Genomic DNA, 57,671 nt, shown 5'->3' on the forward strand with positions numbered 1-57,671 from the left:
GCGCCAATAATAGCGGAAAATATATATCCGACATATTGACTAAATGTACTGTCCCCCAAAAACTTCATGCTGTAATCGGGAAACAGAGCTTGCCATAAATCCCCCATCTGCTCCATGCCTTGCGGAACAAAGCCTAACGTTTCTTTTAATTTATCACCGTCCCACTCGCCCCAGGCCGTGCCATCAGCTAACAGTCCCAGCGGTGAAATGAGGGCTAAAACTACTAGACCTAGCCAATAATGTTTGTACATAAGGTTATGCCTCCTTGCCAATTTTAGGCTGAGAAATCATGGCATCCAAAGATTGAATGGCAATAAATTTTAAAGCTGCTGCAGTCACAATTCCTTCAACAAACCCTGCTACTGTAAGATGAGCTAAGAGCATCGCCGGTACAGCTACACTCAGACCGTAAGGACAATATAATGGTGTGCCGTCTGGTTCTGTAAATAAAAGAGGTTGAATACCAAACTCGATAGAAGCTGCCAATGCTGCAATATTGATAGCAATGTACGCAGCAACGGCACCCGCCATGATTTGTCGCTTCGATCCCGGCAGCGCATTTTTGCTAATAAATCGATACACATAGTATCCGACAAATGGTGCAACAAACGCCATATTAAAAGTATTGGCTCCAATCGCTAATATTCCACCATCGCCGAAAACGATGGCCTGAATAACCAAGGCTACACTCATTGTAATCACCGCCGACCACGGGCCTAAAATAATTGCGATTAAAGTAGCCCCGATGGCATGTGCGGTAGTCCCGTCGGGAATGGGTACATTAAACATCATGATTAAGAATGAAAAAACTGCGCCCATTGCTAAAAGAGGAATCCGGGACACATACAAAGTCTTTTTCAATTTGTTCGAAGCGTGGTACCATACTGGCAGCATAACTATTCCTAAAGTTGCACAAGTAGATGGGCTTAAATATCCGTCAGGAATGTGCATTATTAAAACCTCCTTAAATTAAAATCAAGTGCAAAGTGATTCATTCATCTTACATTTTTTCATCATTTTGTTACATTGCTAGGTGAATAGGTAATGAAAAAGCCATGCAAAGTTTTCCCATCATAGGAAACAACCTTCATGGCATCAGTCCTCACAAATATTAAATTGATATCAACTATAATTTATCATAACCTTCAGGTTACGTAACATACATCGTGTATGTTGTTAAAACTAATTAATTAGTATTTACAGTATTCTACTTTTCAAAACACATTCCTGCTATTAACCAATGTTTTTTAATAAAATCAGAGTTTCAGTGATGTCAAGGATGGCAGCCTAATTTGAGTCATTAAGGATGCTCGATGTCTGAGAGAGAATATCGCCGCGATGATTAAGTACATTATCCAATTATTTGTATTGACGGTTGTAAAAAGTCACTGGTATAATAAGGATGTATCTGACATAATGGCGATGGAGTTCGCCTTAGACTCCGTGCAAACGGTAATGACTCCTACCACTTTGTTGGTAGGAGTTTGTTTATTTTACTTGACTTGATACTTTTGGGAAGTTGAGGCATTTGTTTGTTAGCAGAGAGGAGAGAAAAGATGAACTATTCAACTGAAGTCAAAGACATGTGTATCGTGGCTAAAGGTCCAAATCACGGGGCCGCTCCCATTCCGCAGGAGGGCAAATGGACAAAGGTAAAAGAGATAAAAGAGATAAGTGGTTTAACTCATGGTGTGGGTTGGTGTGCGCCTCAGCAAGGGGCCTGTAAGTTAACTCTCAATGTAAAAGACGGAATCATTCAAGAAGCATTAATTGAAACCATTGGTTGTTCAGGGATGACTCATTCCGCAGCAATGGCTTCTGAAATTCTTCCCGGTAAAACCATTTTAGAAGCATTAAATACTGATTTGGTTTGTGATGCAATTAACACCGCCATGCGTGAACTGTTTCTTCAAATTGTATATGGTAGAAGCCAGACGGCTTTCTCTGAGGATGGACTACCTATCGGAGCCGGCCTGGAAGATTTGGGCAAAGGATTAAGAAGTCAGGTTGGGACCATGTATGGTACATTAGATAAAGGGCCAAGATATTTGGATTTGGCGGAAGGGTATGTGACTCGGATCGGGCTGGATGAAAATAGCGAAATTATTGGCTATCAATTCGTGCATCTTGGGAAAATGATGGAAATGGTTACGAAAGGCCTGGATGCTAACGAGGCGCTGCAGAAGGCAACAGGCCAATATGGACGTTTTGATGAAGCAATGAAGGTTATTGATCCCAGACACGAATAAATACATAGAGGAGGAACAATCATGGTTATGTTTGAAGGCTACGAACGACGTATCGACAGTATTAACAAAACACTGAAAGAGTATAAGATAGAATCACTGGAACAGGCCAAAAAACTCTGTGATAACAAGGGGATTGATGTTCAGAGTATCGTAAAAGGAATTCAGCCGATTTGTTTTGATAATGCATGTTGGGCCTATACTCTTGGGGCAGCGATTGCTATCAAAAAAGGCAATACAAAGGCTGCCGAAGTTGCACAAACATTAGGTGAAGGTTTGCAGGCATTTTGCATTCCTGGTTCTGTTGCAGATAGTCGGAAGGTAGGATTAGGTCATGGGAATTTGGCTGCGATGCTATTAGAAGAAGAAACAAAATGCTTTGCTTTTTTAGCCGGACATGAATCGTTTGCTGCGGCAGAAGGTGCGATTGGTATTGTAAGGTCTGCCAATAAGGTTAGGAAAAATCCATTGCGTGTCATACTCAATGGATTGGGAAAAGATGCAGCGCAAATTATTTCTCGTGTTAACGGATTTACTTATGTACAGACAAATTTTGATCATTATACAGGAACACTGCAAATTGTAAAAGAACTAAAATATTCTTCAAGTGAACGTTCTAGTGTCCGGTGTTATGGTGCAGACGACGTGATGGAAGGCGTTGCGATTATGTTTAAAGAAGGGGTAGATGTATCGATTACTGGTAATTCAACCAATCCAACGCGTTTTCAGCATCCAGTAGCAGGGACCTACAAAAAAGAGTGTATAGAGCAAGGTAAAAAGTATTTCTCCGTGGCTTCCGGCGGAGGTACAGGAAGAACGCTGCATCCAGATAATATGGCAGCAGGTCCGGCATCTTATGGCATGACAGACACACTAGGGCGAATGCACTCTGATGCTCAGTTTGCTGGTTCTTCTTCTGTTCCTGCCCATGTAGAAATGATGGGATTGATAGGAATGGGGAATAATCCCATGGTTGGCGCCAGCGTTGCCGTAGCGGTAGCAGTAGAAGAAGCAAAATAGTAATAACTCCTACCATACGTTTTGTATTGGTAGGAGTCTATTTTTTATATTGAAAATCATATAAAGATGATAAAATAAATAGATTGAATTTTTAAAGGAGGAAAAGGCGCATGCCTAAAATTTCGAGTCAAGCTAAAAGATTGCGTATTTATATTGGGGAGGGCGACCGCTGGAAGCGTCAGTCTTTGTTTCATGCCATTGTGGCAAAAGCGAAGGAATTGGATTTGGCAGGAGCCACTGTTTTGCGCGGTCTCATGGGATATGGCGCGGATAAACGAATTCATACAGCGAGTATTGTGGACTTATCAAGTGACTTGCCGATACTTGTTGAAATTATTGATAGCGAGGAGTATATTGCCAAGCTTTTACCTTATCTAGATGAAATGTTAGAAAAAGGTTTGGTAACAATTGACGACGTTGAAGTCATTAAATATGGAACGGAGCCGCCTGTGCGGGAGTGATTTTATTTGCTCAAAATGAGGTGCTAAAATATGTTGAAAATAGTGTTAGTAGCAATTGGAGGAAGTGTTGGTGCAATCACACGATATCTTGTTTCGAATTGGGCTGCTGAGCGATTTGGAGCTGGATTTCCCTACGGAACGCTGATTGTAAATGTTATAGGCTGTTTTATTATTGGTGCATTTATGACTGTGACAACGGAACGTTTGATTGTCAGTCCTTATTGGCGATTACTTGTTACTGTGGGGTTTGTCGGCGGACTTACGACGTTTTCATCATTTAGTTATGAAACGTTTCGATTGTTGGAAGATGCAGATCTGATGGTGTCTGTCTATAATATTGGCTTAAACCTCATCCTGGGATTTTTGGCTACTTGGTTGGGGATTAGTGCTGCCAGACTCGTCTAAATTTAATAGTAAAAGCCCCCTCAATGTGAGGAGGCTTTTACTATTAAAATAGCCATAAAAATAAAGGGCTTGATGTCCTAGTATTTTTACTTTAGATTGCTCGCTGAACTTTACCAGAACGAAGACAACGAGTACAAACATTGATTTTCTGAATTTCTCCGTTCATAACGCCTTTTACTCTTTGAATATTCGGCTTCCATGTACGTTTTGTTTTTAAGTGGGAATGGCTGACGTTATTACCACTACGTTCACCTTTACCACAAATTTCACATAAGTTTGCCATTTATTCCACCTCCTCTAAAAGGACGAGACATCCCTTTACTAAACATAAGTATTTTAGCATAGAATGGTATCAACGCGCAAGCACTTAGCAGGATTTTTGCCGTTTAAAGGGGAAAATATTTAATTATTACAGTAAAGAGGTGAAAATCATGATTAAACGTGATACACCCATTGTTGATATTCTTCGCCGCTATCCCGAGTCCCAAGCTGTTTTTAAACGACATGGAATGAACTGTAGCACTTGTATGGGGGCTAATCTGGAAGTGATTGAACGCGGAGCAAAAACACATCAAATTAATATTGATGATCTGTTAAAAGAATTAAATGCTTGTGAGAGGCTGCAAAAAAAATAAATTTTGGCCAAGAATTTTTTGAGGTGATTTGTGTGCTCGATTGGAATAGTCCGATCCAGTATTTGAAAGGTGTAGGCCCTTCTAAAGCTGCTCAATTATTAAAGTTAGGACTTGGGACTGTGGGACAATTGCTGGAATTTTTTCCGGCTCGCTATGAAGATCGCAGCATGTTAAAGTCCATTAGACAATTAGTAGTTGGAGAGTGTGAGACGTTTCAAGCCCAGGTCTTAGCTGTTACAGTTAAACAAGTCCGTCGTGGTCTGTCTATTCTTAATGTGCTTGTTGGGGATGATACGGGAGCAGTGGAACTCGTTTGGTTTAATCAAAATTTTTTACGAAAAAAATTTAAAATAGGTTTGACTGTCGTTGTTTATGGCAAGGTAGAACGTCAGTACAATCTTAAAATAACGAATGCCGAAGTCGAAGTAATTCATGAGGGCGATGTATTTGAAGGACGCATTTTGCCTGTGTACCATTTAGGTGAGAATGTGTCACAAAATATGTTGCGACAGTTAATGAAGCAAGTTTTTGCTTTAAATATTATCATCGATGAAATATTACCTGAAGAAATTGTAGACAAAAATAAGCTTATGGGACGATCAGAAGCCTTCTATCATATTCATTATCCAGCTACGCAGCAACTGTTAGAACAGGCAATCGAACGATTAAAATTTGAAGAGCTTTTTTTGCTTCAAGTAGCACTTTTACAGATAAAATCAGAAAAGCAGCGTCCTTTTTCAGGAGTCAAGCATGGCGTAGACGGTGACATGAGCCGACAAGTCTTAGTGGAGCTGCCTTTTACATTAACGGCGGGGCAACAGGCGGCTTTAAAGGATATTAAAGCGGATATGGAAGATAGTCAACCAATGCAACGTCTGCTGCAAGGGGATGTCGGATCAGGTAAAACGATCATTGCTGCTTTGGCGCTTATTAAGACTGTTGAAAATGGCTATCAGGGAGCTTTTATGGCGCCTACGGAAATTTTGGCTGAGCAACATTATCATACGCTAGCACAACTATTTGCTCCGCTTGGTATTAAATTGGGTCTTCTTACAGGCAGTAAAACGAAAAAACAAAAAGCAGAAATTTGCCATTTGCTGAGAACGGGTTTGATTGATATCCTCATTGGGACGCATGCCTTAATTCAGGAAGCTGTTGAATTTGAGCACCTTGGCTTGGTGGTAACAGACGAGCAGCATCGATTTGGGGTCAATCAACGGGCCAGGTTGCAGGAAAAAGGTCAGGAGCCTGATGTACTGTTTATGACAGCTACGCCGATTCCGCGGACACTTGCCTTGACTGTATATGGCGATTTGGATGTGTCTCTTATTACACATTTGCCGCCCGGGCGAAAGGCCATTCGTACTTTTTTGCGTGGTCCTGAAAAACGCGCTGCTATTTACCAATTTGTTAGAACCCAGATAGAAGCGGGGCGTCAGGCTTATGTTGTGTGTCCACTTGTAGAGGAGTCTGATAAAATTGATACACAAGCTGCTGTGCAGCTTTTTGAGGAGCTTCAGGCAGGATATCTAAAGGAAATTGCTTGTGGTTTGATTCATGGCAAATTGAAGGCGACTGAAAAGGATGCCATCATGAAGGCTTTTTATGAAAATGAGCTTTCTTTGCTTGTGGCAACAACTGTTATTGAAGTAGGTGTTAATGTTCCGAATGCTACCATGATGGTGATTGAGGGGGCTGAGCGGTTTGGACTGTCTCAGCTTCACCAATTGCGGGGAAGAATCGGCCGGGGCAGTCATCAGTCATATTGTGTTTTAATTGCTCATAATAAACAGTCCGAGACCTTGGAGCGGCTGAAGGTCATGACTGAATCAAATGATGGCTTTGTGATTGCTGAAAAGGACTTGTTACTGCGAGGACCAGGACAGTTTTTTGGAACGAGGCAACATGGCTTGCCTGACTTAAAAATTGCCAATATCGTAACAGATGTAGCCATCCTTCTTCAGGCTCGTTCTGCTGCGCAGCAGTTGATTCATAGTCAAGCAGTCAGTCATGAACTGCAAAAAACACTGTTAGAACGTTTTGGCCCGGATTTTGTTATCCTTCATAATTAAATATCATAAAAAAGGGGCGGCTTGCGCCGCCAATATGGGAGAGGAGAAAATTTACACTACTAGTAATTCCTTGTTTCAATAAGTTTTATACATATTTTTTTTAATATTATTTTATTGATTCGATATTCTAGGTTACTCTTAATTCTAAACTAACGATGATCTAGCGGAATATGTTTGCCTAACTTTTTCCAAAGTTCTTCCAGTGTATTGCGTCGGAGTTTTATATAATCAATTAGCGCCTGTTTTTCTTGTTCATCTGGTAGCCATTCATGAGGAATTTCCTGTACAAGTTGTTCGATTTGAGCATTGCTAATCTTTGATACAATTTTAAGATAGGGGGAAAAATCCTGAAAGGTAAGATAGTATCTGAGTAACCATCCATAGGAATAATGATAGTAAATTTTTATTTTCATACTCAAACGTTGAAGAAGTTGTTCCGTCCAATTGCCATAAATAAATAAGTGCGAGTTATCAATGGCGTATATTTTATATCCTGATTCTTGTTGTTTTATTAAGAGGTTTTTATAGTTACTTGTTCGATCGGCATTATGAAACAGGTGATCAAATAGAATGACGCCAGCAAGTTGTGTTTTATTTATTGCCTTGACCAAGTGTTGCTTCTCCATATATTCTGTGTGATGAATAAATTGGGAGGCAAAATGAAGTCCAGCCTGTGCCCCTGATGTTCTGAGTCGCGGATTTTGCTGCAAGGTTTCTTCAGTAACTTTGATAATGTCTCCCGATGGAAAGCATAGGTCCATGAGTTTACCAAACTTAGTTGCCAACAATTCATTGACTAATACTTTGGGTCCGAGGGGATTATTTTGTAGTTTTACGACATAAAATTTTTTGTTATTGGCGCGAAATAAATGGGGTGAAGTAACTCCAGATCCTACGATGCCATAGTATTTTGTAGCAATGAGCATGCTTGAATCTCCTTTTCAAATCTTATAAAAAAAGACCCGTATTTTACCGGGTCTTTTACAAGCTCAATTTGCCATATGTGTAGTTTAGTTTTCGTTACCGATATTTAGCTACCAGAAATGGAAGTGATGGCTTCAAGGTTTACTACGACAGAACGAATACCAGTCAGATCTGTACTTTTACCAGGAATAACAATCGTTTCTGCTGTTAGGATTGCCAGTTCATCTTCAACTGTGCTAAGAATACCTTCAAACCAGAAACCGCCTAACGTTGTGATGGCTACTTCGTCACCAATGCTGCAGCATAACTGCCTGATTAACAAATGGCTTTCTTGTCTGTTTAATGTTTCTGCACGATCCATGCTGCCTGTGCAGGACGTTGTTGTGGTTGGGCTATCTTCGTGAAAGGGATCTGTTGATATTGCAGTTGCTTTGCCAACAATAGTCCAAAGGTCGACACGGCTAAAGGATTGTTCAAGAACGATTTCACTGGGGCCGAGAATTTGGACAAAATCTGTATTAGAATTTATGGCTGGAGCAAGTACGGCGATGCGGCAATCTTCAATTGCCTGCAAATTGCCAAAAAAGGCAAAACCATCAATGCCAAACAACACGACATCTGTATTTAGCTCGCGTTGAAGCTCTCTGATGAGCCTTTCGTTGCGTATTTCTGCAAAAACTCCCATGAAATACAACCTCCTTATTTCGTTAAAAATCATTATTCAACTCCCTATAATTTATGTACGAAGAATCAAGAGTGTTACTATGCAAATAAAAGACAGCTATGGATCATGTTAAAGTGATTTGAGCAGGATATACATGAATTTACGCAGAATAACAGCTTTATAAATATTAGGGAGGTTTTATGATGCCATTTGTCCAAATTGATTTTCTTGAAGGCCGTACTATCGAGCAAAAAAGAGCTCTTGTCAAGAAGGTAACAGAAGCAATTGTTGAAACTACCAATTGTCCTGCTGAAGCTGTAAATATTATTTTGCGTGAAATGCCAAAAGAACATTTAGCTAATGCAGGTAAACTTCGTTATGATAGCTAAGGACTAGGTTGGTGACGAACAGACCGTGTGAACGGTCTGTTTTTATGATATATAGTGATAATAATTATTATATAATATATTATCATTGAATATAAACGCGTATAAGGCCGTAAAGTTAACATATATTATATTATGTTAACTTTACGGCCTTATAGAACGTTTGCTTATTAGCAGCACATACGTTATGATATTACATGTGCCAAAACTTATTGATAAGTGCGGAGGAACCAAATTTGGGGTGAATCTGTTTTGCAGTAGGGATAACCCTTTGTCCCGAACCCGTCAGCTAACTTCGTCGGCACTAGGAAAGGGGAATGAATCATGAAAAAGTTGCAAAAATTTTTTATATTGCTATTGACTGTTTTTATGCTGAATGTTGTCAACGTGTCTCAGTTAGTTCATGCTGATGCACCGCCGCAAGATGCCCAAAATCAATTGGATATTGTTGCGACGGCTTATGCGCCTGGTGCGCATGACAATGGCAAATGGGGAGATTTGACTCATATGGGAACAAAAGTACGTCCCGGAGTGGTTGCTGTCGATCCCAATGTGATTCCACTTGGATCGCGCGTTTATATTCAATTCGCCGATGGGCATGGTGTATATGCTCAAGCTGAAGATACAGGCGGTGCGATTAAAGGAAATCGTATTGACATTGCCATGTCATCCGTAGATGAAGCCAATGATTTTGGTATGAAAAATGTAACTGTGTTTGTTCTTAATAAGTAAGCCAAAAAGCCTTGGAGAGTCATTTCTCCAAGGCTTTTTAAGTCTAGCATTTTTTAAAGTATGTATTTGTCAATCAAGTCAATGAGCTGTTCAATTTCTGGTTTTGACACTTGAGCAGTGGCTCCAATGCTTTCCCCTTTGCGACGCATTTCTTCATTGATGAGTGAGGAGAAGATAATGACAGGCAATTTTTTTAGTATATCATGTTTTTTGATGCGACTAGTCAGGTTATGACCATCCATTTGTGGCATCTCAATGTCTGTAATGACAAGTTGGACTTTCTTTTCAATGGGTTCTTCCTCATGGGAAGCGGCAATTGATTGCAAGTGTTCCCAAGCATCTTTACCGTTTACTGTGGCAATAATATTGGTATAGCCCGCGGTATGAAGGGTATCTACAAGCAGATCACGTAGCATAGCGGAATCTTCGGCAACGAGAATGGTCTTTTGTTTACGACGCGGTTCTAAAGATTTTGTAACTTGTGGGATATTCGTTAATTTTCGATTTATTTCTGGATTAATTGCTGAAATGATTTTTTCAAAATCCAAGAGAATAACCATTTTATCTGTCATTTTTATAATACCAACAACCATGTCCGAATCAGATATGCTTGGCGGGGTTTCCATTTCTGTCCATGAAATGCGATGAATACGTGATACTTCATCAACAAGAAAGCCGACAAAAAAATTATTTAGTTCACTGACAATGACCTTGGAGTTCTTTGTTTCAGAGGTAATTCCTAAGACACGTGGCAAATTGACAAGTGGCATGACACGTCCCCGGAGCGTAAAGACACCATCAACATAAGAATGTGAATTCGGCATCAAAGTTACTGGAAGTTTATTAATGACTTCACGGACTTTGGCAACGTTAATTCCATAATGAGTAGGGCCTACGGTAAATTCTACAATTTCAAATTCATTTGTACCTGTTTCAAGTAAAATTCCTTTTTTATCGTTAGCCATTTGGTTTCCTTCTTTCTAATAAATTACAAAAATGTTCCAAGTTAATTTAATGAACCTTTAAGGGTATATTTCTTCTGGATGCGAAAATTTCCTGCTAGTGAAATTAATTCAGTGTAAATAAAGCAAAAAAATAGTAGAAATTTGAATTTTTTTTGCTAATTACATAAAAAGAGCTAGATTCGGTGAGTTTAAATGTGTTATTATAGTTGAAATAATGAATCATGATTAGAGAAAGGAGCAAATAATGGATAACAAGTTTGCAAAAGAAGGGTTAACGTTTGATGATGTATTACTCATTCCCGCGAAATCAGATGTACTACCAAGGGAAGTTGAGGTTTCTACATATCTGACCAAAAATATTAAACTAAATATTCCTATTATCAGTTCGGGCATGGATACCGTAACGGAAGCTCGCATGGCAATTGCGGTGGCACGTGAGGGTGGTATTGGCGTCATTCACAAAAACATGTCGATTGATCGACAGGCCAATGAAATTGACAAAGTGAAACGCTCTGAACATGGAATTATTGTAGATCCTATTTTCCTTTCCCCTGAGAACATTTTACAAGATGCGCAGGATTTGATGGAAAAATATCACATATCAGGTGTACCGATTACAGTACATGATAAATTGGTTGGTATTCTTACGAATCGCGATTTACGGTTTGAACAGGATATGAATCGTAAAATTGCTGACTGTATGACGCAGGAGCATCTTATTACGGCACCTGTGGGGACATCACCTGAAGAAGCTAAGAACATTTTAGGAAAACATCGGATTGAGAAATTGCCGCTTGTTGATGAACAGGGAAATTTAAAAGGTCTTATTACAATTAAAGATATTGAAAAAGCTCAGAAATATCCAAATTCTGCAAAAGATGGCAAAGGACGGTTGCTTGTTGCGGCAGCCATTGGTGTAGGTTCTGATATGCTAGAGCGAGTTGCGGCTGTTGTTAAAGCGAAGGTTGATGTGCTTGTTGTGGATACAGCACATGGTCATTCGCGCGGTGTGCTTGAGGCTGTAAAAACAATCAAGTCCTTATACCCTGATGTCGATCTTATTGCTGGTAATGTGGCTACAGCCGATGCGACACGGGCTTTAATTGAATCGGGAGCTGATGCCGTCAAAGTGGGTATTGGACCGGGTTCTATCTGTACGACACGGGTTATTGCAGGCATTGGTGTACCTCAGATCACGGCTGTCTATGATTGTGCGAAAGCTGCACGTGAATACGGTATTCCTGTCATCGCTGATGGTGGGATTAAGTATTCAGGTGACATGGTAAAGGCAATTGCAGCTGGGGCCAGTGTTGTCATGATTGGTAATATTTTAGCTGGAACGGAAGAAAGCCCTGGTGAAACGATTATTTATCAAGGTCGGAGTTACAAGGTCTATCGTGGCATGGGATCACTAGGAGCTATGGCTGACGGAAGCAAAGACCGTTACTTCCAGGAAAATATGGATAAACTTGTTCCTGAAGGTATTGAAGGCCGTGTTCCTTATAAGGGGCCGATTTCCGATACAGTTTTTCAACTGATTGGTGGGCTTCGCTCAGGTATGGGTTATTGCGGCGTGAAAAATATTGAAGAACTGAAGACGAATACGCGGTTTATTCGTATTACAGGTGCAGGCCTGAAGGAAAGTCATCCCCATGATGTGAGTATTACGAAAGAATCCCCAAATTATAGTTTGTAAAAATAAATTTAAATCAAAGTCATTGTAATGATAAAAAAGACTTCAGTTTCAAAATTATTTGAAACTGAAGTCTTTTTTTTGCATTTTATAACATAAGAGGGGCATTATAAAGGCTGTTTTAAGTTTACCAGGCTGATGGAGTACTGAAATTGACAACTCGAAATTCAAACCCCTGAGATTTAAATAACTCAATAATTTGCCGTAAAGCTTTCACTGTTTCACCGTGACCTGTGCCATCATGCATAAGCACAGTTGCATGACTCCATAGGGCTTTGTTTTGTATTTGCTCGGCAATATTTGCTACAAGCTGGGGTGCCGTGCCCCGTGAGGCGTCGCCTGAACTAATGTTCCAGCCAACATCACAGTAACCTTCTTGTTCTAAACTGTTCCAATAAGCTTTGTTAAAGGTGCCTGCTGATCCTCCGGGGGCCCTAGAAATATGGGGACGTACACCAATGGCTTGTTTGATAATTTCATCGGTATGATGTAGTTGCGCTAAATAGGTTTGAGGTGAGCGATAGAGGTCTTTATAGTTATGATTGTAGCTATGATTGCCTATGGCATGTCCTGCCGTGAAAATTTGTTTGATTAAATCAGGATATTTTTCTGCTTGACTACCGACAAGAAAAAAAGTAGCATGAATTTGATATTCATTGAGAAGAGCCAGTACAATCGGCGTGTTTTCAGGGTCAGGTCCATCATCGAAGGTGAGATAAACTGTTTTTTGGCCATAGTAGGGAGTCAGTGGTGGCAAAGTGGTTGGCAGTTTCTGATTTTTCCGTTCTGAAACGAGCAACGGATCATAAACAGGTTTGTCTGTCATAAGCCAGTTATTTGTATAGTCCATAATCAAATAAGCAGGTGCGTAATTCGGGGGAGATTCAGCGTTTTTTTCAGTTGTGGATTCGATATTATTTGTTGTAATAGAGTAGTAGGCGAATGTTCCTAATGGTGCCGTGCAAAACAACAAAAAAAAGAACAATGTGAGTCGACATAATTCTTTAAACGCTGAATGTTGCATCATTATTTATGCACCTCATAGTTTTGAACAATTTTGTTGACAAGAATTATTTCGGCAAAGAACGTTTTTTTCCTGCGTAAGCATTGCTTTGTTATGGTTATACTACGAATAATAAGGAGGCACAGGCAGATGCAAAAAAATTTTCAGCGAAAAAAAGATATTCTAGTTCAATCAGTTGTTTTAGTGCTTTTCATTTGTTTTTTTGGGAGTATTGCCTATGCTTTTTTCACTTTGCCGCAAACAGATAATTTGGAAAATTTACAATTTATGAAAGCCACACAAGTATTTGATGCTCATGGTGCACTTATTTCAAAGTTGTTTGAGGAAAATCGCGTCGTTGTACCCATTAGCAGCATGTCTTTTTATGTGCAACAGGCTATTATTGATAATGAAGATATCAGGTTTTATAGCCATGCTGGTGTCGATCCTATTGGCATTGTTCGAGCTTTATGGGTGGATCTGCGCATGGGGACTTTCGCTGAGGGGGGAAGCACGCTTACGCAGCAACTGGCTAAGAATATGTTTTTGACGCAGGAAAAGACTTTTATACGAAAATTAAAAGAAATGTTACTGGCATTACTTATTGAAAGAAGATTTTCTAAACAGGAAATTCTTCAGGCTTATTTGAATCAAGTATATTTTGGTGAAGGTGCTTATGGTGTTGAATCTGCTTCACAAGTATATTTTGGTAAGCATGCTAGTGAATTGACCTTGGGGGAAAGTGCATTGATCGCCGGATTGCCACGCGGTCCGGGAATTTATTCACCTTATGTGGATATGAACGCGGCTTTATCGAGGCGTGCTGAAGTGTTAAGTGGTATGGTAAAAATGAACGATATTACACAAGCACAGGCCGATGCTGCAAATGGTGAACCACTTGTATTGGTTGGTAAGAAAAAACGGACTGTTCAAGCTTCTTACTTTTTAGATTATGTTGCCAATGAGCTTGTGGGCCGTTATGGCGCTAATCGAGTATACAGAGGCGGGCTGAAGGTTTATACAACACTTGATATTAAGACTCAGCAGGCAGCAGAAGCTACGCTTGGAAAATATCAAGGAGCCGTTTTAGCCCTTGACCCTCATAATGGTTCTATTCGTGCTATGGTAGGAGGTCGTGATTATCAGGAAAGCCAAATAAATCGGGTGCAAGTTGAACTAAGACAGCCAGGTTCTGCTTTTAAACCTTTTTTATATGCAACAGCCTTAAACCAAGGGTTGACAGCGAATGCCGTGATTATTGATGAAAAAATCAATATTGGCGGGTACAGCCCGCTAAATTCCGATAAGAAGTATCATGGTCCAGTTACGCTGAGTAAGGCGTTGCGTGATTCTATTAATGTGCCTGCAGTCAAGTTAGCGCAGCAAGTGGGCATGACAAATGTCTTGGCACTTGCTCAAGCACTGGGAATTTCAACGCTTACAACGCAGGATAATAATTTGGCAGCTGCCATCGGCGGGTTGACACAGGGCGTAAATTTAATGGAACTTACAGCAGCTTATACGGCTTTTGCAAATGCTGGCGTTCTTTCTAAACCTGTGGCTATTTTGAAGGTACTCGATGAAAATGATCAGCTGTTGGAACAGGCAACATTTGTGCAGCAACAAATGTTAACGCCGCAAGTGGCTTACATTATGACGAATATGATGGCAGGAACAATCAGTTCAGGTACAGGTACGGCAGCTGCCATTGGTCGACCGGCAGCAGGGAAAACAGGTACAACAGACAATTATGAAGCAGCCTGGTTTATTGGTTATACACCGGACTTATTAACAGGTATTTATGTTGGCAATGATGACCGTACACCAGTAGGAATTTCGGGCAGCCAAGTGGCGGGGCTGTGGGGAGCCATGATGACTAAAGCGGAAGCAGGAATTACTGTAACGCAATTTTCTGTGCCTGAAGGTATTATTACGAATATCCCTATTTGTGCAACAACAGGCAAAGTGGCTTTCTTTGGTTGTCCTGAAGTAGAGAAAACTGCTTTTATTAAAGGAACGGAACCTGCATTTTCCGGTTGGCTGCAAGAAAGTAACAATTTAGGTACGCTACCTGATTCGCAAGGAGAAACACCTCAGGCTCCGCTTCAACCTAAGACTCCCAGTTGGCGGAATTTATTGCCTCGATTGCCGGGATTTTGAGAATGTGGTACAATTCTATACAGATGATTGATATAACAATGTTTGTAGCCTCATAATAAAGAGGCTAAGGTGAAGGAGTTAAAAACAGGGTGCAGAAACAAGCAAATATTTTAGGCGTTCGCGTCGATTCAATGACAATGGATCAGGCTGTTATGACAGTGGAATCCATGATAAGTGGAAAAAGTTCATATGCCCACATGCAGTTAGTTGCTACAGCCAATGCTGAGATGGTTATGATGGCAAACGAGGATAAGGAGCTTGCTACGATTTTAGCTGCAGCGCAGCTTGTTGTGCCTGATGGCGCTGGCGTGGTATGGGCGGCTGGAAAGCTGGGGCATCCTGTGCCTGAACGTGTCGCTGGGTTTGATTTAGCCCAAAGGCTGTTTGCACTAAGCGCTGAAAAGGGCTATCGTATTTATTTTTTAGGTGGAGCACCTGGCGTTGCGGTCAAAGCTCAGGCCGCTGCCAGAAAAAGATATGGTTCGATTGAATTTGTTGGTGTTCATGATGGCTTTTTTAAAGCGGAAGAAGTGCCAACGTTAGTTGCCAGCATTAATGAATCTAAGGCCGATTTGTTATTTGTCGCGCTCGGTGTACCAAAACAAGAAAAATGGCTTTATGAGCTTCGTAATCAATTGACAGTGAAAGTGGGTATTGGGGTTGGCGGAACTTTTGATGTTATGGCTGGCGTGATGAAACGCGCCCCACTTTGGATGCAGAAAACCAATTTAGAATGGTTGTTTCGTCTGATGATGCAACCACAGCGAGCCCTTCGAATGTTGGCTCTGCCGCGCTTTGTCATCAAGGTTTTATTGTCGAAAAAAGATTAGACAAACGATGGGCCCTATATTATAATAATTTGAGACACGGTAAAGGCAAGTGGTAGCTTGCTTTTTGTTTTTGTGCTGCCATAGCGGTGCCTTAGGAGGTGGATGGATGGTTAAAGGTCCTATTGTAAAAGAAGGATATCGATATATTGCTATCTTAGCCTGTTTGACAGCTTGTGTCGCTATTGTTATGGGGGGGTACTGGAGCATTGTACCTGGCGTATTTCTTGTTTTTGTTACTTTCTTTTTTCGTAATCCAAATAGGAAGATACCAGGGGACGAAGCTTATGTTATGTCACCAGCAGACGGGAAAGTTATGAGTGTATGTGACATTTATGATGAAGAATTCTTACTTGATGAAGCCATTAAGGTCACGATTTTTTTATCGGTTCTTGATGTGCATGTTAATCGCAGTCCTATTGCAGGCGAAATTATTTATCAACAATATACTTGCGGACGGTTTCGTCCGGCTTATAAAGAATCTGCTGGCTGTGAAAATGAACGTCATTCACTGGGAATTGAAAATGACCAAATGAAGATTCTTGTTACTCAGATTGCCGGCATATTAGCGCGGCGTATTGTTTCATGGGTGACATTAGGCAATGTGCTTACACGGGGTGAACGTTACGGTATGATTAAATTTGGGTCCTGTACGGAAGTCGTTATGCCAAAATCAGTTGAAGTTCTTGTTAAAAAAGGAGATCGTGTTCGTGGTGGAGAGACGATTATAGGGAGGATTCGCAAATGAAAAGTATCATACCAAACGCAGTCACGGCACTAAATCTTGTTTTTGGCATGTTTGCTATTATGAATACCATCCATGGTGCCTACAATGTTGCTGCGTTTTGTGTAGTTGCCGCCATGGTTGCTGATGCGGCTGATGGACGGACGGCGCGTTTTTTTTGTGTGTCCAGTGACTTTGGCAAAGAGCTTGATTCACTCTGTGATCTTGTTTCATTTGGCGCAGCACCGGCATTTTTGGCTTATGCCTATTATTTGCAGGAGTTTGATTTACTTGGACAGCTTGTAGCCGTATTTTTTGCTGTCTGCGGTGCCTTGCGGTTAGCACGGTTCAATGTTAACACAGGGATTGTTAAGGGGCATTTTATGGGGCTGCCTATTCCAGCAGCTGGCTGCGCTGTTGTTACTTTTATCATGATGGGAATCAAGCCTGATGGTTATACATTTCCTTTGTTTGTAGCTGTTTTTGGCTATCTTATGGTAAGTACAATTAAATACCCCGATTTTAAAGGGAAGGGTGAAAAAATTTATCCTATTCCTGTAGTACTATCTCTTGCTAGTGGCTGTTTTATATTTATTGTCTATCAGCATGCTTTGTTGTTTGCTGTGATTTTTACTTATGCTATTTTTGGAATTTTAAACACCCTTTTCGGCAGATTTGGTTATAAATCAGAAGTATTGTAAACACTAAATCTGCTTTTAATATGAGATTTCACTTATAGATTAAAATTAAGCTGTCATGAACGGACACGTTATTGCTATTCCGATTGTATTTTGCTGATATTTTGTGTATTATTTTTATAGCGAATGTCAATTTCGGATTTCAAAGGAGAAAAATCCATGGAACATATTTTTGACATCATCATGATCCCTTTACAGCTCCTGATTGTATTTTTTACATTGTACTATTTCATTATTGCCATGTTTGGCTTGTGGAAACGTAAAGAGACAAAAATTGTTACACCAGAAAAAACTTTTGCCGTTATTGTGGCTGCTCATAATGAAGAGGCTGTAATTGGTCAACTGATTGATAATTTAAGTGTTTTAAATTATCCCCGATCGCTTTATGATATTTATGTTATTGCAGATAACTGTGAGGATAGTACGGCCCGTATAGCTCAATCTGCGGGGGCTTTAGTTTATGAACGTTTCAGTAAAAATGAGCGTGGCAAGGGATATGCCATGGAATGGATGTTTGCTAAATTATACGCTATGAAGAAACAATATGATGCCGTTGTTGTATTTGATGCCGACAATTTAGTTCATCCAGCCTTTTTAACGGAAATGAATAGTCGTCTTTGTAAAGGCGAACGAATTATTCAAGGTTATCTTGATGCGAAAAATCCAAATGATACGTGGGTTACAGCCACTTTTGCTATTGCTTTTTGGGTTATCAATCATATTTGGCATTTGGCAAAATATAATATTGGTTTAACTAGTGTTCTTGGTGGGACAGGTATGTGCATTAGCATGGATGTGTTGAAAAAGTTTGGTTGGGGAGCTACGTGTCTGACGGAAGATATGGAATTTACCATGAAAAGCCTACTTTGCGGCATTCCGACTACATGGAATCATGATGCTATTGTTTATGATGAAAAACCGCTTACCTTTGCTCAATCTTGGCGGCAGCGCAAACGTTGGGCACAAGGACAGTTTGACGTAGCAGGCAGGTACATTCCCAAGCTTATTTTAGAAGGTTTTAAACGGCGTGATATACGGCTGATTGATGGTGTATTTCATTTATTTCAACCTTATTTTTTATTGTTGTCTACGGGATTTGTTATTGCCACATATGTCTATAATTGGTTTCCCTTTTATACGAATATCTTGTATCAGGTTTTGCCAATGGAAGTATGGACGTTTATTGCTATTGGGCAATATATTTTTCCTGTTATTATCTTGGCCAAGATTCATGTTTCATGGAAGACCTGGTATTATTTACTTTATTATCCCTTATTTATTTACAGTTGGATTCCCATTACATTTATTGGTTTCCTGCATCGCAATGAACATGAATGGAGTCATACGGCTCATACGCGTAACTTGCGCTATCAGGACGTTCTTGTAAGCGAGCAAGCGGAGTTTTCAAAAAAAAATCTGCTAAGCAAAGAGGCAGTAAAATAAGCGAAGAAATGATGATGAAAAGATGAGTTATTGCTCATCTTTTTCTGTTTCGTGATATACTAATGCTATTATGATGTAAGGAGAATAGATATGTTTGAATTGACGATTATGGCCGAATTTGAGGCCGCTCATAACTTGCGTAATTATCAAGGCAAATGCAATCGACTGCATGGTCACAATTGGAAGGTCGAAGTGACTGTACACGGCTGTGAATTGGATGAACTGGGTATGATTATTGATTTCACTGTGCTTAAAGCGGAAGTGAATAGCATTATTAATGAGCTTGATCATTACTATTTAAATGAGCTTGCGATGTTCCAAAAACAAAATCCAACAGCAGAACATATTGCTAAGTATATTTATGAATCACTTGTAGAGCCACTTAAGAAACACCCTGTTACGCTTTATGAAGTGAAAATATGGGAATCACCCCGTTCAGCTGTCGCTTATCGACAGGAGGTTCAGCATGCGTGAAACAGTTGTTGAAGTTTTCTCATCGTTGCAAGGTGAAGGGCCTTATGTTGGTTATCGTCAGGTTTTTGTGCGTTTTTCCGGTTGTAACCTGCGTTGCCATTATTGTGATACAACGGAGTCTTTTCAGTATGATAAGGCAGCTAGAATCGAAAAATCAGCAGGCAGTGGTCAGTTTAACTTTATTCCTAACCCGCTGGCTATTTATGATCTTGCAGGATATGTTAACCAACTTCTCATTCTTCGCCACCATTCAGTGAGCCTTACAGGTGGTGAGCCTTTATGTCATACTTCGGCTATTAAAGAATTGGCACCGTTTATCGAGATTCCTCTGTACTTAGAAACAAATGGTGTCTTAGTTGATGAGCTCAATGAAGTTTTATCACTCATACATATTATCAGCATGGATATCAAGCTTCCGAGCAGTACCGGACAAGATTATTTCTCATCTCATCGTCGATTTTTAAAACTTGCTGCCCATAAAGAAGTCTTTGTTAAAATTGTTTTATCCAATCAATCGAGTCAAGGCGAGTTTGCAGAGGCTTTATCGGTGATTGCTGATGTAAATAAGAGCATTCCCCTCATCTTGCAGCCTGTTACAACGCACGATGAAAGGGAAAAACTATCAACAACAAAACTTCTAACTTTTTTCGAAATGGCTCTAGAATGTCTTGAACATGTGCGGATTATTCCACAAATGCATCACCTACTCAATATACTTTAATGACTAGGAGGGTTACTATTGCGTATTTTATTGACTAATGATGACGGTATTCGTGCCAAGGGAATTCAATCCTTGTGGAAGGTATTGGCTGAGATTGCTGATGTTTATGTTATTGCTCCTGACGTTGAAAAAAGTGCTATGAGTCAAGCCATTACGGTTCAACACCCCATTCGTCTTGATGAATATTCTGCAGAAGCTGTTATAAAGGCGTGGGAAGTGGGCGGGACGCCAACAGATTGCGTGAAAATAGCTTTAGAAGAATTACTTGTTGATTCTTTACCGGATATGGTTGTATCTGGTATTAACCATGGCCCTAATTTAGGCACAGACATTCTGTATTCCGGAACAGTCAGCGCGGCGATTGAAGCAGCGCTACATGGTCTTCCTGCTATTGCTGTATCACTTAATGCGTGGGATCACTGTGATTTCACAGTGGCTGCGCAGTTTGTGAAGCAGCTTGTGCCAAAATTAATGCATGATCCCTTGCCGCCCCATACCTTGCTTAATGTCAATGTTCCTGCTTTGCCTGCCAGTGAAATTACAGGTGTTGCTGTGACTAAGCTAGGCTTTCGCCAATATGAAAATACTTTTGAACATCGAAAAGATCCGCGTGGACGTAGCTATTACTGGATGGGCGGTAATATTGTAGATGATGAAACGAGCGAGGATAATGACATTAATGCCGTGAAGCAAGGAAAAATTGCCGTGACACCTGTTCACTTTGATTTGACAAACTATCAGCTACTAAATACCGTGGATGATTGGAATCTTACATTATAAAGAAATGTTTCTATGTCTAAAGTGGTATAAATTGGAGTTTGGCGCATAAATTTACTACTAAAAGTCTAGGAGGGATAGACTGTGGCCAAACGGATTAGAAATAAAGCAAATGCTTTACTGCCGCGAAAAGTACCCCAAGTGGCCAAGCTCATTATTTCTGGTATTATTATGAGTCTGGCCATTTCGGCTTTTGCGGTTGTTTTTTTGTCTGCTTTTTTTCTTGTTGCTGAGAGCCCTTTTGTGGAGCGAAATCTTCAGTATATCATTGTCGGTATTACGATGAGCAGTATTTTTATTGGCAGTGTTTATGCTACTTTTAAGGTAGAATCAAAAGGTTTAATTGTGGGTAGTATCATTGGATTTTGTTATGTAAGCTTATCTCTGCTTATTGGACTTTATGTCGCCCAGGATATGTTATCCATATGGGTAACAGTCAATAAATTTGTAGCCGGGATTGCCGCTGGAGCACTTGGCGGACTTGTGGGTGTAAATTTATCTTAAGGAGTTAGCAGGAATTTTTTGCTGCTAGAGCGAAATTATTCTTTCAAAGTCATATTCCGCTGTTTTCCTGACCTGTTCAGGAGTGAATAGCGGTTTTATTGTTGTTGTTTTTATATTTTTGTAGACATTAGAGTGAGCTTATAGGTCTTTGTATAAACTAGAGAAAGTGAATAATTGTTTTAGCAAACAATTTTAAAAGGTTAGGTGAATATAAATGAAAATAGCCATTATTGGTGGTACAGGTGTTTATGATCCAACGATGTTGGAAAATATCCAGCAACAGCAAGTAGACACGCCTTTTGGTGAAGTACAACTCAAAAGCGGCTGGTATTTAGGACAGGAAATTGCTTTTATGGCGCGCCATGGTAGTCATCATTCTATTCCACCGCATCTGATTAACTATCGCGCTAATATATGGGCCTTGAAAAAGCTGGGTGTTGAACAGATCATTGCGACAACAGCCGTGGGATCACTGAACCGAAAGATGAGACCTGGTGATTTGGTTCTTGTTGATCAATTCCTTGATTTTACGAAAGGACGCGCTGCTACTTTTTATGAAGGAGGACAGCGAGGTGTTGTTCATGTTGATGTAACAGAACCTTATTGTCCTCATCTTCGGCGTATTTTATATGATGAGGCTAGAAAGTTAAACATTGCCATTCATCAGCAAGGAACTTATGTTTGCACAGAAGGACCCCGGTTTGAATCGCCAGCAGAAATTAAGATGTTTAGCATTCTACAAGGGGATCTCGTTGGGATGACCAATTTACCTGAAGTAGTTTTAGCGCGTGAGGCTGAAATGTGTTATTCTACAGTATCTATGGTGACAAATTTTGCGGCAGGTATTTCGGCGCAACCTCTTACACATAGTGAAGTTGTTGAAGCCATGTCGCTTTCAGGCGAAAATATTCGCAAACTAATTATGGCAGCGATTGCTGCTCTTAGTGACGGAGATTGCCATTGCCGGGAAGCGTTAAGTGAATATGGCGGTTTTAAGCTGTAAGGATGGTGAGAAGATGAATTCGTTAGAATGGAAAGAAGGACAGCTTATTCTAAATCGGGAAATGGGGAGCGACCTTATTTACAAAACCTACAACTGTTTTAACTCATTGTAATGCCGGCGCTTTAGCTACCGTGTCCTTTGGTACAGCTTTGGGGGTTGTGCGTCAGGCTTTTGCTGAAGGCAACATTGCAGCTGTTTATGCCGATGAGACACGTCCACTGCTCCAAGGAGCGCGCCTCACAGCGTTAGAACTTTCGGCAGATCATATTCCTGTTACAGTCATTACAGATAATATGGCTGGATGGGTTATGAAGCAACATAAAGTAGGCGCGGTTATTGTTGGAGCAGATCGTATTGTTAAAAATGGTGATGTAGCCAATAAATTTGGTACATATAGTGTTGCAGTGCTGGCCAAGGAACATCATATCCCTTTTTATGTGGCTGCACCTGCGTCTACTTTTGATTTTTCCATTGCTACGGGCGAAGAAATTCCGATCGAAGAACGGAAAGCTAATGAAGTCAGTCATTTTGCTGGCATACAAACCGTTCCAACAGGCGTAGAGGTTTATAATCCGGCTTTTGATGTAACACCTGCCGACTATATTACGGCGATTATTACAGAACATGGAATTTCACAGCCGCCTTTTGAACAGGCTGTAAAAGATTTGAAAAAACGGGAGGAAGAACAATGTCATCTTTAATTCGCGATATTCATTTGGCACCTCAGGGCCACGACAAGATTAACTGGGTCAGAGAACATATGCCTGTACTCAATTATTTAAATGAAGATCTTTCAGCAACAAAACCCTTTGCAGGGAAAAAAGTCGTCGTATCTGTTCATTTAGAGGCCAAGACGGCCTATTTGGCGCTGGTGATGAAAAATGCCGGTGCCGAAGTCGTTGTTACAGGCAGTAATCCTCTGTCAACACAAGATGATGTGGCTGCAGCACTTGTTGATAGTGGGCTGAATGTTTATGCCTGGTATAACTGTACAGCTGAAGAATATGATCATTTTTTAAATAAAGCTCTTGATAGTAAGCCAGACATTATTATTGATGATGGTGGCGATTTAGTGGCTCTCCTCCATGGGGAAAGATCTGATTTGGCAAAAAATATTATGGGCGGCTGTGAAGAAACAACGACAGGTGTGTTGCGCCTAAAGGCGCTTGCTGCTGAGGGACGTTTGAAATTCCCAATGATGGCTGTTAATGATGCTTATTGCAAATATTTGTTTGACAATCGTTATGGAACAGGACAGTCTGTTTGGGATGGCATTATGCGTACAACGAATCTGACTGTAACAGGCAAGACTGTTGTTGTTGCTGGCTATGGCTGGTGTGGTAAGGGCGTATCCATGCGGGCTAAAGGATTAGGTGCTAATGTGGTGATCGCCGAAGTGAATCCGATTAAAGCAGCGGAAGCTGTTTTCGATGGTTTTCGTGTCATGCCGATGATCGAGGCAGCAAAAATTGGTGATATTTTCATTACTGTTACAGGTTGTAGCAATGTCATTAATCGTCAGCATTTTACTGTCATGAAGGCTGGAGCGATTCTTGCGAATGCTGGCCATTTTGATGTGGAGGTAAACAAGGTGGATTTAGCGCAAATAGCTGTTTCTACTCGACAAGCGCGGAAAAACATTGAGGAATTTGTCATGGAAGATGGTCGTAAGCTTTATTTGCTTGCTGAAGGTCGTTTGGTGAATCTTGCTGCAGGTGATGGTCATCCGGCTGAAATTATGGATCTGTCTTTCGCTATGCAAGTGATTGCAGCGCTGCATATCTTGCAGCATCACCAAGAATTGACGAATCAAGTTCATCAGGTATCAGAGGAATTTGATTTTAAAGTTGCTTCACTAAAACTCAAGGCCATGGGCTTTTCCATTGACACGCTTACAAAAGAACAAGAAGCATACTTGGCTCAGGCTTAAAAACAGGGGAGTGGTCGGGCAGATGCTGATAGAAAAGGTGCAAAGTGAAATCATTGATGTGGGGCATAAACTATTGCGTTCCGGTCTTGTCACAGGGACATGGGGCAATATTAGTGCACGTGTAGCACGAGATACCCTTGCCATTACTCCCTCTGGACGTAATTATTTGTCTTTGGAAACGCAGGATATTGTTCTTGTTGACCAAAATGGCAAAATTAAAGAAGGTAAATTAACGCCGTCATCAGAACTTCCACTGCATGTCGCTGTTTATCAAGCTCGCAGCGATATTGGGGCTATTGTTCATACACATAGCGTATTTGCCAGTGCTTGTGCTGTAGCAAATAAAGCCATCGCGCCAATTATTGAAGATTTATTGCAAGTTGTCGGTGGGAGTGTTGAAGTGGCTCATTATGCTCTGCCAGGAACGGCAGAGCTGGCGCATAATGCTGTAAAGTCACTAGGAAATAAGAATGCCGTATTACTTGCAAATCATGGTGTTCTTGGCTGTGGTTCGACGTTGTCTGAGGCACTGCTTTGTTGTGAGCTTGTCGAAAAGGCTGCTCAAATCTATATTTATGCTCAGATGCTTGGCGGAGCTATTTCACTAAGTGAGGACGACATTTCTCAAATGCATGCTTTTTATCAGCAGCATTATCGTCAGCGTCAGGAAGAAGCTAGAAGGGAGGAATAAATATGTCTAGAATTTTAATTAAACAAGCGGAAGTTTTGGATAGTCAGGGCCTGATTTGTCCGGCTGATATCGCCATTGATCAGGGTAAGATTGTTGGGATCGGTAATTATGAATTTTGGTCGGCAAATAAAGTGATTGATGGCAAAGATAAACTAGCCATACCTGGTTTTATTAATACACATACTCATGCAGCTATGACGCTATTTCGCAGCTATGCCGACGATATGTTACTTATGGATTGGCTGGAAAATAAAATTTGGCCGGCTGAAGACAAGCTTACACCAGCTGATGTGTATTGGGGAACCATGCTGGCTATTGTTGAAATGATTCAGTCTGGTACAACAACTTTTTCTGATATGTATTTCCATATGGATGAGGTGGCTCGTGCTGTTGAAGAAAGCGGCATTCGCGGCGTCCTTGCTCGTGGTATGGCAGGCGTGGCGCCCAATGGTGAGCAAGCTTTAAAAGATAGTGAGGACTTTTTTAACAATTGGAATCACAAGGCTAGTGGCCGTATTACTGTGATGCTTGGGCCTCATGCTCCTTATACCTGTCCGCCTGCTTATTTGAAAAAAGTTGTTGCTCTGGCTGATAAGCTGAATGCTCCCATTCATATTCATTTATCTGAAACACAAGGGGAAGTAGCAGATTGTCTGAAAGAGTATGGTCTTTCTCCTATTGCCTTAATGGAACAAGTGGGGATTCTCGATCATCCAGTGCTTGCGGCGCACTGTGTTCATGTGTCTGACGCTGATATTGCCTTAATGAAGGCTCATTCCGTTAAAGTTGCTCACAATCCTGGTAGCAATATGAAGCTCGCCAGCGGCATTGCTCCCGTACCCAAACTGCTTGAACAAGGTATTGTTGTGGGACTGGGTACAGATGGTACGGCAAGTAATAATAATTTGGATATGATTGAGGAAATGCGTCTAGCCGCCCTGCTTCATAAAACAAGTAGTCTCGATCCCTTAGTCATTCCAGCCAAACAGGCCGTGAATATGGCGACGGAACAAGGAGCTAAATGTTTGGGACTGGAAAAGGTCATTGGCACGCTTAAAGAAGGCTATGAGGCGGATGTAGTTCTCCTGGATATGCATAAACCAAACTGGTATCCGCGTCATGACCGTTTGTCCCTATTAACCTATGCAGCTTCAGCGGGGGATGTAGACACAGTCATTGTACAAGGAAAAATTTTGATGTACAAACGCCAGATGACGCATTTAGATGTGGAAAGAATTCTGTTTGAAAATCAAGTAAGAGGGTTACGACTTGTACAAAATTCAGAAAAAAATTCTTGAACAATATTCATTAGCTAGTGCGAGAATGGAGGAAAAGTAAAAATGCGTGCTTTAAACTTTTATTCATCCCATTATCATTCCCAATTGGTGTCAAGACGTAAAAGCTGTACCATCCGCAATGGTGATAAAAGTGCGAAATACCGTGAGGGAGATATTGTGTGGATTACAGTTGGCAAACGTTTTTCACAACGCAAAAAACTCTATTCAGCTGTTATTGATCGAGTAGATGTAAAACCTCTTAATGAACTTTCAGCAGAAGATTTGCAAGGCGAAAGTCAGAGCATTACAAATGTTGATGAAATGATTACGTTTTTACGATCCATGTATGACAAAGATATTATGCCTTCAGATATGGTTAGTGTCGTTTATTTTTCTGAGGTTGTTGAATAACAACCTTTAACGGTAGTATGGACGAGACGAGTCAAAGGTTACTGGATTAGAAAGGTTTTGCATGTTTTTGCAAAACCTTTTTTCCGTCTAATACTTTCCTTCCAAAACAGGATTTTTTATTTCTCTGTGGAATTTGTTTAAAGTACGAAAGTTCTATAAAATCGAGTGTCCAAGGGAGGGTTCATTATGCCAAAACCGGTTTTTCACGAAGAAAGGTGTAAGGGCTGTGAATTATGTACGGTTGTCTGTCCTAAAAAAATTATTGCTTTATCTGATCGAATGAACAGCATAGGTTATCGTATATCCAGTTGCATTGATGAATCGAAATGTATTGGGTGTATGATATGCGCTAAAGCTTGTCCGGATATGGTGATTGAAATTCACAAATAAGAGGGGAGCGAATCAAGTTGGCTGAAAAGGTTTTAATGAAGGGAAATGAAGCAATCGGTGAGGCCGCTGTTGTTGCTGGTTGTCGCCATTATTTCGGTTATCCTATTACTCCACAAACAGAACTTACTGAATATATGTCACGACGGATGCCTCAGGTAGACGGAACTTTTTTGCAAGCCGAAAGTGAAATTGCTGCTATCAATATGGTTTACGGTGCGTCAGGGGCTGGAGCACGGGTGATGACTTCATCATCTAGTCCTGGGATTAGTCTTAAAATGGAGGGTATTTCCTATGCAGCTGGTGCGCAGCTACCTTGCGTAATCGTTAATATGATGCGTGGTGGCCCTGGTCTAGGTAGCATTCAGCCATCTCAAAGCGATTATTTTCAAGCTACCAAAGGTGGTGGTCATGGTGACTATCGACTCATTGTTTTAGCCCCAAATTCTGTCCAAGAATTAGTCGATATGACAATTTTGGCCTTTGATTTAGCTGATGAATATCGTAATCCCGTTATGATTCTTGGTGACGGTGCCTTAGGACAAATGATGGAACCTATTGTATTTCCTGTGATTGATAAAAAGCCCATTGAGAAACCTTGGGCAGCTGTGGGTATGAAGAAAAGGAAAACTCCCAATATTATTAATTCACTGTTCTTAAAACCGGAAAAACTCGAAGAACACAACCAGGTTCTTCAGGCTAATTATAAAAAAATTACAGCGGAACAAGTGCGCTTCGAAAAAGTTTTGACGGATGATGCCGATTTGATTCTTGTTGCGTATGGCATTACATCACGTATTGCGCGAACTGCTATTGATATTGTGCGAAGTGAAGGCTATAAAGTCGGTCTTTTTCGTCCTATTTCATTGTGGCCATTTCCAAGTGCCCCTCTTCAAGAACTAGGCCAATCAGCGAAAGCTTTTTTAACACTGGAGCTTAGTGCCGGACAACTAGTTGAAGATGTCAAGCTAGCTGTGAATGGTGTTCGGCCCGTTCATTTTTATGGTCGGACAGGTGGCATGATTATGTCGCCAAAAGAAGTGGCTGAACAAATTAAGAAGGTTTTGAGCTTTGAAGGAGGGAAATAATATGACTGTCGTTTTTAAACGTCCTGAATCTTTGTTAGATGTTCCTTTTCATTATTGTCCAGGGTGTCATCACGGGATTATTCATCGCTTAGTCGCCGAAATCATTGATGAATTAGGTGTACGTGAAAATACGATCGGTGTGGCCCCTGTGGGGTGTTCCGTCCTCGCTTATGACTATTTTAATGTAGATATGCTTGAAGCGGCTCATGGACGTGCACCTGCTGTGGCAACCGGCGTAAAACGGGTTCATCCTGATTCCGTTGTCTTTACTTATCAAGGTGATGGTGATTTGGCGGCAATTGGTTGTGCTGAAATTATTCATGCTGCTGCACGGGGTGAAAATTTTACCACCATCTTTGTAAATAATGCCATTTACGGCATGACAGGCGGGCAAATGGCTCCGACAACACTAATTGATCAGGTTACGACGACATCACCTTATGGACGTTCCCTACAAAATACAGGCCATCCGATCCATGTTTGTGAACTGTTATCGACAATCGAAAGTGCAGTTTATGTTGCCCGTGTGGCTGTGAATAATCCAGCGAATATGACGAAAGCCAAAGCAGCCATTAAAACAGCGTTTCAACATCAATTAAATGGTGATGGGTTCGCTATTGTGGAAGTGTTATCAACGTGTCCAACCAATTGGGGTATGGCGCCGCTCAAAGCAAATAAATGGTTAGAAGACAATATGATGAAGGTTTTCCCGCTTGGTGTCTATAAGTCATTGGAGGTGAAAAAGGATGTCAAATGATATTGTTTTAGCTGGCTTTGGTGGACAGGGCATTTTGTTAATGGGCCAACTTCTTGCTTATGCAGGAATGATTGAGAATCGGCATGTTTCCTGGATTCCATCCTATGGACCCGAAATGCGCGGTGGTACAGCAAATTGTTCTGTCATTATTGCTGATGAACCGGTAGGATCACCTATTGTTACAGAGCCTAATCTTGTTGTTGCCATGAATTTGCCTTCACTAGATAAATTTGAGCCTGCTCTTCAGTCCGGTGGGATTTTAATTATTAACAGTTCTCTTATTCAAAAGGAAGCCACGCGAAGTGATATTTCGGTATATAAGGTTCCAGCCAATGAACTGGCGCAAGAACTCGGTAATTTGAAAGTAGCAAATATGATTGTATTAGGTGCTATTGTTGCAGCATCTGAGGCGGTCAAAGACGAATCAGCGTTACAAGCCTTTGCCAAGCTGTTCGCCAAAAAGCCACAACTTGTGGAAATTAATAAATTAGCCCTCCAAAAGGGCGCTGAGTATATTAAAAATCAAAAAAAATAGTTTTTATAGCAAAGAAGCTATTTCGTTGTTTATGATAACGAAATAGCTTCTTTGCGCTGTGAAAGGGGGCAGGATTTTTATCAAATCATAGCGAAAATATAACCATTGATATTATAGAGGTGGCGGTCTTTTCTTGGATAACCAATTACATGCTGAGATCATTCCATTTATCGTTTCACAGGTTCCCTCCGCATTGCTAGTTATTAATAAAGAGGGTATAATTACTGAATTTTTTATGTCAAAATTAACAAAAAAACGTTGTGAAAATATCATTGGAAAAAATTTTTGTCATGTCGTGAGAAGGCTTTTTTCGAGTGAAGCATTACATATTCTTGACGCTTATGACCAAACTAAAAAAAATGGTATGCCACAAATGATTTGTTGTCATGAACATACTACGGTATACGATTTAAAAGAGTATTTTTCTTGGAAGTTTCAATTAAAATCAGCAAGTATCATTGTTTTTATTCGCGATATTACAGAATATACGTTACTTGAACAAGAATTTAATGAACTTGTTGAACAGCAGCAAAAGGTTACGCAGGAACTCTATGCTGCTATGTCCAATCAGGATATGTATTTAATGGATATGGAGCAAACAAAAAAACATTTGGCTGCTCTCTATCGTATTACTTCTGTCGCGCAGACAACGGTTAATCAACAGGCGGTACTTGATAAAATTATTGAGAATATTACTAATGACTTTGGGACTGTTAATGTTGCCTTATTACTCTTTGATGAAGTGCAACAAGTATTAGTTGTTCGTGCTCACACAAATTGTTTTCACAAATTCCCTTTAACTGCGCAAATCTCACTTAGCGAAGGTATTTGTGGTTATGCAGCGCAGCATCGCGAAGTGGTTTATATTCCCAATGGGAAGGAAGATAGTCAGTATATTCATAGCGGTGGTGACTGCGTGAGTGAGCTAGCTATTCCATTAGTTATTAAGGATAAACTACTGGGTGTTCTTGAAATTGAGACAACAGATAAAAGAGAATTTTATGACATGGATATTGATATGTTCCGCTCTATTGCCAATCAAATTGCTATGACCATTGATCATGCCAATTATGTTTCCAAAGTACAAGTTCAAGCTATTACGGATGGCATGACAGGGCTTTATAATTATCGCTATTTCCGTACGTATCTTCTTCAGGAATTTAAACGTGCCAAGCGATATGAGAGACCACTTGCTTTTTTGATGATGGATATTGATTGGTTTAAAATGTATAATGATCACTATGGGCATCAAAAAGGCGATGTCGTATTGCGTAAAATAGCTAACTTGATTCATAGTGCTGTCCGTGATGTAGATATTGTGGTGCGCTATGGTGGAGAAGAATTTGCTGTGATTCTTCCTGAAACTTCTATTTACGATGCGACGGTTATTGCCGAAAGAATTAGAAAAAGTGTTGCGGAGTTTCCCTTTGAAAACTATGAAACACAGCCGCTTGGCTTTTTATCTGTAAGTATTGGTATTGCAGGTTTTCCACGTGATGCAATGAATGATGTTGAGATTATTCAACATGCGGATAGTGCTTTATATGCGGCAAAGGATGCGAATCGTAATTGCATTCGTGTTTTTTATCAGATTAATGAAAAGTAATGGATGAGTAGAGGTTTTTATGATACGAGGTGTAGTTACATGAGTCAGGATGTGTTTGGTGATTTTTCAGCTGCTTCTTTGGCTGGAACGGACCAAGAAGTCGAATTTATCAAGGCGGCACTTAATCTTCCTGCTTGTTCTAAGATATTAGATTTATATTGCGGATATGGTCGTCATGCCATTGAATTGGCCAAGAGTGGATATGCAGTCACTGGAGTGGATAATACTGCTGATTTTTTAAGTATTGCCAAGCAAAAAGCAGCGGAGCTTGAGGTCAGCATTGACTTTTGTCAATGTGACATGCGAGAAATACATTTTTATAACCACTTTGATGCTGTTATTAATATGTTTGCTGCCTTCGGTTATTTTAATGACGATGAAAATTCGGCTGTTATGGGGGCTATTAGTCGTTCTTTAAAACCTAAGGGACTATTTTTGATTGATTTATTGAATCGTGAATGGATGCAAAAAAATAATTTGAATCGTTATTGGCGTCATCCTAATGGCGAAAGTGTTGTATCAACAAAAGTAGAAATTTATGAAGGCTTGGCCATGATGAAACGCCAGTTGATTAATCAAGTAACTGGACAGAAAATGGAGACTGATTTTCAGCTTCGTACTTATTCGTTAGCAGAAATGACGGAATTACTTAGCTTTCATCATCTTCAGATAAAAAAAGTCTATGGCGCATTTGATGGTCGTACTTATGATGAAGATACGCCAAGAATGATTATTTTAGCGCAAAAAATGAATGAATAGGATTTTCATGAAACAGTTTTACAGTTTATGTAGAACTGTTTTTTTTGTCCGATTGCTCACCTCGATTGATCTACGCATCATAAACTATAACAAGAGTGTTTGTAGCAAGGTGAGGTGTTAAACTGTGATTGTTAAAATAAATGGACGTCAGCACGTTCGTATGCCACGAGTAGGAATTGCTTTAAGCGGAGGCGGGCTGAGAGGACTTGCTCATATTGGCGTGCTCCAAGAATTATGTCGCCAACAGATACCTGTGCATATGATTGCTGGGACGAGTGCGGGGGCCATTATTGCGGGGTTATATTCTACCGGAAAAAGTCCGGCAGAAATGCGGGAGCTTGCGCATAAGGTACGTCTTAACGATTTAATTGATGCGAAACTTTCCATCAATCAGCTTATTAAGTATGGTATGAAATGGTTGTTTACAGGAAAAGTCCGACTGCTATCTGTTATTCCCGCTGGTGTCATTAAAGGGGACTGCATCGAGCAGTATTTCAAGTTGCTCTGGGGCGAGCTTACGGTGCGTGAGACAAATATTCCACTGGCTATTACAGCTGTGGATATCAATACAGCTGAAACTATCTTTTTTATGACTCCTTTACGTGCAAAGCCAACAATTTTAAATGCAAAGTATTATTATAATATTCCTATCATCGATGCTGTTCGCGCCAGTATTTCTATTCCAGGACTTTTCACTCCTAAAAATTATTCTGGTATGATGCTTGTCGATGGAGCAGTAAAGAACAACTTGCCAGCAGATATCTTACGTGAGATGGGAGCTGATATTGTCATTGGTGTTGATTTAGGTTATGATGGAAAACCGAATTATGGAATCCAATCGGTTGGTGAGGTACTTATGCAATGCATTGAAATTATGTCACGGGAAGTCACTTTATTAAAAGGGCGGCAACATTCTGATCTGGTTATTCGACCGCAAACGTTTGATATTTCTTTTTCAAATAAAGTTGATATTGATACTTGTATTGACAGGGGTGTTTTTGCGACAAAAGAGCTCATTCCAGACATTTTGGATTTAATACGCTAATTCTGTCACGGAAAATCAGCCTGGCAAAAAGTAACTTGTTAATTTTTACTGGAAAAGCTATAATTAAAATAGAATTTTTACCCGTGGATATAAATGGAAAAGGGTATGTTTTGTTTATAGGAGTGACTGATTTATGTTACAAATGAACGGGATCAAAAAAGGACTTGTGCTTTGTTTAAGTGGATTCCTTATTTTAATAACAAGTTTTGTCGGAAATGTTAAGGTTGAGGCTGCTAGCTTTACAGAAAATTTATTATATGGTGCTGCAGCGTTTGCTTATATTAATGGTCAACTGAATAATCTTAATGACAATCATCAAAAAGATTTGTTAGCGCAAACGCAAAAACAAACGGGTGTCTATGAAAATGAGGAAAAAGATGCCTATTTAGCGAATGTAGCACAACGCTTAATGACGAACGGGATTATTAAGGGTCATTATGCTGTATACTTAACACCTGACAAAAGCATTAATGCTTTTTGTACGTTAGGTCGTGTGATTGCTGTTAACAAAGGAACTATTGAAATGCTTGATGAAGATGAGTTTGCTTCTATTCTTGGTCATGAAATGGGACATGGAGAACACAAGGACCCTGTAGAAGGAACGAAAAAAAGTATCGGTCTTGGTGTGTTAGTTGATTTGTACTTACAGGATAATCCGGGCATAACAAGCCAAGTATTGGGTGTTGCAAGTGCTAATTATATCAATAATGAAGTCATTACCATGCAAGAAGAATGGGCGGCAGATAATGCTGGTTTTGATAATGCTGTTGCTGCAGGCTATAATCCGGGTGGTGGCGCTGCTGCCATGGCTTTTATGCGCTCTAAATTGGGAGAATTATGGCATGATGGACTGAGCAAAATTGTGAGTCCCAATAATCATCCTAAGACTTCCGACCGTGTGAATAATTTTTCTAAGAGAATGACAGATTATAGTCATGGCCATGTTACTGTAAAAGGTGATAAAACGGTTTGTCTTGACGGTGTTGAGATTATCACGCCAGCGAAGACTGAACGTTATTTAGCAGCTGAACGTACATATTTAATTGCGGGTAAACTTGCCAGAGAATATCATAACAATACACTAGAAACGGTATCTGTTGGGCAAAATGGCACTGTCTATATGGGAGATCGAGCTCTTTTTACACCTGTTGATGGAGACAGCGATACAGCCCAAGAGGTTGCGGATAAAATTAACGTCCTTATTAAAAAATAGGTAAAAGTAAATTGATAAAATTGTATCCCCTTAACAAGAAACTTCATATGAATAGGTTAGGGGGCGATACGATGTCGATGTTTGATATGAAAAGTATTGTTAAGGCCATTCGAGTTCATGATATTACGATGTTGGCCTTAGAGAAGAGTAATTCTGAGTGGGATTATCAGGATGAACAGGAATTAACCCGTGCTATTGTTGCCAAATATGATTCCATTAATCGCTTGGTCTTGCAAGACATGAAATACATGGAAAGAATATCACGTCAGCAAGCAAGAAAGGCGAAAAATGAATCTATAAAGCAATAAGGCTGGAGAAACAAAAGAGCAACAGTAAGGTGTTGCTCTTTTGTTTATGACAAGGTTTACAATAGGTTAGGAGGAACTATCGATGAATTTTGCTAAGCATACTAATCAAAAAGTATTTCGATTGATTATACTTACTGTATTTGTTATCCTTGTCTGGATTAGCTTTAGGGTATATCCTGCTTTTTTTCAAAAGATGTATGTTTTACTTCTACATGGTGATGTGAGGGGCAGTGTTCACTTCATCCGATCTTATGGACCGTATTCCATGATTGTTAGTTTCTTACTTATCGTTTTTATTAACACTGTCGCTGTACTGCCAAATATTTTCATCTTAGCTGCTAATGGTGTGATTTTTGGTGTAGTAGAAGGAACGATTATTTCGTGGTTAGCTGAATCAGTGGGTGTCATTTTAAGCTTTATTTTGATGCGATATTTTTTTCATGATGTTGCTCATAGTGTGATTATTCGCAGTAATGCCTTGAAACGAATTGATGAATTTAGTGGCAAGCAAGGATTTCGCGTTATGCTTGTGGCGCGGTGTATTCCCTATGTACCATCCGGTCTTATTACGGCTCTTGGTGCTGTAAGTAGTATTACCCTTGCTGATTATGCCCTAGCTACATTTATTGGAAAATTACCATCTGCCTGGATTGAAGTCACTTTAGGTCATGATTTGTTATCTTATCAGGATCATGTTATGAGGCTTACACTCCTCATCTTTTTATCCATCGCTTTATATTATTTTTTAGCGAGAAAGAAAAAGCAGCAATAATGGATGACTACATAACAATTTTTACTTGTTGACGAATAAAGATTATTAACATATAATAATGACATGAAAATAAAATTAAATGGGATGTAGAACTGACGGATAGTGGAGATTACCACGTGAACTACATTCTTGAAATGCCGACCGTCTGGGCGAGATTGCAAGATCTTGTTTCAGAGGGTCTTTTTGTTGCAATCTTCAATGTTAATTCAATTATTCAATTGAGGAGGTCATGCAATAATGGCATGGAAAGGTTTTGTTAAAGGAATTTGGAATGAGAAAATTGATGTTCGTGATTTTATTCAGAATAATTATCAACCCTACAGTGGTGAAGACAATTTTTTAAGTGGTCCCACCATAAAGACGAGTGCACTATGGAAAGAATGCTGTGATTTATTAGATCAGGAACGGAATAAAAACGGTGTACTTGATGTTGATTATCAGACTGTTTCAACAATTACTTCACATAAGCCAGGATATATTGACAGAAAACTGGAAAGTATCGTTGGTTTGCAAACCGATGCACCGTTGAAACGCAGTGTCATTGTCAATGGTGGCATTCGCATGGCAGAACAAGCCTGCGAGGCTTATGGTTATAAGTTAAATCCCGAAATTAGTGAACTTTATCATCATCATTGCAAAACACACAATACAGCTGTTTTTGATGTTTATACAGATGAAATGAAACATGTGCGCAAATTAGGCATTATTACGGGGTTGCCTGATGCCTATGGCCGCGGACGCATTATTGGTGATTATCGTCGTATCGCTTTATATGGAATTGAGCGGCTTATTGTTGAAAAACGAACTGACTTGAAAAATATGGAAGGCCGAGCTATGGTGCAAGAAGCGATCCAGTTGCGCGAAGAAATTATGGCTCAAATTGCTGGATTACAGGATATGTCACTCATGGCCCAAAGTTATGGATTTGATATTACGCAACCTGCTGTAAATGCGCAGCAAGCTGTTCAATGGGTTTACTTTGGTTATTTGGCGGCAATTAAGGAACAAAATGGCGCTGCCATGTCATTAGGTCGTGTATCAACTTTTCTTGACATATATATTGAGCGTGATTTGGCACAAGGGGTATTAACAGAAGAAGAAGCACAAGAACTGATTGATCAATTAGTAATAAAATTGCGTCTTGCACGTCATTTGCGTACACCAGAATATAATGAATTATTTGCTGGTGATCCGCTCTGGGTGACAGAAGCTATTGGCGGTATGGGGGAAGATGGACGAACCTTAGTGACACGTACGTCTTATCGTATTTTAAATACTTTATATAATTTAGGTCCAGCGCCTGAACCGAATCTGACTGTATTGTGGTCAACAAAGTTACCTGCCGCCTTTAAAAAGTTTTGTGCTAAAGTGTCTGTCGATACAAGTGCTATTCAATATGAAAATGATGATATTATGCGTATGGACTATGGTGATGATTATGCTATTGCCTGCTGTGTATCAGCAATGAAAGTAGGCAAACAGATGCAGTTCTTTGGTGCCAGAACGAATTTGGCTAAGGCCTTATTGCTTGCCATTAATGGTGGCCGCGATGAGAAAAAAGGTGACCAAGTCGGGCCCGTGCTCCCTGTCCTTCAGGACGAATACCTTGATTATGATAAGGTAAGAAAAAATTATTCCATCGTTTTAGAATGGTTGGCTGGATTATATGTCAATACAATGAATGTCATCCATTTCATGCATGATAAGTATGCTTATGAACGGTCACAGCTTGCCTTGCATGATACAGACGTAGAACGACTCATGGCTTTTGGGGTTGCTGGATTATCTGTTGCAGCGGATTCGTTAAGTGCCATTCGTTATGCTAAGGTACAGCCTGTGCGAAATGAACAAGGCATTGCTGTTGATTTTAAAATTACTGGCGACTTTCCTTGTTTTGGCAACGATGATGACAGAGTAGATCGCTTTGTTAAAGAAATTACAGCTGAATTCTCTCACAACTTAAAACAACATCCCGCTTATCGGAATGCCAGACATACCTTGTCTGTGCTCACAATTACTTCAAACGTTATGTATGGTAAAAAAACCGGTTCTACTCCTGATGGACGTCAAAGTGGACAACCTTTTGCACCAGGTGCAAATCCCATGCATGGACGTGATGCGCGGGGAGCCTTGGCTGCCATGAATTCTGTGGCCAAAATATCTTATGAAGATTGTCGTGATGGTATTTCCTATACTTTTTCAGCGGTTCCAGGAGCACTTGGAAAAAGTTCGACAAATAGGGTAGATAATCTTGCTGCTGTACTTGACGGTTATGCTATGCAGCAAGGCCATCATATTAATGTGAATGTTCTTGATCGAGAAGTTTTAGAAGATGCCATGATTCACCCGGAAAAATATCCCCAACTAACGATTCGTGTGTCAGGTTATGCTGTAAATTTTGTAAAGTTAAGTCCTGAGCATCAACGCGAAGTAATTAGTAGAACTTTTTATCAGGCTATGTAATATCTACTCTACACAATCAACAGAATTTCCACTAAAATTTCCGAATGGTTAAATATGTATCGGTGAGGGGTTAGATAAAATGAAGGGATATTTTCATTCCATTGAAACATTTGGGACAGTTGATGGTCCAGGCATTCGCTATGTACTATTTTTAAGCGGCTGTCCTATGCACTGTTCTTTTTGTCATAATCCGGATACATGGGAGCAAGGAAACCAAACGATTACAGTAGAAACTGTTCTGGCTGATGTAGAAAAATACCGAAACTTTTATGAGCGCTCTGGAGGCGGTATTACGGTAAGTGGTGGAGAGCCATTGATGCAAGCCGAATTTGTAACTGAATTATTCAAAAATTGCCATGCGCGAAAAATTCATACTCTCATTGATACCTCGGGTTGCGCACCTTTAGAAAATCTAAAGATGGTTTTACCTTATACAGATACCATTCAATTTAGTATTAAAGCTGTTGAACCGGTGAAACATCAAACATTAACTGTCCTGTCAAACGATGCGATCTTAGCCAATCTTCGTTATGCAGCCGAAAGTCAGCTACCGCTGATTATTCGTTATGTCATTATTCCTGATGTAAATAATGCGACTTCAGATATGAACCAATTAGCAGAATTAGTGAAGTCCTTGCCAGGCAGTGCATCTGTAGAGCTCTTAGCTTATCATACATTGGGATTAGAAAAGTGGGAAAAGCTCGGTAAAAAATATACATTAACTTCGATAAGAGAAGCTAATGCTGAAGATTTAAACATTGCTAAGGCGATTTTAAATGAGCAAGGCATCCAGGTTATAGGCGTAGAATGAAACAAATTGCTGATAAAAATTCATCATAAAAAGAAAAAGATTATTACCTTTTTCTTTCTGATTTCGTCGCCCATGGTTACTGAGGTGGCACTGAAGAAATTAAAGCCCTGTTAAAGTAATATAAGTAACCCAGGTATATGGAGCAGTGTAGGTGTTTGTCGACATCTATACTGCTTTTTGCTTGTTCTGGTGGATCTATTGTTTGGTAAAGGCGTCTGTCGAAAATTAGCGAAATAGGGCAAAGATAAAAAAGGTTTTTTGTATTCTGGACGGAATTTAGAATTAAAATAATAAAGAGGGATTGTGTGAGAATGATGAAAAGTATCGGCGTGGTAACCTATGTTCGCAATTCACCCGTGGCGATTTTTTTAAAAGACAATTTGGAAACCGTTCTCGCTAATTATGTTGATGTGAAAATCTATTCTTTTGATGAATTGAAGCCGGGAAAAACGATTGATGACGATATTGTTCTAGTAATGATTAAAAGTCAGGCGCTGCAAGTAAAAAAACATATTTCTGATGCTCGGCGGATTGTTGTTGCCCAAAGGACTACTAGGGAGAGTGAAATTTACAAGATTTTTTCCATTCCTGCCGATACTAGAGTGTTGGTAGTTAATGATAATTCAGAAACAACATTGGAAGCTATTACTCTCTTTTATCAATTAGGAATTAACCATTTGAATCTTGTTCCTTATAAAGAAGGCGAGGATTACAGTGATATTAAAATTGCTATAACTCCTGGTGAGAACTGGCGTGTTCCAGAGTATATTGGTACTGTCCTTGATATAGGCCAGCGCTATATTGATATATCTACATTTATCGAAATAATTAATAAGTTAGAAATAACGGAAGATGAAGTTAGCAGACGATTTTTGAAGTATTCTGAAAGCATTGTATCTTTGGATACGGGTATAAGAAGGCAATATAAAGAGCTGGTTACCAAAAATACTGAGTTGAGAGCAGTGATCAATTTGTCCCCGGAGGGCATTCTGTTGTTAAACAACGAGAAAATGGTCAGTCTCTACAACAAAAGTTTAGAAAAAATGTTCGATATTCATAAGGATATTACTTGTGTCAACTTGAATGATTTATTCACGTTGGACATTATTAATGTTCTTAATCAGGATGTTATTAGGGATGAAATTGTAGAATATAAAGGTCGAACCTTGATTGTTAACAAACATAATCTTGAATACTTTGGAGAAATGGCCGGAATCTATTTTATCTTCCAAGAAGTTACTTATATAAAACAATTAGAGCAAACTTTAACGAAAAAGTTGCGAGCTAAAGGTCTTTTGACCAGATACAATTTTTCAGATATCCATACGAAATCACCTGAAATGATACAATGTATTGATTTTGCACGAAAAGCTGCTTGTTCTGATCTAACAATCCTAATTACAGGTGAAAGCGGTACCGGGAAAGAACTTTTAGCCCAATCTATTCATAATGCATCTCATCGTACAAAGCAGCCATTTATGGCTTTTAACTGTGCCGCAGTTCCTGAAAGTATTATGGAAAGTGAACTTTTCGGATATGAAGGCGGTACATTTACAGGAGCATTGAAAGAAGGTAAAGCCGGATTATTCGAACAGGCTAATAATGGTACGATGTTCTTAGATGAAATTGGTGATATGCCCTATTCAATGCAGGCTAAGTTATTAAGGGTTTTACAGGAACAGCAAGTCATGCGCATTGGTTCCCAGCGTGTAACTACTATAAATATACGGGTTATTGCGGCCACAAACAATGATCTTCGTAAAAAAATACGCTCCAGTCAGTTCCGGGCAGATCTTTATTACCGTCTAAACGTGTTACCAATTATGGTTCCGCCTCTTAGAGAACGAAAGGAAGACATTTTATATCTTTTAAATTATTTTTTGAGACAAAAACATCGGGAGAATCTTTCCGTTCTACCGGAAACCTGTGATATCTTAATGCAATATGGGTGGCCGGGAAATATTCGAGAATTAAACAATGTTGCTGCCTATATTTCTTTTATGACAGACACTATAGTGAGACCGGACCATCTTCCATGCTATATTTTTGATATTCAGGAAGATTTTGAACGGGACTTCAACGTCTTGGCAATTAGGGGTGATTTGGAAAATTGCCAGGCAGTATTGAAAGTTATTGCCGATTTTGATTCTTTAGATATGGGAGCTGGGCGTAAAAGTATTGAGGACTTCCTTAATAATACAGGTGTACATTTGTCGCAAGGGGAAATTCGGCGTGTACTGAACGTTTTAAATGGATGTGAACTTATAACATCTGGCATTGGACGAAAAGGCAGTGAAATTACGTTAAAGGGGAAATATTTTTTAAAATGGTTAAAAAACAGGAACAACCAACCAGTTTAAATACCTATTAAATGCCCAATATTTAGAATTCTGAAAGTTTAATTTATGAACAACGTTACATGATAAATGACTGTATCGTTAAAAAACGTAAGCTATTGCACTTAAGTTCTAGCTTGCGCTTTTTTATTTTTTAGAATTTTGTCATTTGGCATTAAAATTGCAATTAATTATTCCTGAATAGATAAGTATTGCATTTACAACATATCAATACAAAGCAGAAGGGGGAGTTTTATGAAGTGTACACTGAATAATACGGTAGAAGAACAAAAGATTTTTGGAATTTTGAACCAAGAGCTAGTGGTTGCGCTTGGCTGCACTGAACCAATAGCGATTGCCTATGCGGCGGCCTTAGCTAAGCAATTTGTTAAGGATGGGGACATTCTTTCTGTACAAGTAGCGATGAGTGGCAATATCATAAAAAATGCCATGTCTGTTACTATACCCGGCACATCTATCTGCGGTATAAATGCGGCCACAGCTTTGGGCATTGTGGCTGGTAATCCAGATAAAAAGCTAGAAGTGTTGTCTGGTATAACTCAAAATCACGTAAAACAGGCACAAGACATGATAGAAGCAGGAATCATCTCTGCTTCTGTGGCCAATACTTCCAAGAAACTGTATATCGAAGCTGTGGTTCACTCGAAAAAATCATATGCGAAGGTTGTTATTGCTGATCATCATACTGGTGTTGTATTAATTGAAGTTGATGGTCAGGCGGTTTATAAAGAAGACCATAAGGATAATGCTTGTGATGAGCTTAATACAGACAGTCTTTTTTTGAATTTGGATAGAGTTTGGCAGTTTGCTATGGAAGTTGATACGAAAAAATTAGATATAGTAAAAGAAAGTATCAAATTGAATAAGCGAGTAGCCTTGGAGGGATTGGCGAATGTGTATGGACTTCAAGTGGGAAGAAGCATTCGTGACAGTATTGCCAAAGGAATCTTGACAGACGATTTCGCAACTTGGGCAATGGCACTGACTGCTGCTGGTTCCGATGCTAGGATGGCAGGCTGTTCACTACCGGTGATGAGTAATTCAGGCAGCGGAAATCAAGGATTATGCGCCACTTTACCCGTGGTGGCCGTCGGAGAAAAACTAGAAATTGATGACGAAAAAATGATACGGGCAGTGGCGCTAAGTCATTTAATAACCATTTATATCAAATCTAAATTTGGTCGTTTATCCGCGTTATGTGGTGCGACTATCGCCGGAACAGGTGCTAGTTGTGGCATTACCTATTTATTGGGCGGCGATTTAATTCAAGTGAAATATGCTGTACAAAATATGTTAGGTAATGTAACTGGCATGTTGTGTGATGGTGCCAAGGCGGGTTGTGCCATGAAAGTGTCTACTTGTGTCAATGCGGCAGTCCAATCGGCTGTTATGGCCAGGGAACAACGTTCGATTCAGTCTACTGACGGGATTATTGAAGCCGATGTTGATCGATCTATCGACAATCTTTGCCAACTGGGAAATCAAGGAACTTTGGAAGCAGATAAGATTATCCTGGAGATTATGTTAAATAAGAAAGTAGGGTAATCTGGCTTTAATTACCGTTTAAAGACTTAACCATTTTGTAATTTCATTTGAATTTTCTTATCAATAATGTGCGATTTTGTCTATTTCATATTTCTAAGATTACTGTCACTATAAGGATGAAATAGGTGATGTAAGCTTGGAGGGAGAGATTATTATCAATAAACCAATCATTGGAATTTTAACTAACTTGCTTATTACTGAGGGTAGTATGTTTCCGGGAATGGAAAGGGCCTACGTAAACTATGATTATGTTCAGGCAGTTATGATGGCAGGAGCCGTACCGATATTATTGCCAGTGATCAGTGATGAACAATGTATTAGGAAGCAAATTGAACTTGTGAATGGTCTATTACTAACTGGCGGATATGATATCAATCCGCTGCATTATAATGAAGAACCTCGCAAAGAACTGGAGTTTATTTTCCCTGAGGTAGATGAACATCAACTAGCCGCCGCGCAGATAGCTACTGGCCTGAGTAAGCCTATGCTTGGAATATGTAGGGGAACACAAGTTCTGAATGTGGCATTTGGTGGAACTTTGTATCAGGATGTACTTCAAGTGCCCACATCTATTAAGCATACTCAGAAAACACAAAGGTATGTTCCTGGACATACAGTGAACATAGTTCAAGATACTATCCTGTCTAGAAGTTTTAATAAAAAAGTGATTTTGACCAATAGTTTTCATCATCAGGCCGTTAAGGATATTGCGTCAGGATTTATAGTCAATGCTAGGGCAGAAGATGGAGTAATAGAAGGAATCGAGAGACCAGGCGATGTATTTACTGTTGGCATCCAATGGCATCCGGAAATGATGGCTGGAAAATATCCGGAAATGTTGAATGTTTTTAAACAGTTTGTCGCAGCAGCGGAAACTACAGTGCGATGATTACAAGAGAGAAAATGAATTAGGTGAGGGGGATTAATCAATGTTATATACATACCAGCCCAAAGGCGTTTGTTCAACTGAAATAACCTTTGAGATTGCGGACGGTGTTGTAAAAAATGTAAAGTTTACTGGAGGCTGTCGCGGTAATCTTACAGCTATATCTAGACTTTTGGAGGGATTGCCCGCTCAAGAGGTGATTTCAAAGATGAAAGGTATTACTTGTCGGCCAAGCGGAGCTTCTTGTGCTGACCAATTGGCATGTGCTTTAGAAAAAGCAATTAATTCTTGACGTTCTTCGGTATGAGATAAAAGGAGTAAACGCTGAGTGACGGGTGAAGATAAAAAGAAATTTGGATTGAGGTGATTTCAAAATTAAAGGGCATTACCTGCTGACCTAGTGAAGATTCTTGTGCCGATCAGTTGTAAGCCGATGTCGAAAAGGATTAAATTTTGGGAGGTAAATCATGGACATAGCAGAGCAGAACAATGAAGTACGTAAACATCCAAAGGGGTTTTATGTGATTGCATTTATTGAAATCTGGGAAAGATTTGGTTATGGCGGATTACACACAGTATTGGCTTTATTTCTTACTAAAAATTTAGGAATGACCGATGCCCAAAGCTTTTCGGTTTATGGTACTTTTGTAGCATTGGTGTTTGCTTTTATGTCTGTCGGTGGTTATATCGGAGATAAGGTTTTAGGAACACAACGTACTATAATATTAGGTGCTGTAACCCTTATGGTGGGCTATTTTATTATGGGACTTGCTAACTCCGATATAACACTTATCTATGCTGCTTTGGCTATTGTAGCTGTTGGTAATGGGTTATTCAAGGCTAATCCTTCAAGTTTATTATCAAAACTATATTCAAAGGATGATCCAAGAATAGATGGCGCATTTACAATCTATTACATGGCTATAAATGTTGGATTTCTCATTTCCATGATTGCTATTCCTTACTTAGGAGCAAGATATGGAGCAACTTTTGGTTTTTATGTCTGTGGCGGTGGCGTATTTCTTGCAATTGCTTCATTTTTGGCTTTTCGAAAATTAGTTAAAGGTTTTGATTCTCCAGTTGGGTTGGAACCAATAAAGTACAAAAACCTATTAATGGTGGCAGTAGGAATTATAATAACTGTTACTGTTTCAACGTTTATGCTGCAAAATATTAAAGTGGTACGTTTTTTGCTATTATTGGTTGGAATAACGGTTGTAGGAGTTTTCTTTAGGGAAATATTTAAAAGCAATGGTACTGAACGGAATCGATTGATTGCCGCCTTTATTTTGATACTTGAAGCAATCGTATTTTATACACTTTCACAGCAAATGCCGATGTCATTAAATTTCTTTGCAATTAGAAACGTAGAGCATGCGATATTAGGGATTCCTGTAGGTAATCCACAAAGCTTCCAAGCTTTAAATCCATTTTTCATCATGTTGCTAAGTCCAATTTTAGCTTGGATGTATACTCATTTTGGAAAACAGGGACGAGATCTTTCTATTGCTACTAAATTTGCAGTAGGCATGGTTTGTTGTTCATTTAGTTTTTTAATCCTGTCTTTTGGAGCTAAATTCGCAAATGAGCAAGGCATTGTTTCGGCAAATTGGCTTGTAGCAAATTATTTTTTTAGTAGTTTGGGTGAATTGTTAATTAGCGGATTAGGACTTGCAATGGTAGCTAAATTAGTACCTCAAAGAATAGTTGGATTTGTTATGGGATCATGGTTTCTAAGTATTTCAGCGGCGGGTATTATTGGTGGTTGGGTAGCTTCATTGACTGCTGCACCAAAAGGTATCACTGATCCACTACAAACGTTGCCGGTTTATTCAAATGTGTTTTTTGAAATTGGGGCAGTTGCGGGAATAGTTGCTATTCTTATGCTAATTACTGCGCCTAAAATTAAACACTTAATTGAAAAAAAAGAAGAGGTAGTGTAGAGGGTTCTATCGCAGGAGATAGTCAAGGTGCTTAGTAAGATTTTATTTACTAATATAAATTGAGGGGGAAAATTAATGAAAAAGAAAACGAGTGCTATTTTGTCTGTTGCTTTTGCTTTCTCAGTATTTGGTACAAGCTTTGCTGCAGATGCTACGTTTCAAGATGTATCAGCAACACAATGGTCTTATGATGCAATATCATATTTAGGTCAAGCAGGAATAATTGATGGTTATAACGACCAAACTTTCCGTGGCAATCAAACCATGACTCGTAACGAAATGGCGGAGATCGTTTACAAAGCTATGAAAAATGAATCAAAAGCGAATATTGCCCAAAAGGCCCTCATTGATAAATTAGCTTCTGAATATGCCTTGGAAATGAATAAAATCAATAGCATAGATAATCGACTTGGTAAGGTTGAAAAAAAATTAGCTGATATTAATATTTCCGGCAGCTTATTGGAACAGTACAAGGTCAAATCAGTTCCCCAACCGGATAGTAATTACAAAAACTACTCCAAGCAACAGTGGCAAATACGATTGAACTTAAGCGCGAAGGTTGATAACAATACCACTTTAAATGTTCGCCTTGCTAATCCTGCACCGACTAAAGAAATTTTCGAAGATGTAACGGCTAAGTTCGGCGGTGTTAATAGTGATAATACTTTGAAGGCTGATCGGTTCTTCGCTACTACTAAGGTTGGCGCTACGAAAGTTACTATTGGACGTCAAGCACTTGCAATTGATCCGGAAGATGCTATTGTTGATAGCGGATTTTTTAGTTATGATGGTGCCAAGTTGGATTGGAATTGGAAGGGCCTAAATTTTGATATAAAATATGGACGTTTTGCTGAAGGTGTAATAGGTTATACTTTTGGCAGTGGAATAACTACAAATGCTGCAGATTTTAACGATGTTGAAATTTCTTCCGCTTCGGTTGGATCTAAGAGCGGCAATTTAAAATGGGATACAGGGTGGGCTAAATTTAAAAATTGGCAGCTTAGCAAAAATCTTATGAACTATTATTTTGGACATGCAGGCTATCAATTTAATAATGTATTTTCGATGGCGGCTGAGTATGGCAAAAATACGGAGGCAGCAACTGATGGTACATATTGGTTCCTCAAAGGAGTATATGGTGCGCAGTCCTTAAATGCAGCAAATAAACAGAATTTTACAGTTCAGTATCTTCATGCCTCACAGAACTCACTTAATGGATGTTATACAGGATTTGATGATCAAGCTCACGTTGATGCAAATGATGGAACAAATGGCCATGGTTGGAATTTTCTTGATTTTGCGTATAGATATGCTTTCAGCAATAATATGGTGGGGAAAATTGAATATGGTAAAATTATTGATCAACAAAATTCAAAGGAAGATTATCACTTCTATAAGTTTCAATTGATCTATAAAATATAATTTATAAAAATTTGGGGTGAAAACTTTGAAAAAAATTATTGTTAGCGATCAAGCACCAAAAGCGATAGGACCATATTCGCAGGCAGTTTATGTAGATAAGTTACTTTTCATATCAGGACAATTACCTATTGAGCCTGCCAACGGGACTATGCCAGATGATATTAAGGCACAAACTAAGCAGTCTTTGAAGAATATAAAGGCAATTCTTGAAACTGCTGGGTTAAGCATGGATAGTGTAATTAAAACGACAGTTTATTTAAAAGATTTAGGCGATTTCGCGGAGGTCAACGACATGTATGCAACATTTTTCAAGCAAAACCCTCCCGCTCGTGTGTGTGTTGAGATTTCTCGTTTGCCTAAAGACGCTTTGGTTGAAATTGACGCTATAGCCTACAATGGGAGCAAAAGCGTAAAATAGATTGTTTGTTTTATACATTAAAAAAATCAATTAAAATGGGGATCTATTAATGATGGAAAGTTTAGAGAAGAGTGCGGAAATTGCAATTCGTCAATGTATGGGGGTAAAATCGGGGGAAAGTGTCCTGGTAGTTGCAGATAAAAAACTTCGTAATATTGGTCTAGCACTTTGGGAAAAAGCAGTTGATGTCGGTGTAGAAGCGATATATATGGAAATGACGGCTCGCAAAGAGAATGGTGAAGAACCACCTGCTGCTGTCGCTGCAGCCATGCTTGCTGCAGATGTGGTTTTAGGAGTCACTTCTCGTTCTTTTACTCATACTGTTGCTCGTAAACAGGCCAGTAAAAATGGTGCGAGAATAGCTACATTACCAGGTATAACAGAAAAAATGCTGCAACGCACACTGAATGCTGATTATATGGCTATAGCTAGAATGAGCAAAAAATTGGCTAAAGTTCTGACAGATGGTAAGCTTGTTCATATATTTACACCTGAGGGCACGAATATTAGTATATCTATTGAGGAACGCTCGGGTTATCCAGATACGGGTATCCTTCACGATGCTGGTGATTTTGGTAACTTACCGGCAGGGGAAGCTTATATTGCTCCTAAAGAAGGAACCGCTAATGGCGTAATTGTCGTTGATGGTAGTATGGGGAGTATCGGTATCTTACAAAAGCCTATCAAATTAACAGTAGAAAAAGGTTATGTAACTAAAATTGAGGGCGAGCAGGACGCGAAAAAACTTAAGCTTATTTTGGATAAATATGACAAAGAGGCAAGGAATATTGCCGAATTAGGTATTGGTACTAATCCACAGGCTTCGTTGTCCGGACGTGTTTTAGAGGATGAAAAAGTCATGGGGACTGTTCATTTGGCTATTGGTAGTAATATCGGATTTGGTGGGTTAGTCCAGGTGCCGATTCATTTGGATGGAATTCTTTTAAAGCCGACTCTTATTATTGATGAGCAAGTTATAATAAAAGATGGTAAATGCTTAACTTCTTGAAAAAAACGGGAAAAAAGATGTATTACCGAAAGAACAACTATTATTGTTAATTGATTAGAATGATAAATAGCAAAAGTGTAAGTTCCGAATATTATTTTATATATGGGACTTACACTTTTTATCTTCTATATTATTTGGTGACAAAGCAGTTAGGTGTTTATTTTTTGAGTGACTTGCGGTAGAGTGAGGATAGTCCATAGCGCTTGTCCTTTCTGTGTAATGTGTTCTTTGCAAAACCATCTTTGCACAGCTACAATCTCTATGGACATTTTTTTTAGTTCAATTTCATTTTACAATGAACAAAAAAATAATTATTGTTAATTAGAAATAGTAATAAGTAAACTATATATAATTGCTATATTAAGGTATATAGGCAGGCAAAACCCGTCTTAAATAATTTCAAAAAGAAACAGTTGCAAAAAGCAATTAATAATGGTAAGATGTTTCCAGGAGGTGTATTCCATGAATTTTACGACTCCAAGCCAACGGCTTAGAGAAACTACACGATTACTTATTCGAAAACTGGGGGTTTTAGAAAGAAGCGAAGCTACTTGCTGCAGTATTACATTAACTCAATGTAATACGATTGTCGAAACAGGAAGGCGACAGCAAATATCTGTTAATGAATTAGCAGAATTGCTGAATCTGGATAAAAGCACTGTAAGTAGAACGGTAGATCAGTTGGTAAATAAAGAATTGATCATCCGAGAGCCTGACTCAAATGACCGGCGTTATGTCGCTTTGCGGCTTACCGCTCAAGGTGAAGAATTATTTCACGACATTGAGCAGCGCATGGAAAAGTATTTTACCGAAATTCTAGATTCCATATCTGAAGAGAAGCAGGAGCAAGTAATAGAAAGCTTGCAGCTTTTAGCCGAAGCATTGAAAGGCAGAAGGTGTTGCTAGAGATACGATGAAAGGGGGAATGATTGATGTTCGAGCCTTTTTCTGATGTAGTAGTATATCAATGGTTAGGCTTTTCATCAGCTGACCGGTTGGGATCTGCACTTCATTTTTTTGTTGCCGATACACCGCAAATACTGGTATTGCTTATGGTTGCCATTTTTATCATATCAGTTATCCGATCTTATTTTCCGCCGGAAAAAACCAAGAAATTTCTTAGTCGACGTCAGAGCTTTTTCGGAAATATATTAGCTGCCCTGATTGGTATTATTACCCCATTTTGTTCTTGCTCGGCTGTTCCGTTATTTATTGGCTTTATAGAAGCAGGCGTACCCCTTGGCGTTACATTTTCGTTTTTAATTGCCTCACCGATGGTCAATGAGGTGGCCTTGATTTTACTGTTTGGCTTGTTTGGCTGGAAAATTGCGCTTCTTTATATGGTGAGTGGCGTGGTTATTGCCATTATTGCCGGAATAATTATTGGCAGGTTGGGGCTTGAACACTTGCTGGAAGACTATTCAGGTTATGAAGAAAGCAAGAATAGCATAATCCAAGAGCTTACATTTAAAGAAAGGTGCGGACAGGCAAAAGCATTTACAATCGAATTACTGCGGTATATTGCACCCTACATTGTTATTGCCATTGCTATAGGCGGCCTGATTCACGGCTATGTGCCGGATGATTTTATTGCCCGGTATGCTGGACCTGATAATATTTTTGCAGTTCCTTTGGTAGTATTGCTCGGGGTTCCGCTTTATAACAGTGCTAGCGGGATGGTACCAATTGTCTATTCACTTATAGAAAAGGGATTACCACTTGGCACTGCATTGGCTTTTATGATGGCTGTCTCTGCGATTAGCTTTCCTGAAATGATTATTTTACGCAAAGTTCTGAGGCTAAAATTAATTGCTATTTTTGCCGGAATCCTAACGGTTGCCATTATTTTTACTGGTTATCTATTTAATCTAATCAGCTAAAATGGGGGAGAGAAAAGATGAAACAAGATATTCGTGAAACCGTTCAACAAAGATATGCCAAATTGATTGTCGAAAAATCATGTTCTAGCAGTCCCAAAAGTTGTTGTGGCGACTTAGCTAGTAAGACTGCACAACAAATAACAGATGGGTTGTATCACACCGATGAGGTAGCTGGATTACCTGAAAATATGCTTGCACTGTCTTTGGGCTGTGGCAATCCTACATCACTAGGCCCATTGTATGCAGGAGAAGTAGTCCTTGACTTAGGCAGCGGGGCCGGATTAGATGTATTGCTTTCTGCTCGAAGAGTCGGACCAACGGGAAAAGCCTATGGCTTGGATATGACCGATGAGATGCTTGAAGTCGCCCGAGTCAATCAGAAAAAAGCAGGCATTGAAAACGCCGAATTCTTAAAAGGGCATATTGAGGCCATCCCTTTAGAAACAGAAAGTATCGATGTCGTCGTTTCCAATTGTGTCATTAATTTATCAGGCGATAAAGACAAAGTGATGCGGGAGATCGCCAGGGTATTAAAGCCTGGTGGGCGGATTGCCGTTTCTGATATTGTCATTAAAAAAGCACTACCGAAAAAGATACAGGAAAATGTTTTGGCATGGGTCGGCTGCATTGCTGGCGCACTGACAGAAGAAGAATATCGCCATAAACTAGAAAAAGCCGGGTTAAAAAATATTGAATGTATTGTGACAAAAGAATACGATTTTGCAGACCTTCTTGCTAAGAATAATATTTCTTTATCGCCAGAAGAATGGGCGGATGCTAAGGGTTCTTTGGTCAGCGCTTTTATTAGAGCTAAGAAACCGGCTCGTGAATGGACTCCTGGGATCGATTATACCATTCGCCAAGCAACAGATAATGATTGGCCTGGAATACGGGATGTATTGACGGCTAGCGGACTGCCGATAGTCGGATTAGATTTAAACATCCATCATTTTATCGTTGCTGATCGTGGGCCAATCATAGGTGTGTTAGGAGCTCAGTACGAGCAGAACAAAGCATTGATCCGTTCGTTCGCAGTAATTTCAGAATTGCGAAAAGCGGGTGTTGGTATGGCTTTATGGCACCAAATGCAAATTCAATTGAAAAGCAAAAGAATAGCAGAGGCTTACTTACTGACAGAGACGGCTCAAGATTATTTTAAACGGACAGGATTTTATGAAATCAACCGTGCTGAAGTGCCACTTTCCTTACTCAAAGAATCAGGGCTTGATCAAGCCTGTCCGTGTACGAGCCATTGTATGAAGCTGTTGTTCTAACCGTTTTTCGATTACAAGTGAGAGAAGGGGAATGAATTGAAGGAAAAGATTCGACAGTATGCGCTATCAGCGGGAGCTCATTTGGTCGGTTTTGCAGATGCCGATGATTTGAAAGAGGCACCCGAAGGCTTTCAACCCACGAACATTATGCCAGAAGTTCAAAGCGTGATCGTTTTAGGGAAAGCATTGACTGTTGGGACTGTATTTTCAAAGAACAAGGCTGTTTATACGATGCAAGGAGATACAATTGTAAAAGATTTAGATTCATTAGCAAGTCAAGTCGCGTACTTTATTGAGAGGCAGGGCGGATTAGCTATGACTATTCCAACCGATGCACCTTATTTTTATTGGGATGAGGAACGAAAACATGGCATGGGTATTCTGTCTCACCGTCATGCTGCGGTTAAAGCGGGTCTAGGTGTTATTGGTAAAAGCGCTTTGTTAATTACCCCTGAGTATGGAAGTCGGATCACCTTGGTAACCATTCTGACCGATTTGAAATTGGCGGCGGATTCTCTAATGAACAATAATCTCTGTCCGCCAGCCTGTAAACGGTGCGTCGATGCCTGCCCAACGAAAGCATTAAGTGGAAATGGTTCAGTAGAACAAAAATTGTGTCGAAGTCACGTAGGCACAACATCAGACAGAGGACATGATTTGGTAAATTGCTGGAATTGCCGCGTTGTGTGTCCGCATACAGGCAATCAAGCTAATAATGCCTAAGGATCTTTTACAGTAAAAGGGGTAGCAACTTTGGGGTTGCTGCCTTTTTATTATGGCTAATATGATCGACAAACATTGGGCAAAATAATTTTTTATTGTCACGAAAATTGAGCAGGATAATATACTATACTATAGAATATCACTATATGAACATACGGTGATATAAAAAGGAGGATTCAATTATGAAAAAGATTGAAATTTTTGAAGTGGCGTTGTGCTGTTCAACAGGAGTGTGTGGTCCCTCTGTTAATGAGGACTTGCTTCGCATTACAGCCGCTGTTAATAAAATTAATGCCAGCGGTGGCAACGCTATCTGCTATAACCTGAATAGTAATCCTGATGTGTATGTAAAAAACGTTATTGTTAATGAGCTGTTAATGAAGGATGGTGAAACAGTACTTCCTATCACTTTATTAGACGGAATCGTTGTGAAAACCAAGGCTTATCCGTCAAATAATGAATTAGCGGACTGGAGTGGCATTGCTTTGTCAACTGACGCATCGTCCAATGATTGTGGTTGTAATTCGGCCTGTTGCGGAGACTCTGAAAGTGGGTGCTGCTGACAGTAAGGAGGGAGAGTGTACAATGCTGAAACTATACGAACCAGCAAAACTTGATTTAAAAAAGTACATTTTTTTTACAGGAAAAGGTGGGGTTGGAAAGACTTCTACGGCCTGTGCTACAGCTGTAACCTTTGCTGATCGTGGCAATAAGGTACTTCTTATCAGTACCGATCCAGCTTCGAATCTCCAGGATGTTTTTGAAACAACGCTTGACAATAAAGGCGTTCAAATTCAGGGTGTTCCCAATTTAACCGTTCTAAATTTAGATCCTATACAAGCTGCGTATGAGTATAAAGAATCTGTGGTAGGTCCTTACAAAGGAAAATTGCCTGAATCGGTCATAAAAAACATGGAAGAACAGTTATCAGGCGCATGTACTGTAGAAATAGCGGCATTCAATGAGTTTTCCAATTATCTTACCAATAAGGAACTGGAAGCAAAATATGACTATATTATCTTTGACACGGCACCGACCGGACATACTTTAAGGATGTTGCAGCTGCCTACAGCCTGGTCAACGTTTATTAGTGAGAGTCAGCACGGAGCTAGCTGTCTGGGACAATTGGCAGGGCTTGAAGACAAAAAGGATATGTACAAAAATGCAGTAAACAACCTGGCAAATGCTGAACTCACCACATTGGTGCTTATCGCCAAACCTGAGTATTCACCACTGTTTGAAGCCAGCAAAACATCTCATGAACTTAAAGAATTAGGTGTAAAGAATCAGATACTGATCATTAATGGAATATTTGAAGGAGATGCCGGTCTTTGTGATATATCCAAACGTTTGGTGGAAAAACAAACAACTGCTCTTCAAAATATTCCTGAAGAGATTAGAAATCTACCTGCATACAAGATTCCTCTGCGTGACTATAATGTTACCGGCATAGAAAAAATCCGGTTAATGTTAAAATCAAATTTCCTGACCGATAGTAGTGAAGTTGTTGAAATCAAAGGCTATCATAAGCTGAATGAATTAATAGGATACCTTCATGCTCAAAACAAAAAAGTCCTATTTACCATGGGAAAAGGCGGAGTAGGTAAAACGACTTTAGCTGCAAGTATTGCTTTAGGTTTGATTGCAAGGGGGGAAAAAGTGCATCTTACAACAACTGATCCGGCCAATCATCTCAAGCTGCTGGTCGAATCGACTGAGAATTTAACGGTAAGCAGCATCAATCCTGAGGAGGCAGTAAAAAAATACCGACAAGATGTACTTGAAAAAGCAAAACAAACAATGAGTCAAGAAGATCTATCCTATATTGAAGAAGATTTGCGGTCGCCGTGCACGCAGGAAATTGCCATTTTCAATGTGTTCGCCAGTATCGTAGATGCATGTGACGAGGAAGTGGTCGTCATTGATACGGCACCAACCGGTCATACTCTTTTACTGCTGGATGCTACCGAAACTTATCATAAGGAAGTTGCGCGCATCAAAGGAGATCTGCCTGATGCGGTGAAAAAGCTGCTGCCAAGGCTTAGAAATGCTCAGGAAACAGAGGTGATTATCGTTACATTACCTGAGGCAACCCCTGTCTATGAAGCGCAAAGGCTTGAAGAAGATCTTAAGAGAGCAGGAATACACACCAATTGGTGGATCGTAAACTCAAGTTTTAGTCTGGTTGATACGGAGCAACCCTTGCTAACCGCCAAAGCCAAGGCTGAACGAATGTGGATCAATAGGGTATATGATTTGGCAAAAGGCCATATCGTGTTATTGCCTTGGCTGAAAGAGAATATTACAGCCAAGACGCTGCCGAAGTTTTTCGAATAAATGAAATAGGTGATGGAGATATGGACGTAATTGAAATACTGAAAGCTTTGAGTGATGAAAACAGACTTCGAATTTTAAATTTATTAAACCATGGTGAACTGTGCGTATGTGATATTGAGAGAATTACACAGCTGTCCCAATCCAATTTGTCCAAACATTTAAACAAGCTAAGAATGACCGGACTTATTAAAGCCAAAAAGCGGGCACAATGGGTATTTTACTCTTTGAATGAAGATTGCTTTTTACAATATAGTTTTTTAAAAGCTTTATTTAACGTCGATATTCAACAAGTAAGACACTATGAGAAGGATATTGCTGCGAAAAATGCCATCGAAGATCTAACCTGTGGTGTCTGAACCAATAAATTTCTGAAAAAGATTATAAAAAGAGGTGACTGCGATGACGGAAAAGCGACTAGATTTTTTTGAACGATATTTAAGCATTTGGGTATTTATTTGTATTGTCATCGGTATCCTGTTCGGTAAAATGTTTCCGGGATTAGTGACTACTTTGAGTCAAATGGAAATAAGCCACGTTAATTTGCCGATTGCTGTACTCATTTGGTTGATGATTTATCCGATGATGCTAAAAATTGACTTTTCGGCGATACTAAAAGTCGGAGAGAAACCAAAGGGAATTTTTATTACACTGTTTGTGAACTGGATTATCAAGCCCTTTAGCATGGCTTTCCTTGGGTGGTTATTTTTTAAAAACCTTTTTTTACCATTTATAGGAACGGATTTAGCCAATCAATATGTTGCAGGCGTTATTATACTTGCAGCAGCCCCCTGCACGGCCATGGTATTTGTCTGGAGCTATCTTACTGATGGCGATTCCGCCTATACGCTTGTTCAGGTTGCGTTGAACGACTTAATTATGCTGCTTTTGTTTGCACCAATCGTCATGTTTTTGCTAGGTGTTTCGAACATTGTTGTTCCGAAAGATGTTCTCTTTATGTCGGTAGTCCTTTATATTGTCATCCCGTTAGTTGCTGGATATTTTACGCGGCGGTTCTTGCTTGGTACTAAAGGCGAAGCATGGTTTCATACTCGTTTTTTGGCTCCTCTAAAACCAGTCACGATCATAGCACTTTTGGCTACGCTCATCATTATTTTTGCTTTTCAGGGTGAAGTTATTTTAGGCAACTGGTTTAATATTATTTTAATTGCCATTCCGATCACCATTCAGGTGTATTTCAACTCTTCTCTCGCGTATTTTTTAGCTAAATATTTTAAAGTACCGCACTGTATAGCAGCTCCGGGAGCTCTGATCGGTGCCAGCAATTTCTTTGAACTTGCCGTAGCCGTTAGTATCTCCTTGTTTGGATTAACGTCAGGCGCCACCCTGGCCACTGTTGTCGGCGTATTGGTTGAAGTTCCTGTCATGCTATCGGTGTGCAATTTTTGCAATCGAACGAAGCATTGGTTTGATAAGGAAAAATTGATAAAATAACAGAATAGGGGCAAACGGACAGCCAGTGGCTGTCCGCACTATTTGTCTCTGATTGGAGGAATAACATTGAAAGAAAAAGTTCTATTTCTTTGTACACATAATTCGGCAAGATCGCAGATGGCCGAAGCGTTGTTACGCGCTCTAAAAGGAGATCGCTATGAGTCATTTAGTGCAGGAACTTTACCTGGAAAACTTAATCCTTATGTTGTTAGAGCCATGGCAGAGATGGGAGTGGATTTATCTAGCCATTACGCTAAAAGTTTGAATCAATTTCTTCATGATGATTTTGATTATATTGTTACTGTTTGTGATCATGCCCAAGAAAGTTGTCCCTATTTTCCTGGAGGAAGAAAGAAAATACACCAAAGTTTTGCCGATCCATCTAGTTTTACAGGAACAGATGATGAAATTATGGAAGGAGTACGACGTGTTAGAGATGAAATAAAAGAATGGATCATGACTGCATTTAAATAAAGCCTATCGCTTGATAAATTCGATAAGGAGATACAACTGTTATGTGCAATAGATGTGAACGCGTGGTAATTATTACAGGAGCAGCATCAGGAATTGGGAAAGTCCTATCCATGACTTCGGCAAATAACGGTTATCATGTTTTTTTATTTGATCGTGATGAGGATAAGCTGGTACAAGCCGTTCGTGATGAATTGACAACTGATAAAGCTGATTTTTTTGTCGGCGATGTTACTATAAAGAGCGACGTTGATGCGGCACTGGAAAGATGTATTGAAAAATTCGGTCGTGTTGATGCATTAGTTTCTAATGCGGGTATAATGGAAAAAGCAGAGTTTCTTGAAATGACGGAAGATCAATGGAATAAAACAATGGATGTGAACTTAAAAGGAACCTTCCTTTGGGGGCAGACAGCGGCCAAATGGATGGTTGAGAATCATCAAAGTGGTAGCATCGTAAATATTGCTTGTATGAGGGCTAGTCTTGTAGGAAAGCGTATGGCGGCATATGCAGCGTCAAAGGCTGGCGTTCGAACGCTAACTAAAGCAATGGCTGTTGAATTAGCTCCTTATCAAATAACTGTTAATGCAATTGAACCAGGCAGGACTTCTACCGATCTTTTAAAAAAACATATTACCGATATTAATGGGGAAGCTTTACGCCAAAAACTTATTCCGCTTGGAAGATTTGCTATGCCCGAGGAAATCGCTCAAACAGTACTCTTCTTAATTTCTGAGCAGGCAAAATATATTACGGGAGCATCTATTCCTGTAGATGGTGGATATAGTATTGCAAAGGATTAACATTTGTTTATGTATACTTATTATTGTAAGAGACTGCGATGAATTATCAAAATATTTTAAACTACCGTGATGTTTATCACGGCAGTTTTTTTTGTCTTATTATATAATCAGATTGTTAAAATTTGAACTAGAAGAAGTCGCTTATGTATTTGGAGAAGCTGATATTTCTATAATCTTAGTCTTGTCCATTAGAAGATACGGTTGCTGCAATTCTTTTCATTGCCATTCCAAATGCACATATCAAAAAAGAAAGAGGTGTAAACATGGGCTATTGTCTAGACAAGGATGGATTCAATCAGGTATTAAATGAATGGTCGAAAGAATATATCGTCTATGCTCCCAAGCTTTTTAAGGGTGGGGGGAATTTCTCGGATACTGATCGCATCCGTTACGGAGAAATCCATACAGTTGAAGAAATTATTTTTGACCGTAAATCGGATTACTCGTTTAAGGAGGTATTGCTGCCTTTGTCGCAGACGTTGTTCTTTTTTACCGAGAATATGGTAAAAGAAGCTGATTTTCCGAAAAAAGGGGCAGTTATTTTATTGCGCAGCTGCGATC

The 57,671-nt window shown here is 39.6% G+C and carries 62 protein-coding genes and 3 riboswitches (2 of these 65 running past the window's edge); of the genes, 55 read left to right on the top strand and 7 right to left on the bottom strand.

All coding sequences use genetic code 11. The features are described from left to right. A protein-coding gene (locus Ga0466249_RS06915; RefSeq protein WP_215828709.1) for a PDGLE domain-containing protein crosses the window boundary here: on the bottom strand, nucleotides 1-251 show its 5' portion. 88 nt of this gene lie to the left of the window's left edge; 251 of the gene's 339 nt are visible here — the first part of the coding sequence; the start codon lies at nucleotides 249-251; its stop codon lies off the left edge, out of view. Between the two features lie 4 nt (nucleotides 252-255). After that, nucleotides 256-951, bottom strand: coding sequence for a cobalt transporter CbiM (gene cbiM / locus Ga0466249_RS06920; protein WP_215828710.1), 696 nt, complete (start codon nucleotides 949-951; stop codon nucleotides 256-258). Between the two features lie 458 nt (nucleotides 952-1,409). After that, a riboswitch (Fluoride riboswitch) is annotated at nucleotides 1,410-1,472 on the top strand. 84 nt (nucleotides 1,473-1,556) lie between these two features. Between cbiM and Ga0466249_RS06925 the strand changes: the two genes are divergently transcribed. From Ga0466249_RS06925 to crcB, 4 genes are all read left to right on the top strand, one after another. Then, nucleotides 1,557-2,249: an iron-sulfur cluster assembly scaffold protein gene (locus Ga0466249_RS06925; protein ID WP_215828711.1), complete on the top strand. Its 693-nt coding sequence runs from the start codon at nucleotides 1,557-1,559 to the stop codon at nucleotides 2,247-2,249. Nucleotides 2,250-2,270: 21 nt separating this feature from the next. Further along, nucleotides 2,271-3,266 carry a GGGtGRT protein gene (locus Ga0466249_RS06930; RefSeq protein WP_215828712.1) on the top strand — a complete coding sequence of 332 codons (996 nt, stop codon included), beginning with the start codon at nucleotides 2,271-2,273 and terminating at the stop codon, nucleotides 3,264-3,266. Between the two features lie 110 nt (nucleotides 3,267-3,376). Then, the gene (locus Ga0466249_RS06935) at nucleotides 3,377-3,727 is read left to right on the top strand and encodes a DUF190 domain-containing protein (protein ID WP_215828713.1); all 351 of its coding nucleotides are present in this window, start codon (nucleotides 3,377-3,379) and stop codon (nucleotides 3,725-3,727) included. A gap of 30 nt (nucleotides 3,728-3,757) precedes the next feature. Then, entirely contained in the window at nucleotides 3,758-4,132 is a 375-nt protein-coding gene (crcB, locus tag Ga0466249_RS06940) for a fluoride efflux transporter CrcB (protein ID WP_215828714.1), read from the top strand. Between the two features lie 91 nt (nucleotides 4,133-4,223). Here crcB and rpmB read toward each other — a convergent pair whose 3' ends face one another. After that, entirely contained in the window at nucleotides 4,224-4,415 is a 192-nt protein-coding gene (gene rpmB, locus Ga0466249_RS06945; protein ID WP_215828715.1) for a 50S ribosomal protein L28, read from the bottom strand. A 148-nt stretch (nucleotides 4,416-4,563) separates the two neighbouring features. Between rpmB and Ga0466249_RS06950 the strand changes: the two genes are divergently transcribed. Then, nucleotides 4,564-4,767 (top strand): DUF1858 domain-containing protein, encoded by a 204-nt coding sequence (locus tag Ga0466249_RS06950; protein ID WP_215828716.1) that lies wholly within the window; start codon nucleotides 4,564-4,566, stop codon nucleotides 4,765-4,767. A 32-nt stretch (nucleotides 4,768-4,799) separates the two neighbouring features. Then, nucleotides 4,800-6,839: an ATP-dependent DNA helicase RecG gene (gene recG / locus Ga0466249_RS06955; protein WP_215828717.1), complete on the top strand. Its 2,040-nt coding sequence runs from the start codon at nucleotides 4,800-4,802 to the stop codon at nucleotides 6,837-6,839. Between the two features lie 149 nt (nucleotides 6,840-6,988). Here the strand turns inward: recG and Ga0466249_RS06960 are convergent, their stop codons facing one another. Both Ga0466249_RS06960 and Ga0466249_RS06965 read right to left on the bottom strand, forming a co-directional pair. Continuing rightward, entirely contained in the window at nucleotides 6,989-7,765 is a 777-nt protein-coding gene (locus Ga0466249_RS06960; RefSeq protein ID WP_215828718.1) for a HipA family kinase, read from the bottom strand. 104 nt (nucleotides 7,766-7,869) lie between these two features. Beyond that, entirely contained in the window at nucleotides 7,870-8,448 is a 579-nt protein-coding gene (locus Ga0466249_RS06965; RefSeq protein WP_215828719.1) for a hypothetical protein, read from the bottom strand. Between the two features lie 179 nt (nucleotides 8,449-8,627). Between Ga0466249_RS06965 and thmT the strand changes: the two genes are divergently transcribed. Together thmT and Ga0466249_RS27110 are read left to right on the top strand one after the other, a co-directional pair. After that, nucleotides 8,628-8,816, top strand: a complete 189-nt coding sequence (gene thmT / locus Ga0466249_RS06970; protein ID WP_376769292.1) for a 2-hydroxymuconate tautomerase — start codon at nucleotides 8,628-8,630, stop codon at nucleotides 8,814-8,816. A gap of 187 nt (nucleotides 8,817-9,003) precedes the next feature. Continuing rightward, nucleotides 9,004-9,133, top strand: a riboswitch (cyclic di-AMP (ydaO/yuaA leader). 4 nt (nucleotides 9,134-9,137) lie between these two features. Continuing rightward, on the top strand, nucleotides 9,138-9,545 hold the full coding sequence (locus tag Ga0466249_RS27110; protein WP_215828720.1) for a 3D domain-containing protein: 408 nt from the start codon (nucleotides 9,138-9,140) through the stop codon (nucleotides 9,543-9,545). A gap of 53 nt (nucleotides 9,546-9,598) precedes the next feature. Here the strand turns inward: Ga0466249_RS27110 and Ga0466249_RS06980 are convergent, their stop codons facing one another. Continuing rightward, nucleotides 9,599-10,510 (bottom strand): chemotaxis protein CheV, encoded by a 912-nt coding sequence (locus Ga0466249_RS06980; protein ID WP_215828721.1) that lies wholly within the window; start codon nucleotides 10,508-10,510, stop codon nucleotides 9,599-9,601. A gap of 244 nt (nucleotides 10,511-10,754) precedes the next feature. Between Ga0466249_RS06980 and guaB the strand changes: the two genes are divergently transcribed. Further along, nucleotides 10,755-12,206, top strand: coding sequence for an IMP dehydrogenase (guaB, locus tag Ga0466249_RS06985; protein ID WP_246588530.1), 1,452 nt, complete (start codon nucleotides 10,755-10,757; stop codon nucleotides 12,204-12,206). Between the two features lie 124 nt (nucleotides 12,207-12,330). On the opposite strand, the gene Ga0466249_RS06990 is transcribed toward guaB, so the two are convergent. Next, complete coding sequence (locus tag Ga0466249_RS06990; protein ID WP_215828722.1) at nucleotides 12,331-13,230, bottom strand: polysaccharide deacetylase family protein; 900 nt, start codon at nucleotides 13,228-13,230, stop codon at nucleotides 12,331-12,333. Nucleotides 13,231-13,356: 126 nt separating this feature from the next. Here Ga0466249_RS06990 and Ga0466249_RS06995 point away from each other — a divergent pair, with 126 nt between their 5' ends. The 46 genes from Ga0466249_RS06995 to asrA form a co-directional block, all read left to right on the top strand. Beyond that, nucleotides 13,357-15,366, top strand: coding sequence for a transglycosylase domain-containing protein (locus tag Ga0466249_RS06995; RefSeq protein ID WP_215828723.1), 2,010 nt, complete (start codon nucleotides 13,357-13,359; stop codon nucleotides 15,364-15,366). Between the two features lie 89 nt (nucleotides 15,367-15,455). Next, entirely contained in the window at nucleotides 15,456-16,196 is a 741-nt protein-coding gene (locus Ga0466249_RS07000; RefSeq protein WP_312889726.1) for a WecB/TagA/CpsF family glycosyltransferase, read from the top strand. Between the two features lie 106 nt (nucleotides 16,197-16,302). Next, complete coding sequence (locus tag Ga0466249_RS07005; protein ID WP_215828724.1) at nucleotides 16,303-16,941, top strand: phosphatidylserine decarboxylase family protein; 639 nt, start codon at nucleotides 16,303-16,305, stop codon at nucleotides 16,939-16,941. Then, a complete protein-coding gene (gene pssA / locus Ga0466249_RS07010) occupies nucleotides 16,938-17,618 on the top strand; it encodes a CDP-diacylglycerol--serine O-phosphatidyltransferase (RefSeq protein WP_215828725.1) in 681 nt (226 codons plus the stop codon). The genes Ga0466249_RS07005 and pssA overlap by 4 nt, the downstream gene beginning before the upstream one ends. Before the next feature lie 156 nt (nucleotides 17,619-17,774). Next, a complete protein-coding gene (locus tag Ga0466249_RS07015) occupies nucleotides 17,775-19,058 on the top strand; it encodes a glycosyltransferase family 2 protein (RefSeq protein ID WP_215828726.1) in 1,284 nt (427 codons plus the stop codon). 90 nt (nucleotides 19,059-19,148) lie between these two features. Then, on the top strand, nucleotides 19,149-19,532 hold the full coding sequence (gene queD, locus Ga0466249_RS07020; protein ID WP_215828727.1) for a 6-carboxytetrahydropterin synthase QueD: 384 nt from the start codon (nucleotides 19,149-19,151) through the stop codon (nucleotides 19,530-19,532). Beyond that, nucleotides 19,525-20,253 (top strand): 7-carboxy-7-deazaguanine synthase QueE, encoded by a 729-nt coding sequence (locus tag Ga0466249_RS07025; RefSeq protein ID WP_215828728.1) that lies wholly within the window; start codon nucleotides 19,525-19,527, stop codon nucleotides 20,251-20,253. The genes queD and Ga0466249_RS07025 overlap by 8 nt, the downstream gene beginning before the upstream one ends. A gap of 18 nt (nucleotides 20,254-20,271) precedes the next feature. Next, the gene (surE, locus tag Ga0466249_RS07030) at nucleotides 20,272-21,033 is read left to right on the top strand and encodes a 5'/3'-nucleotidase SurE (protein ID WP_215828729.1); all 762 of its coding nucleotides are present in this window, start codon (nucleotides 20,272-20,274) and stop codon (nucleotides 21,031-21,033) included. An 81-nt stretch (nucleotides 21,034-21,114) separates the two neighbouring features. Continuing rightward, nucleotides 21,115-21,534 carry a TIGR04086 family membrane protein gene (locus Ga0466249_RS07035; RefSeq protein WP_312889727.1) on the top strand — a complete coding sequence of 140 codons (420 nt, stop codon included), beginning with the start codon at nucleotides 21,115-21,117 and terminating at the stop codon, nucleotides 21,532-21,534. 214 nt (nucleotides 21,535-21,748) lie between these two features. Next, a complete protein-coding gene (mtnP, locus tag Ga0466249_RS07040; protein ID WP_215828730.1) occupies nucleotides 21,749-22,537 on the top strand; it encodes an S-methyl-5'-thioadenosine phosphorylase in 789 nt (262 codons plus the stop codon). 53 nt (nucleotides 22,538-22,590) lie between these two features. Beyond that, nucleotides 22,591-23,238: an S-methyl-5-thioribose-1-phosphate isomerase gene (gene mtnA / locus Ga0466249_RS07045; RefSeq protein WP_215828791.1), complete on the top strand. Its 648-nt coding sequence runs from the start codon at nucleotides 22,591-22,593 to the stop codon at nucleotides 23,236-23,238. Continuing rightward, on the top strand, nucleotides 23,226-24,467 hold the full coding sequence (locus tag Ga0466249_RS07050; protein ID WP_215828731.1) for an adenosylhomocysteinase: 1,242 nt from the start codon (nucleotides 23,226-23,228) through the stop codon (nucleotides 24,465-24,467). The genes mtnA and Ga0466249_RS07050 overlap by 13 nt, the downstream gene beginning before the upstream one ends. A 22-nt stretch (nucleotides 24,468-24,489) precedes the next feature. After that, complete coding sequence (locus Ga0466249_RS07055; protein WP_215828732.1) at nucleotides 24,490-25,158, top strand: class II aldolase/adducin family protein; 669 nt, start codon at nucleotides 24,490-24,492, stop codon at nucleotides 25,156-25,158. A 2-nt stretch (nucleotides 25,159-25,160) separates the two neighbouring features. Further along, nucleotides 25,161-26,456 (top strand): amidohydrolase, encoded by a 1,296-nt coding sequence (locus tag Ga0466249_RS07060; protein WP_215828733.1) that lies wholly within the window; start codon nucleotides 25,161-25,163, stop codon nucleotides 26,454-26,456. Between the two features lie 42 nt (nucleotides 26,457-26,498). Continuing rightward, nucleotides 26,499-26,846, top strand: a complete 348-nt coding sequence (locus Ga0466249_RS07065) for an ASCH domain-containing protein (RefSeq protein ID WP_215828734.1) — start codon at nucleotides 26,499-26,501, stop codon at nucleotides 26,844-26,846. 186 nt (nucleotides 26,847-27,032) lie between these two features. Beyond that, the gene (locus tag Ga0466249_RS07070; protein WP_215828735.1) at nucleotides 27,033-27,236 is read left to right on the top strand and encodes a 4Fe-4S dicluster domain-containing protein; all 204 of its coding nucleotides are present in this window, start codon (nucleotides 27,033-27,035) and stop codon (nucleotides 27,234-27,236) included. 17 nt (nucleotides 27,237-27,253) lie between these two features. Then, a complete protein-coding gene (locus Ga0466249_RS07075; RefSeq protein WP_215828736.1) occupies nucleotides 27,254-28,321 on the top strand; it encodes a 3-methyl-2-oxobutanoate dehydrogenase subunit VorB in 1,068 nt (355 codons plus the stop codon). A 1-nt stretch (nucleotide 28,322) separates the two neighbouring features. Beyond that, the gene (locus Ga0466249_RS07080; RefSeq protein WP_215828737.1) at nucleotides 28,323-29,078 is read left to right on the top strand and encodes a thiamine pyrophosphate-dependent enzyme; all 756 of its coding nucleotides are present in this window, start codon (nucleotides 28,323-28,325) and stop codon (nucleotides 29,076-29,078) included. Then, nucleotides 29,068-29,613, top strand: a complete 546-nt coding sequence (locus Ga0466249_RS07085; RefSeq protein WP_215828738.1) for a 2-oxoacid:ferredoxin oxidoreductase subunit gamma family protein — start codon at nucleotides 29,068-29,070, stop codon at nucleotides 29,611-29,613. Before Ga0466249_RS07080 ends, Ga0466249_RS07085 begins: the two co-directional genes overlap by 11 nt. 133 nt (nucleotides 29,614-29,746) lie before the next feature. Further along, nucleotides 29,747-31,219, top strand: coding sequence for a sensor domain-containing diguanylate cyclase (locus Ga0466249_RS07090; protein ID WP_215828739.1), 1,473 nt, complete (start codon nucleotides 29,747-29,749; stop codon nucleotides 31,217-31,219). A 39-nt stretch (nucleotides 31,220-31,258) separates the two neighbouring features. Then, nucleotides 31,259-31,978, top strand: a complete 720-nt coding sequence (locus Ga0466249_RS07095; protein WP_215828740.1) for a class I SAM-dependent methyltransferase — start codon at nucleotides 31,259-31,261, stop codon at nucleotides 31,976-31,978. A 124-nt stretch (nucleotides 31,979-32,102) separates the two neighbouring features. Next, the gene (locus tag Ga0466249_RS07100; RefSeq protein WP_312889728.1) at nucleotides 32,103-33,023 is read left to right on the top strand and encodes a patatin-like phospholipase family protein; all 921 of its coding nucleotides are present in this window, start codon (nucleotides 32,103-32,105) and stop codon (nucleotides 33,021-33,023) included. A 133-nt stretch (nucleotides 33,024-33,156) separates the two neighbouring features. Beyond that, a complete protein-coding gene (locus tag Ga0466249_RS07105) occupies nucleotides 33,157-34,236 on the top strand; it encodes a M48 family metalloprotease (protein ID WP_215828741.1) in 1,080 nt (359 codons plus the stop codon). Between the two features lie 71 nt (nucleotides 34,237-34,307). Beyond that, nucleotides 34,308-34,544, top strand: coding sequence for a hypothetical protein (locus tag Ga0466249_RS07110; protein ID WP_215828742.1), 237 nt, complete (start codon nucleotides 34,308-34,310; stop codon nucleotides 34,542-34,544). 82 nt (nucleotides 34,545-34,626) lie between these two features. Continuing rightward, nucleotides 34,627-35,316 carry a TVP38/TMEM64 family protein gene (locus tag Ga0466249_RS07115; RefSeq protein ID WP_215828743.1) on the top strand — a complete coding sequence of 230 codons (690 nt, stop codon included), beginning with the start codon at nucleotides 34,627-34,629 and terminating at the stop codon, nucleotides 35,314-35,316. Between the two features lie 78 nt (nucleotides 35,317-35,394). Beyond that, nucleotides 35,395-35,474: riboswitch (ZMP/ZTP riboswitch) on the top strand. Between the two features lie 79 nt (nucleotides 35,475-35,553). After that, complete coding sequence (gene pflB, locus Ga0466249_RS07120; protein ID WP_215828744.1) at nucleotides 35,554-37,779, top strand: formate C-acetyltransferase; 2,226 nt, start codon at nucleotides 35,554-35,556, stop codon at nucleotides 37,777-37,779. A 79-nt stretch (nucleotides 37,780-37,858) separates the two neighbouring features. Continuing rightward, entirely contained in the window at nucleotides 37,859-38,590 is a 732-nt protein-coding gene (gene pflA, locus Ga0466249_RS07125; RefSeq protein ID WP_215828745.1) for a pyruvate formate-lyase-activating protein, read from the top strand. Between the two features lie 311 nt (nucleotides 38,591-38,901). Beyond that, complete coding sequence (locus Ga0466249_RS07130) at nucleotides 38,902-40,950, top strand: sigma-54 interaction domain-containing protein (protein ID WP_246588549.1); 2,049 nt, start codon at nucleotides 38,902-38,904, stop codon at nucleotides 40,948-40,950. Between the two features lie 231 nt (nucleotides 40,951-41,181). Next, entirely contained in the window at nucleotides 41,182-42,492 is a 1,311-nt protein-coding gene (locus Ga0466249_RS07135; RefSeq protein ID WP_215828747.1) for an L-cysteine desulfidase family protein, read from the top strand. A gap of 136 nt (nucleotides 42,493-42,628) precedes the next feature. After that, the gene (locus tag Ga0466249_RS07140; protein ID WP_246588531.1) at nucleotides 42,629-43,381 is read left to right on the top strand and encodes a gamma-glutamyl-gamma-aminobutyrate hydrolase family protein; all 753 of its coding nucleotides are present in this window, start codon (nucleotides 42,629-42,631) and stop codon (nucleotides 43,379-43,381) included. A gap of 40 nt (nucleotides 43,382-43,421) precedes the next feature. Further along, the gene (locus Ga0466249_RS07145) at nucleotides 43,422-43,670 is read left to right on the top strand and encodes a TIGR03905 family TSCPD domain-containing protein (RefSeq protein WP_215828748.1); all 249 of its coding nucleotides are present in this window, start codon (nucleotides 43,422-43,424) and stop codon (nucleotides 43,668-43,670) included. Between the two features lie 175 nt (nucleotides 43,671-43,845). After that, complete coding sequence (locus tag Ga0466249_RS07150) at nucleotides 43,846-45,321, top strand: oligopeptide:H+ symporter (protein ID WP_215828749.1); 1,476 nt, start codon at nucleotides 43,846-43,848, stop codon at nucleotides 45,319-45,321. Between the two features lie 75 nt (nucleotides 45,322-45,396). Then, nucleotides 45,397-46,743: an S-layer homology domain-containing protein gene (locus Ga0466249_RS07155; RefSeq protein ID WP_215828750.1), complete on the top strand. Its 1,347-nt coding sequence runs from the start codon at nucleotides 45,397-45,399 to the stop codon at nucleotides 46,741-46,743. Nucleotides 46,744-46,768: 25 nt separating this feature from the next. Further along, a complete protein-coding gene (locus Ga0466249_RS07160; protein ID WP_215828751.1) occupies nucleotides 46,769-47,161 on the top strand; it encodes a RidA family protein in 393 nt (130 codons plus the stop codon). Nucleotides 47,162-47,210: 49 nt separating this feature from the next. After that, nucleotides 47,211-48,170, top strand: a complete 960-nt coding sequence (locus tag Ga0466249_RS07165; RefSeq protein ID WP_215828752.1) for an aminopeptidase — start codon at nucleotides 47,211-47,213, stop codon at nucleotides 48,168-48,170. A gap of 462 nt (nucleotides 48,171-48,632) precedes the next feature. Next, nucleotides 48,633-49,076: a MarR family winged helix-turn-helix transcriptional regulator gene (locus Ga0466249_RS07170; RefSeq protein WP_215828753.1), complete on the top strand. Its 444-nt coding sequence runs from the start codon at nucleotides 48,633-48,635 to the stop codon at nucleotides 49,074-49,076. A gap of 26 nt (nucleotides 49,077-49,102) precedes the next feature. Further along, on the top strand, nucleotides 49,103-50,050 hold the full coding sequence (locus Ga0466249_RS07175) for a permease (protein WP_215828754.1): 948 nt from the start codon (nucleotides 49,103-49,105) through the stop codon (nucleotides 50,048-50,050). Between the two features lie 17 nt (nucleotides 50,051-50,067). Continuing rightward, complete coding sequence (arsM, locus tag Ga0466249_RS07180; RefSeq protein ID WP_215828755.1) at nucleotides 50,068-51,324, top strand: arsenite methyltransferase; 1,257 nt, start codon at nucleotides 50,068-50,070, stop codon at nucleotides 51,322-51,324. Nucleotides 51,325-51,360: 36 nt separating this feature from the next. Then, entirely contained in the window at nucleotides 51,361-52,047 is a 687-nt protein-coding gene (locus Ga0466249_RS07185; protein WP_215828756.1) for an epoxyqueuosine reductase, read from the top strand. Nucleotides 52,048-52,229: 182 nt separating this feature from the next. After that, nucleotides 52,230-52,610, top strand: a complete 381-nt coding sequence (gene arsD / locus Ga0466249_RS07190) for an arsenite efflux transporter metallochaperone ArsD (RefSeq protein ID WP_215828757.1) — start codon at nucleotides 52,230-52,232, stop codon at nucleotides 52,608-52,610. Nucleotides 52,611-52,632: 22 nt separating this feature from the next. Then, entirely contained in the window at nucleotides 52,633-54,384 is a 1,752-nt protein-coding gene (gene arsA / locus Ga0466249_RS07195) for an arsenical pump-driving ATPase (RefSeq protein WP_215828758.1), read from the top strand. A gap of 20 nt (nucleotides 54,385-54,404) precedes the next feature. Beyond that, on the top strand, nucleotides 54,405-54,740 hold the full coding sequence (locus tag Ga0466249_RS07200; RefSeq protein ID WP_215828759.1) for an ArsR/SmtB family transcription factor: 336 nt from the start codon (nucleotides 54,405-54,407) through the stop codon (nucleotides 54,738-54,740). A gap of 43 nt (nucleotides 54,741-54,783) precedes the next feature. After that, complete coding sequence (gene arsB, locus Ga0466249_RS07205) at nucleotides 54,784-55,836, top strand: ACR3 family arsenite efflux transporter (RefSeq protein WP_215828760.1); 1,053 nt, start codon at nucleotides 54,784-54,786, stop codon at nucleotides 55,834-55,836. Nucleotides 55,837-55,902: 66 nt separating this feature from the next. Further along, a complete protein-coding gene (locus Ga0466249_RS07210; RefSeq protein WP_246588532.1) occupies nucleotides 55,903-56,310 on the top strand; it encodes an arsenate reductase ArsC in 408 nt (135 codons plus the stop codon). A 41-nt stretch (nucleotides 56,311-56,351) separates the two neighbouring features. Beyond that, nucleotides 56,352-57,110 (top strand): SDR family NAD(P)-dependent oxidoreductase, encoded by a 759-nt coding sequence (locus Ga0466249_RS07215; protein ID WP_215828761.1) that lies wholly within the window; start codon nucleotides 56,352-56,354, stop codon nucleotides 57,108-57,110. 263 nt (nucleotides 57,111-57,373) lie between these two features. After that, nucleotides 57,374-57,671, top strand: the 5' portion of a protein-coding gene (gene asrA, locus Ga0466249_RS07220; RefSeq protein ID WP_215828762.1) for an anaerobic sulfite reductase subunit AsrA. It continues 725 nt past the right edge of the window; only the first 298 of its 1,023 coding nucleotides appear in the window; its start codon is at nucleotides 57,374-57,376; the stop codon falls past the right edge of the window.

Source organism: Pelorhabdus rhamnosifermentans, assembly GCF_018835585.1.
GTDB lineage: Bacteria > Bacillota > Negativicutes > UMGS1260 > UMGS1260 > Pelorhabdus > Pelorhabdus rhamnosifermentans.

Excerpts from the sequence above, each read along its gene's own strand:
- cbiM (WP_215828710.1), bottom strand. The coding sequence starts at position 951 with ATGCACATTCCTGACGGATATTTAAGCCCATCTACTTGTGCAACTTTA.
- Ga0466249_RS06925 (WP_215828711.1), top strand. The coding sequence starts at position 1,557 with ATGAACTATTCAACTGAAGTCAAAGACATGTGTATCGTGGCTAAAGGT.
- Ga0466249_RS06930 (WP_215828712.1), top strand. The coding sequence starts at position 2,271 with ATGGTTATGTTTGAAGGCTACGAACGACGTATCGACAGTATTAACAAA.
- Ga0466249_RS06935 (WP_215828713.1), top strand. The coding sequence starts at position 3,377 with ATGCCTAAAATTTCGAGTCAAGCTAAAAGATTGCGTATTTATATTGGG.
- crcB (WP_215828714.1), top strand. The coding sequence starts at position 3,758 with ATGTTGAAAATAGTGTTAGTAGCAATTGGAGGAAGTGTTGGTGCAATC.
- rpmB (WP_215828715.1), bottom strand. The coding sequence starts at position 4,415 with ATGGCAAACTTATGTGAAATTTGTGGTAAAGGTGAACGTAGTGGTAAT.
- Ga0466249_RS06950 (WP_215828716.1), top strand. The coding sequence starts at position 4,564 with ATGATTAAACGTGATACACCCATTGTTGATATTCTTCGCCGCTATCCC.
- Ga0466249_RS06960 (WP_215828718.1), bottom strand. The coding sequence starts at position 7,765 with ATGCTCATTGCTACAAAATACTATGGCATCGTAGGATCTGGAGTTACT.
- Ga0466249_RS06965 (WP_215828719.1), bottom strand. The coding sequence starts at position 8,448 with ATGGGAGTTTTTGCAGAAATACGCAACGAAAGGCTCATCAGAGAGCTT.
- thmT (WP_376769292.1), top strand. The coding sequence starts at position 8,628 with ATGATGCCATTTGTCCAAATTGATTTTCTTGAAGGCCGTACTATCGAG.
- Ga0466249_RS27110 (WP_215828720.1), top strand. The coding sequence starts at position 9,138 with ATGAAAAAGTTGCAAAAATTTTTTATATTGCTATTGACTGTTTTTATG.
- Ga0466249_RS06980 (WP_215828721.1), bottom strand. The coding sequence starts at position 10,510 with ATGGCTAACGATAAAAAAGGAATTTTACTTGAAACAGGTACAAATGAA.
- guaB (WP_246588530.1), top strand. The coding sequence starts at position 10,755 with ATGGATAACAAGTTTGCAAAAGAAGGGTTAACGTTTGATGATGTATTA.
- Ga0466249_RS06990 (WP_215828722.1), bottom strand. The coding sequence starts at position 13,230 with ATGATGCAACATTCAGCGTTTAAAGAATTATGTCGACTCACATTGTTC.
- Ga0466249_RS06995 (WP_215828723.1), top strand. The coding sequence starts at position 13,357 with ATGCAAAAAAATTTTCAGCGAAAAAAAGATATTCTAGTTCAATCAGTT.
- Ga0466249_RS07005 (WP_215828724.1), top strand. The coding sequence starts at position 16,303 with ATGGTTAAAGGTCCTATTGTAAAAGAAGGATATCGATATATTGCTATC.
- pssA (WP_215828725.1), top strand. The coding sequence starts at position 16,938 with ATGAAAAGTATCATACCAAACGCAGTCACGGCACTAAATCTTGTTTTT.
- Ga0466249_RS07015 (WP_215828726.1), top strand. The coding sequence starts at position 17,775 with ATGGAACATATTTTTGACATCATCATGATCCCTTTACAGCTCCTGATT.
- queD (WP_215828727.1), top strand. The coding sequence starts at position 19,149 with ATGTTTGAATTGACGATTATGGCCGAATTTGAGGCCGCTCATAACTTG.
- Ga0466249_RS07025 (WP_215828728.1), top strand. The coding sequence starts at position 19,525 with ATGCGTGAAACAGTTGTTGAAGTTTTCTCATCGTTGCAAGGTGAAGGG.
- mtnP (WP_215828730.1), top strand. The coding sequence starts at position 21,749 with ATGAAAATAGCCATTATTGGTGGTACAGGTGTTTATGATCCAACGATG.
- Ga0466249_RS07050 (WP_215828731.1), top strand. The coding sequence starts at position 23,226 with ATGTCATCTTTAATTCGCGATATTCATTTGGCACCTCAGGGCCACGAC.
- Ga0466249_RS07055 (WP_215828732.1), top strand. The coding sequence starts at position 24,490 with ATGCTGATAGAAAAGGTGCAAAGTGAAATCATTGATGTGGGGCATAAA.
- Ga0466249_RS07060 (WP_215828733.1), top strand. The coding sequence starts at position 25,161 with ATGTCTAGAATTTTAATTAAACAAGCGGAAGTTTTGGATAGTCAGGGC.
- Ga0466249_RS07065 (WP_215828734.1), top strand. The coding sequence starts at position 26,499 with ATGCGTGCTTTAAACTTTTATTCATCCCATTATCATTCCCAATTGGTG.
- Ga0466249_RS07070 (WP_215828735.1), top strand. The coding sequence starts at position 27,033 with ATGCCAAAACCGGTTTTTCACGAAGAAAGGTGTAAGGGCTGTGAATTA.
- Ga0466249_RS07080 (WP_215828737.1), top strand. The coding sequence starts at position 28,323 with ATGACTGTCGTTTTTAAACGTCCTGAATCTTTGTTAGATGTTCCTTTT.
- Ga0466249_RS07085 (WP_215828738.1), top strand. The coding sequence starts at position 29,068 with ATGTCAAATGATATTGTTTTAGCTGGCTTTGGTGGACAGGGCATTTTG.
- Ga0466249_RS07095 (WP_215828740.1), top strand. The coding sequence starts at position 31,259 with ATGAGTCAGGATGTGTTTGGTGATTTTTCAGCTGCTTCTTTGGCTGGA.
- Ga0466249_RS07105 (WP_215828741.1), top strand. The coding sequence starts at position 33,157 with ATGTTACAAATGAACGGGATCAAAAAAGGACTTGTGCTTTGTTTAAGT.
- Ga0466249_RS07110 (WP_215828742.1), top strand. The coding sequence starts at position 34,308 with ATGTCGATGTTTGATATGAAAAGTATTGTTAAGGCCATTCGAGTTCAT.
- Ga0466249_RS07115 (WP_215828743.1), top strand. The coding sequence starts at position 34,627 with ATGAATTTTGCTAAGCATACTAATCAAAAAGTATTTCGATTGATTATA.
- pflB (WP_215828744.1), top strand. The coding sequence starts at position 35,554 with ATGGCATGGAAAGGTTTTGTTAAAGGAATTTGGAATGAGAAAATTGAT.
- pflA (WP_215828745.1), top strand. The coding sequence starts at position 37,859 with ATGAAGGGATATTTTCATTCCATTGAAACATTTGGGACAGTTGATGGT.
- Ga0466249_RS07130 (WP_246588549.1), top strand. The coding sequence starts at position 38,902 with ATGATGAAAAGTATCGGCGTGGTAACCTATGTTCGCAATTCACCCGTG.
- Ga0466249_RS07135 (WP_215828747.1), top strand. The coding sequence starts at position 41,182 with ATGAAGTGTACACTGAATAATACGGTAGAAGAACAAAAGATTTTTGGA.
- Ga0466249_RS07145 (WP_215828748.1), top strand. The coding sequence starts at position 43,422 with ATGTTATATACATACCAGCCCAAAGGCGTTTGTTCAACTGAAATAACC.
- Ga0466249_RS07150 (WP_215828749.1), top strand. The coding sequence starts at position 43,846 with ATGGACATAGCAGAGCAGAACAATGAAGTACGTAAACATCCAAAGGGG.
- Ga0466249_RS07155 (WP_215828750.1), top strand. The coding sequence starts at position 45,397 with ATGAAAAAGAAAACGAGTGCTATTTTGTCTGTTGCTTTTGCTTTCTCA.
- Ga0466249_RS07165 (WP_215828752.1), top strand. The coding sequence starts at position 47,211 with ATGATGGAAAGTTTAGAGAAGAGTGCGGAAATTGCAATTCGTCAATGT.
- Ga0466249_RS07170 (WP_215828753.1), top strand. The coding sequence starts at position 48,633 with ATGAATTTTACGACTCCAAGCCAACGGCTTAGAGAAACTACACGATTA.
- Ga0466249_RS07175 (WP_215828754.1), top strand. The coding sequence starts at position 49,103 with ATGTTCGAGCCTTTTTCTGATGTAGTAGTATATCAATGGTTAGGCTTT.
- arsM (WP_215828755.1), top strand. The coding sequence starts at position 50,068 with ATGAAACAAGATATTCGTGAAACCGTTCAACAAAGATATGCCAAATTG.
- arsD (WP_215828757.1), top strand. The coding sequence starts at position 52,230 with ATGAAAAAGATTGAAATTTTTGAAGTGGCGTTGTGCTGTTCAACAGGA.
- arsA (WP_215828758.1), top strand. The coding sequence starts at position 52,633 with ATGCTGAAACTATACGAACCAGCAAAACTTGATTTAAAAAAGTACATT.
- Ga0466249_RS07200 (WP_215828759.1), top strand. The coding sequence starts at position 54,405 with ATGGACGTAATTGAAATACTGAAAGCTTTGAGTGATGAAAACAGACTT.
- arsB (WP_215828760.1), top strand. The coding sequence starts at position 54,784 with ATGACGGAAAAGCGACTAGATTTTTTTGAACGATATTTAAGCATTTGG.
- Ga0466249_RS07215 (WP_215828761.1), top strand. The coding sequence starts at position 56,352 with ATGTGCAATAGATGTGAACGCGTGGTAATTATTACAGGAGCAGCATCA.